The following is a 55130-nucleotide window of genomic DNA, read 5'->3' as shown; positions in this document are numbered from 1 at the left end:
ACTGCCATGTTGGCGGATCATCGTGGAGGCGTCGATGGGCACGATGTCGCGGTCCGGAAACGCCTCGCCGAGCGTGGCCAGGGCGAGCGTATCGGCGGCATCGCCGTAGATCGGAACCAGGACCGCGCCGTTGATGATCAGGAAGTTGGCGTAGGTGGCAGGCAGGCGGTGGCCGTCCTCGGGATCGAAGCAGGGGCTTGGCCAGGGTAGCGCGATCAGGCGGTAGGGCGAGCCGTCGGCACGGCGCAAGGCGCGCAGCTCGGTCTCCATGGCCGCGAGCTCGGGGTAGTGGGGGTCGTCGGGATCGTCGCAGCGCATGTAGGCGATGGTGGCGGGGTCGCAGAAGCGTGCCAGGGTGTCCACGTGGCTGTCGGTGTCGTCGCCTTCCAGGTGGCCATGGCGCAGCCAGAGTACCCGCTCGATACCGAGATCCGCGGCCAGGTGTGCCTCGATGTCCCGTCGCGCGAGGCCGGCATTGCGATTGTCGTTGAGCAGGCAGGCCTCGGTGGTCAACAGGGAGCCTTCCCCGTCGGTATCGATGGCGCCGCCTTCCAGGATCAGCTCGCGCGACTGCAGCGGACAGGCGTAGGCGCCGGCGGCATGCAAGCGCCGGGTCAGATCGTTGTCGCGCGCGGCTTCGAACTTGCCGCCCCAGCCGGTGAACACGTAGTCCAGCAGCAGTGGGCTGCCATCTCGCTCGACCGTCAAGGGGCCGTGATCGCGGGTCCAGGTATCGTCAGCCTCGGCCACTATCAGGTGTAGGCGGTCGTCGGGAACGCCGAGCCAAGCGAAACGCTCGGCCAGCCGATCACGGACCATGGCGTTCGGCACGGCGATCAGCACGGCCTGGTAGCGGGCAATGGCCGTCACCAGGCGCTCGAGCGTCGCTTCGATGCGCTCGAAAAGGGGGCGCCAGTCGCTGTCGGGACCGGGCCAGGTCAGTTGCACGGCGTCCTGGGGCGCCCATTCGGGCAGCAGGCGATTGGCCATGGAGCGGGCCTCATGAGGGGGACGGAAAGCGCGAATGTAGGCCGGCGAAACCGATGATGCAAGGATCGCGCAAATGCAGGGGCAGGGCGATGCACCCAGAACCAAAAAGCCGTACCATGAGCGCCCGCCGACAAGGAACGCTGATATGCTGGATCGTCTGCCACTATTGATCGGGTTGCGCTATGTTCGCGCCAAGCGGCGCAACCACTTCATCTCCTTCATTTCCCTGACCTCCATGCTGGGCCTGACGCTCGGCGTGGCGGTGCTGATTCTCGTGCTTTCCGTGATGAACGGCTTCGACCGGGAATTGCGGACCCGAATACTGGGCATGGTACCCCATACCCAGATCGAGAAGCCCTCGGGCATGACCGAGTGGCAATCGCTCGCCGAGCGCTTGACGCAGCGCGAACATGTCATCGGTGCTGCGCCCTATGTCGAGCAGCAAGGCATGTTCGCGGTAGGCGGACGCAATCATGGCGCCATGGTCAACGGCATCGACCCCGACTGGGAGCGTGATGTCTCGATCATCGACGAGCACATGTCACAGGGCAGTCTCGACGACCTGGTGCCGGGAGAATGGAACGTCGTGCTGGGCGAGATCCTGGCGCGCCAGCTCGGGGTCGGCGTGGGCGACAGCGTGACGCTGCTGGTGCCCGAGGCCTCGATCACCCCGGCTGGCGTCTTCCCCAGGCTCAAGCGCTTCACGGTCAGCGGCATCTTCAGTGTCGGTGCCGACCTGGATGCCAACCTCGCCTATGCCAACATCGAGGACATGCAGACCCTGGCGCGGATGGGCGACGACGTGGGTGGCCTGCGTCTGGAGCTCGACGATCTGTTCAAGGCCGGCAGCGTGACCCGGTCGATCATCGATGAACTGGGGCCGGGCTATCGGGGCCTCGACTGGACCTACACGCGGGGCAACCTCTTCCAGGCGATCCAGATGGAGAAGCGCATGATTGCGCTGCTGCTCACCGTGATCATCGCGGTGGCCGCCTTCAACATCGTCTCCACCCTGGTGATGGTGGTCACCGACAAGCATGCCGATATCGCCATCCTGCGCACCATCGGCGCCACGCCACGCTCGATCATGGGCATCTTCATGGTCCAGGGACTGGCGATCGGCGTGATCGGTATCCTGATCGGCGTGGGGCTCGGCGTTCTGCTGGCCTTGACGGTGTCCGACATCATCGCCTTCGTCGAGTCGACCTTCGGCATTCACTTCCTCGACGCCGGGGTCTATTTCATCAGCGAGCTGCCCTCGCAATTGCTCTGGTCCGACGTGGGCAGGATCGTTGCGGCGGCCTTCGGCCTGACGTTCCTGTCGACGCTTTATCCGGCCTGGCGCGCCGCCAGGGTCCAACCTGCGGAGGTGCTGCGCTATGAGTGACACGGCCATGACTCGAGACACGGCAGCCGCCGAGGTGATGCTGGAATGCCGCGAACTGACGCGGGTCTATCGCGAGGGTCCGCGCGACCTCACCGTGCTGGATGCTTTGGAAATGCAGGTACGAGCCGGCGAGCGGGTCGCCGTGGTGGGCAGTTCAGGGTCGGGCAAGACGACCCTGCTCAACCTGCTGGGCGGCCTGGATCGCCCCAGCCAAGGCGAGGTACGTGTTGCCGGCGAGGTGCTGCACACCATGGGCGATGCGGCTCTGGGGCGTTTTCGCAATCGCCATATCGGCTTCGTCTATCAGTTTCACCATCTGCTCGCCGAATTCACCGCGCTGGAGAATGCGGCCTTGCCGCTGATCGTGCGCGGTCAGCGCAAGCGCGAGGCCGAGTCTCGCGCCATGGAAATCCTGGCGCGGGTCGGCATGCGCGAGCGGGCCGCCCACAAGCCTGGGGAACTGTCGGGTGGCGAACGTCAGCGCGTGGCCATCGCCAGGGCCTTGGTCACCGATCCGAGCCTGGTGTTGATGGATGAGCCCACCGGCAATCTCGATCAGTCGACAGCGGCGAGCATCCTGGCATTGATGGATGAGCTGTCCGAGACGGCGGCGTGCGCCTTCGTCATCGTGACCCACGATCCGGGTCTGGCCGCGCACCAGGATCGTGTCCTGCGTCTGGATGGCGGTCGCCTGACCGACGAAGCGTCTCGCGACTGACCTCTCCCTTCAGGACCGGCCCGCCCGTTGGCCGGTCCATCTGCCGGAGGTGCCGCCGCCGTGCGGCGCGGCGCTTCCAGCTGCGCACGACCTGCCATCGCCATAGCAGCCGAATGATCAGACTGCCGGCAATGCCGCAAACCACCGCTGCCGCCAGCGAGCCGAGTGCCAGTGCCGGGAGGATGTCGAGCATCTGCTCGGCGACCCACCGGGTCGAGAGCTGCTCGGGTGCTGCACGCACCGGGCCGTCCAGCAACCAGGCGCCGAGTCGATAATTGCCGTAGAAGATCAGTGGCATGGTCAGGGGGTTGGTGATCCATACCAGCCCCACGGACAGGGGCAGGTTGGCGCGCAGGAACCAGGCGCCCAGGGCGGCCAGGGCCATTTGCCCAGGGATTGGCAGCAGGGCACAGAAGAGCCCCACGAAGAAGGCGTTGGCAACGCTGCGCCGGGACAGCATCCACAGTGACGGATTGCCGATCAATTGGCCCATGAAGCGCAGCGAGCGTTGGCGCCTGAGCGTATCGGGATGTGGCAGGTAGCGCTGCAGGAGTCGGCGCGGCATGACAGGAGGCTCGCGGCTTCGAAACTGGAGCTATTATCCATACAAGCCGTGCAGCTCGCCACGCCGTTCGGGTGAGCGGTCGGTTTTTACGGATGTCCTGGGCCGTTCAGGGATGATGGGATGAGACAGGGATGGGCCATGCCGTTGGCGCTCGCTGCCCTGGCGGGCGCATCGCTCGGGGCCTTCGCCACGACGGCGGCATTGCAGGGGCTGGGGGCCATCGGCCTTTGGTGCCTGGCATGGCGTCGCTGGCGTGAAGGTCTGTTGATGGCGGTGGTGATGCTCGTGGCCGTACGGGTCTTGATGGTGACAGGCGGTGAACTGGCGCCGGGACTGAGTCGCCAGGATGTGCGCCTCGACGCGCGCGTGATGGAGGTGTCGCGCCAAGTCGGGATGACGCGTCTCGAACTGACGGTCGAAGATTGCCGGCCGCTGGCCGCCGGGTTGCCTGCCTGCGATCGTCTGTCCCGGGTGCGACTGAGCGTCTACCAGGGGCCTGACATGCGGGCGGGAGAGCGCTGGCGGCTGACGGCCCGTCTGCGCCCGCCGTCGGGGTTCGCCAATCCCGGTACCTTCGATTATCGCGGCTGGCTCTGGCGCGAGGGCATCCAGGCCACAGGCTATCTGCGCCAGTCACCAGCGCCGCATCGGTTGGCCGAGGCCGGTATCTCGGTACACCGGCTGGCTCTGGCGCATCTCGATGAACATGAGCTGGCGCCCCGTCCGATGCGCTGGCTGGCGGCGCTGACCCTCGGTGCGGACCAGCGGCTCGAGACGCAGGACTGGGAATTGCTCAATGCCAGTGGCACCACCCACCTGGTGGTGATCTCGGGATTGCACATCGGCCTGGTGGCCGCCTTTGCGCTGGGCGTGTTGCGCCTGTTGGCGCGCTGCCTGGTACCGGGCGGCTGGCGCATGGCAATCTGGCCCTGGTGGTGCGCGGGCCTGGCCGCTACCGGCTATGCGTTGCTGGCAGGACTGGAAGCACCGGCACTGCGTGCCCTGATCATGACCCTGGTCGGGCTCTGGGTGGCCAGCGGTCGCCATGCGCCGGGTACCTGGCAGGCATGGTGGCTGGCACTGGCGCTGGTCCTGCTGCTCGATCCCTTGTCTGCCTGGCGCCCCGGGTTGTGGCTTTCCTTTATTGCCGTGGCGCTGTTGATCCTGATCTGGCAGGGACGCGCGAGACCGAAGGGCGTGCGTGGCTGGTGCCTGGCCCTGGTGCGTACCCAGTGTCTGTTGGCGCCGGTCATGGCGGCGGCCGTGCTGCTGGCTTTCGGACGACTCGCGCCGGCCGCACCCTTGATCAACCTGGTCGCGGTTCCCCTGGTCAGCAGCTTGATGGTGCCCCTGGGGCTGCTGGGCTGGTTGCTGGCCTGGATACCGCCGCTCTCGGCGGCCTGCTGGAGTCTGTTTGCGAACCTGACGCATCTTCTGGCGGTGGTCCTGGAGCGCGCCGTGGCGGTGCTGCCGCTCTGGGAGCCAGTGTCGGCACACCGCTTGCCACTGGCCATCGGCCTGGGGCTCGTCGGGGTGCTCTGGGCCTTGCCGGGCCTGGATCGGCGTTGGCGAATGCTCGGCACGCTGTTGCTGGCGCTTGGCGGCATCTGGCTATCGGTCGCGGCACCGGCCCGGGGCACCCTGTGGGTCAGGGTGTATGATGTCGGCCAGGGACAACTGGTGGAACTGCGCACTGCCCGCTATCGTGCGCTGGTGGATACCGGGCCGCGCTTCGGGTCTGGCTTCATGCCGCTCGAGACGCTATGGGCACCCGGCCAGGCGTTCGATGACGTGATCGTCAGTCATGGTGATCAGGATCATGCCGGCGGTCTGGCCGCCCTGAGCGCCGAGCATGATGTCGAACGCTATCTGGCGCCGCCGGGCGAGGCATTGCCGGTTGCGGCTTCCTCGTGTCGAGCGGGGCGCGTCTGGCGACGCGATGGCGTCGAGTTTCGCTTCCTGTGGCCGCCGCCGCGGGTCGAGGGGTTATCCGCCAACGACCGTTCCTGCGTCCTGCTGGTCACCGCCGGGGCGCATCGCCTGCTGATACCCGGTGATGTGGGCCGCCGGGTGGAGAGAAGCTTCCTGTCGATGCTGTCGGGATCGGTCGAAGTGCTGGTGGCGGGGCATCATGGCAGCCGTACCAGTTCCGGGCCGTCGCTGGTGGACAGACTCTCGCCCGGTGCGGTCATCTTCAGCGCGGCACGCGACAGTCGCTTCGGGCACCCCGCCGCCGAGGTGGTGCGCCGTTTTCGACGAGCGGGGACCTGTCTGTGGAGCACCGCCCAGGATGGTGCATTGACCCTGACGCTGGGTGGGCGCGACGATCCGCGTATCGCTGCGGCGCGGCCGCTCTCCTGGCGGCCTGGCGGTGTCGGGCAGGACTGCCTTGCGTTAGAATCGCCTGCAATCATGCCGGGCTTGCCCGTGCCTTCATCCACCGAAGCGGAGACTCCGTGATCGAACATTCCGGCTGGGTCCTCTACAAGCGTCTGCTGGGTTACGTGCGGCCTCACTGGCAGGCCTTCGCCCTGGCGATCGTGGGTTATTTGCTCTATGCGGCCTCGAGCACGGCGCTGGCCGAGATGATGAAGCGGCTGATCGACGGCATCCAGGATCCGGATGCTGCCTTTCGGTTGTGGCTACCTCTGTTCGTGGTGGGCATGTTTGCCTTCCGAGGGCTGGGGACCTTTCTCGGCACCTTCTTCATGAGCCATGTAGCACGCAACCTGGTGCATGCCCTGCGTTGCGACGTCTTCAACCACATGCTGCACCTCCCCGGACGTTTCTTCGACGCGCATTCCTCAGGGCATCTGATCTCGCGGGTCACCTATCATGTGGAGCAGGTGACCGGTGCCGCCACCAAGGCGATCACCATCCTGCTGCGCGAAGGACTTTTCGTGATCGGGTTGGTCGTCTATCTGCTGTGGACCAACTGGATGCTGACGCTGCTGTTTCTGGCCGTGACGCCATTGATCGGCGGTGTGGTCAGTTACGCCAGCAAGCGGTTCCGGCGCATTTCGCGACGTATCCAGCGCTCCATGGGCGATGTGACCCATGTGGCGTCCGAGGCACTCTCCGGCTACCGGGTGGTGCGTACCCACGGCGCCGAGGCCTACGAGAAGGCACGCTTTGCCGAGGCCAGCGAGGTCAATCGTCGCCAGAGCATGAAGGAGGCGTTGACCAAGGCCACCAGCACGCCGGTCATTCAATTGCTGGTGGCGCTTGCCCTGGCGGTACTGGTGTGGCTCGCCATGTCGCCGGCGCTGATGGCCGACATGACGCCCGGCGAGTTCGTGGCCTTCATCACGGCGGCATCCCTGATGGCCAAGCCGGTACGCCAGCTCACCGAGATCAATGCCACCGTGCAGAAAGGCATCGCCGCGGCGGCCGAGCTGTTTGGCCTGCTCGAAGAGGAGCCCGAGGAGGATGAAGGGGATCGGGAGCCGGGCCGCCTCGAGGGGCGGGTGCGTTTCGAGGGCGTGCGCTTCGCCTATGGCGAGGACCAGCCCGAAGTGCTCAAGGGCATCGACCTGGAAGTTTCCCCGGGCGAGATGATTGCCATCGTCGGTCGGTCGGGCAGCGGCAAGTCGACTCTGGTGGGGTTGCTGCCACGCTTCTACCATCCCACGGCAGGGCGTATTCTGATCGATGACGTGCCCCTCGAGTCGTATCGACTGGCGCCGCTGCGCCGCTGCATTGCCCTGGTGTCGCAGCAGGTCACGCTGTTCAACGCCAGTATCGCCGCCAATATCGCCTACGGTGTAGAGCAGGCCGACCCGGCCGCCATCGAGGCGGCTGCCCGGGCCGCTCATGCGCACGAGTTCATCGAGAAGCTGCCGGAGGGTTATGACACCGTGGTCGGGGAGAACGGTGTCATGCTCTCGGGGGGGCAGCGTCAGCGCCTGGCCATTGCCCGGGCGATCTTCAAGGATGCGCCGCTACTGGTGCTGGACGAGGCGACCTCGGCGCTGGATACCGAGTCGGAGCGTTATATCCAGGCGGCCCTGGAAGAGGTGTGTCGCGACCGTACCACCTTCGTCATTGCCCATCGGTTGTCGACCATCGAGCGCGCCGACCGCATCCTGGTGATGGAAGCCGGCGAGATCGTCGAGCAGGGCAGCCATGACGAGCTGCTGGCCCGGAATGGTGCCTATGCGGCTCTGCATCGGTTGCAGTTCCGGGAGAACGAACCGGTATGACCTCGCTCGCCGAGCGTTGGCTGGAAGCGGCCTATAGCGGTGAGCGTTGGCTGATGGCGCTGCGTCCCCTGGAGGTGCTCTATCGCGGTGTGATGCGTCGCCGAACGCAAGCCTACGTCGATGGGCGCCGGGCGGTCTGGCGCGCGCCGGTACCGGTGGTCGTGGTGGGCAATATCACGCTCGGCGGAACCGGCAAGTCACCGTTGGTCGCTTGGCTGGCGCGTCATCTCGGAGAGGCGGGCTGGACGCCGGGAATCCTGTCGCGAGGCTATGGTGGTCGTTCCGAGCGATATCCGCTGTATCTCGAGGCGGACACCCCGGTCACGGAGAGCGGCGACGAGCCGCGCATGCTGGCCGACCAGACCGACTGCCCGGTGGTGGTCGACCCGGATCGACCCCGAGGCGGTCGTCGACTGCTGGAAGCGGGCTGCGACATCCTGATCAGCGACGACGGCTTGCAGCACCTGGCGCTGGGCCGTGACCTGGAAATCGTCGTGGTCGATGGGCATCGTGGCCTGGGGAATGGACACTGCCTGCCGGCCGGGCCCTTGCGCGAGCCTGTCGAGCGCCTCGACACGGTGGATGCGGTGATGATCAATGGTCGGCTGTGCCGGGATATACCGGCTTGTGGCCATGCCATGCGCTTGACGCCCGTGGCCTGGCGCTCGCTGGGCGACGGTCGGCAGCGGGCGTTGTCGCCGCTGCCCTTCGATGGACCGGTGCACGCCCTGGCCGGCATCGGGCGGCCGGCACGCTTCTTCGAGACGCTACGGGAGCTCGGTGTCGAGTTCGAGGCTCATGCCTTCGATGATCATCATCATTTCACCGCCGCCGACCTGACCTTCGACGATGACCGACCGGTGGTGATGACTGCCAAGGATGCGGTCAAGTGCCGCGACCTGACCGGCACGGCCTGGAGCCTGGATGTGGAAGCGGCGCCCGAACCGGCCTTCGTCGACTGGCTGGACGCGCGCCTGGCGATGTTATGAACCCTCGTGCCATCCTCGGGAATGGCCGACGAAATCGCTCATGGGAGGCGATGACATGGACAAGGAACTGCTGGCAATGCTGGTGTGCCCGCTGTGCAAGGGCAAACTGAAATACGACCGCGAGGCCGGCGAGCTGTTGTGCCGTTACGATGGCCTGGCCTATCCCGTGCGTGACGGTATCCCGGTGATGCTCCCCGATGAGGCCCGGCAGATGGATGTCGACGAGAAACTGCCGGCGTCCCCCGGACACAGTGGCGAGGCCTGAGGGATGGGGATGCAGGATTTCATTGTCGTGATTCCGTCGCGCTTTGCCTCCACGCGTCTGCCGGGCAAGCCGTTACGAGAGATTGCCGGAGAGCCGATGGTCGCGCACGTCTGGCGTCGGGCCTTGGGCAGTGCCGCCGCTCGGGTGGTGGTAGCCACCGATGACGAGCGCATCCGTACCGCCTTCGATGGCCTGGATGCCGAAGTGGTGATGACCCGGGACGATCATCCCTCGGGCACCGATCGGCTGGCCGAGGTGGCCGAGCGGCTGGCGCTGCCCGACGATGCCGTTCTGGTCAATGTCCAGGGCGACGAACCCTTGATTCCGCCGGCCCTGATCGATCAGGTGGCCATGCGGCTGTTCGATGATCCCGGTGCTTCCATCTCGACCCTCGCCGAGCCGATCACCGAGGTCGAGACACTGTTTGATCCCAATGCCGTGAAGGTAGTGCGTGAAGCCTCGGGCAGGGCGCTCTACTTCTCGCGGGCGCCCATCCCCTGGGACAGAGACGCCTTTGCCGAGCGTCCCGAGCTGCTTCAGACCGATGCCTGGTTGAGACATATCGGCCTCTATGCCTATCGAGCAGGCTTTCTCGCCGAATATCGCGACTGGGCGCCGTCGCCACTGGAACAGCTCGAGCAACTCGAGCAGTTGCGTGCCCTGCACCATGGTCACGCCATTCAGGTCGGGCTGGCCCGGGAGCCCAATCCTCCTGGCGTGGACACCGAAGACGACCTCGAACGCGTTCGCCAATGGTTGCGTGCCGAAGGAGAAGAGACATGATTCGCGTACTTTTCGTCTGTCTCGGCAATATCTGTCGCTCGCCCACTGCCGAAGGCATGTTTCGCCGCATGCTCGATGAGGCCGGCTTGGCCGATCGCGTCGAGATCGATTCCTGCGGGGTCGGTCCCTGGCATGTGGGCGAGCCCCCCGACCCACGAGCCCGCAAGGCGGCGTCGCGTCGTGGGCTGGATATCAGCGGATTGCGTGGTCGACAGCTCGAGGCAGCCGATTTCGAGCGCTTCGATTATCTGTTGGCCATGGACGAGGACAACCTTGCTGCATTGCAGGCTCAGTGCCCGCCCGACTGCCGGGCGCATATCGGCTTGTTCCTGGCATTCGCCGGCCTGCCCGACACGCCGGTGCCCGATCCCTACTTCGGGGGAGAGCAGGGCTTCGAGGAGATGATGGATTTGCTGGAAGCTGCGTCCCGGGGCTTGCTGGAAAGTGTGCGCGAGCGACTGGAGGCATCGTCTTGAGCCTGGAGGTGCGGGTCGATCACGACCTTTCCGGCTTCAATACCCTGGGGTTGCCGTGTCGTGCCGAACGCTTCGTGGCACCGTCATCTGCCGCGCAACTGACAGAGGCGTTGGCACTGGCCGAGTTCGAGCGGCGCGCGCCATTGCTGCTCGGTGGGGGCAGCAACGTGATCCTGCCGGCGTCGCTATCGGGCCTGGTCATCCAGCCGGCGATGTCAGATTGGTGGCTGGAAGAGCGGGGGACGGAGGTGCTGGCCCATGTCGATGCCGGCGTGGTATGGCATGACCTGGTGATGGCACTGGCGCGCCGGGGGCTTTGGGGTGTCGAAAACCTGGCATTGATCCCCGGGCATTGCGGTGCGGCTCCCATCCAGAACATTGGCGCTTATGGCGTGGAGCTTCACGAGGTGCTGGAGGCGGTACGCGTGATATCGCTGGAAGATGGGCGCGAGACGACAATGACGCCCGATGAGTGCGCCTTCGGCTATCGCGACAGTATCTTCAAGCGCGAACTGGCGGGGCGGGTGGCGATCACGGGACTGGTCCTGCGGCTTTCCCGTCATGCCGAGCCGCGTCTGGCATATGGCGATCTGTCGCGTCGCGTTTCCGCGCATCCCACGCCACAGGAAGTGGCCGAGGCCGTCAGCGCCGTGCGCCGCGAAAAGCTGCCGGACCCGGCTCGGCTCGGTAACGCCGGGAGCTTCTTCAAGAACCCCGTCGTGTCACTCGGACACGCCGAGGCGTTGCGCGCCGAATATCCCGATATGCCGCAATTTTCCCAGGCGGCTGGCGTCAAGCTGGCGGCGGGGTGGCTGATCGACCGCTGCGGCCTGAAAGGATGGCGCCGAGGGCACTTCGGCGTCCATGATCGTCAGGCCCTGGTGCTGGTGCATCATGGCGGTGGTAGTGCCGGGGAATTGCTGGAGATGGCCACCGAGGTAGCCGAGAGGGTCCGTGACACCTTCGAGGTCGTGCTCGAGCGGGAGCCGCGCTTGTTCGGCGAGGCGGACGACGCGGGGTGACGGCACGCTAGCGTGTTCGTCCTTCGCCTCCCTCATGGCGAGTCATCGACTGTCTTCTTCTTTTCCTTCTCCTTCCTTTCGCGTTCCTTCCCTGTTCTGGAAGGTCAGGAAGTCCTCCTCCTCGATATGTTCATCCAGGAAATCCAGGAAGGCGCGCACGGCCGGCAACAGCCCCCGGCGTGAGGGAAATACCGCGTGGAGAATGCCGCTTCGGGGTTCCCAGCCGGGCAGGACGTCGACCAGGTTTTGCTGCACAAGGTCGGAATAGCCGACCAGCATGGCCAGCTTGACGACGCCGTGTCCCGCCAAGGCGGCCTGGTGGAGCGTCTCGGCGCTGTCCGTGACCAGGCGAGGCCGATGAGGAATCTGGGCCGTTGCTCCTTCCGGTCCAGTCAAGTCCCAGACATGTTGCTTGTCGTATTGTGCGAAATCCAGGCTGGGTAACTCACCGAGGTCGGCGGGCGTTTCCGGCAGCGGATAATGCTCGAAAAGACCGGGAGCCGCCATCAAACGTTGGGGGCTGCGGGCCAGGACCTTCATGGTCAGGTCACTGTCCTCCAGTGGGGGAAACCGTACCCTGATCGCCAGATCGAATCCTTCCTTTATGACATCGACGCGTCGACTGGTGGCCTCCACCTGCACGTTGACGTGCGGGCAATGGCTCATGAAACGAACCAGCAGCGGGGTGATCAGGTAGTGCAGCACGCTGGGCGAACAACTGAGCCGCACGGTGCCTCGTGGCTGCGCCTGATTGCGTTCGATCAGTTCCTCGGCGGCTTCGGCTTCCACCAGCATCGCGACGCAATGCTGGTAATAGGCCTGGCCGAGATCGGTGACGGAAAAGCGTCGTGTCGAGCGGTTGATCAGCCGGGTCGCCAGGCGCTCCTCGAGCTGGATGATGCGTCGGCTGAGTTTCGATTTGGGGATGCCGAGCGCGCGACCGGCGGGGGCGAAGCCGCCGTGATCCACGACCTGGACAAAGTAATAGAGATCGTTGAGGTCTTGCATACTATCGTCCTATAATTGGGACGGTCAGTCCCGGAAACGCTATCTACCTGGGTCTTCGTTCATAAATTAGCCTTCTGGGCATCGAGGCCTTGTGCCTCCATTACCACGCAGGAGTCTGACAGCGATGAAGAAGATCCAGGCTATATATGGTGCCCCGCGCGGTCACTGGGTCGGAGACGGGTTCCCCGTACGTTCCTTGTTCACCTACGACCGCATGGGGGCAAAGCATCTCAGTCCCTTTCTGTTGCTTGATCATGCGGGGCCTTACCGCTTCCAGCCAGCGACCAGGCCGCGCGGAGTGGGGGCGCATCCCCATCGCGGCTTCGAGACGGTCACGCTCGTCTACGCCGGAGAGCTCGAACACCGGGATTCCTCGGGCGCCGGCGGTCGTATCGGCCAGGGTGATGTCCAATGGATGACGGCCGGTGCCGGCATCGTTCATGAGGAATTCCATTCGCAGGCCTTTACCGAAAGCGGCGGCCCGCTCGAGATGGTTCAGCTATGGGTCAACTTGCCTGCTCGGGACAAGAACACGCCACCAGCTTATCAAACCCTTCTCGAGGCGGATATTCCACGAGTGCCGCTGGGGGAAGGGAGCGGCGAAGTGCGTGTCGTGGCCGGTGATTACGCAGGGAACCTGGGGCCAGCGAGGACCTTCACTCCCATCAATCTGTGGGACATACGCCTTGCATCCGGTGGAGAGGCAATCCTGCATGTGCCCGATGGCCATACTACCCTGCTGGTAGTGCTGGACGGGACGGTACTCGTCAATGGCGACACGGTCGTGCGCGACGAAGCCGTGGTGGTCTTTGACCGTCGTGGCGATGAGTTGCACCTCGAGGCCAATAATGAGGCCAAACTGTTGTTGCTGAGTGGTGAGCCCATCGACGAGCCCGTCGTGGGGCAGGGGCCCTTCGTCATGACCTCCGCGGAGGAAATTCACCAGGCGTTCATCGAATTTCAGGATGGTCAGTATGGCGTCCTGATTGACTAGCGGCGTAACCGCTGGTGCGTCACCCGGTCATCCCGTCGGGATGGCCGGGTCTTCCAACCGCAAGAGGAGAATGAGCATGTCCTTTACCTATCAGCGACTGAACAAGGACGACGTGGCACTATTGATGGTGGATCATCAGGCTGGCCTGCTGTCCTTGGCGCGCGATTTCAGCCCGGATGATTTCAAGAACAATGTGCTGGCGCTTGCCGACATCGCCAAGTTCTTCGACATCCCGACCATTCTGACCACCAGCTTCGAGGACGGCCCCAATGGGCCCATGGTGCCGGAACTCAAGGAGGCCTTCCCGAACGCGCCCTACATCGCCCGGCCGGGGCAGATCAATGCCTGGGACAATCAGGACTTCGTCGATGCCATCAAGGCCACCGGCAAGAAGCAGTTGCTCATTGCCGGCGTCGTGACCGAAGTCTGCGTGGCCTTCCCGGTACTCTCCGCGCTGGAGGAAGGCTATGAAGTCTTCGTGGTCACGGATGCGTCGGGCACCTTCAATCAGACGACTCGGGACGCAGCCTGGGACCGCATGTCCCAGGCCGGTGCCCAGTTGATGACCTGGTTTGCCGTCGGTGGCGAGCTGCATCGCGACTGGCGTAACGATATCGAAGGGTTTGGGGGGCTCCTGGCGAGCCACCTGCCGGCCTACTCCAACCTCATGCAGAGCTATGCTCAACAGGCATCATCCTGAAGCGTCAGGCTCGGCCCTTCGGGTCGAGCCTTTTTTCGCGTGCCGAAGAGGAGGGGAGCATGAGCACATTGGTGGAAGATCGTGAGATGGCATCCTCGATGGACTGTCCTGTCATCGATGGCAAGCGCCAGACGCAGCACGTGTCTCCTCGGACCGCCGATGTCGGCGGTATCGAGGTGAACCGAGTGTTGCCTTCGCGCCAGCGTCGCCTGATCGGGGCCTGGTGTTTTCTCGATCACGCCGGCCCGGCCGTTTTCAAGGGAGAGGCCGAGGGCTTGCGCGTCGGTCCCCATCCACACATTGGTCTTCAGACCTTCACCTGGATGCTCGAGGGCAAGGTGCTGCATCGCGATAGCCTGGGCAACGAGCAGATCATTCGGCCCGGGCAGGTCAACCTGATGACGGCAGGGCGGGGCATCAGTCATACCGAGGACTCGGTGCCCGGCGAGACGCACCTGCATGCCGCGCAGTTGTGGATCGCCTTGCCCGATGCGCACCGGCAGACGGACCCGCGTTTCGATCATTATCCCGATCTGCCCCGCTGGGCGTCACAAGGTGTCGAGCACACCCTGCTGACAGGCGAGTTTGCGGAGCACCTGGCGCCGACGCTGGCCTTTTCGGCGCTTGTCGGCCTCGACCTGACCAGTCGGCAAGGCGCTACCTTGACGCTGCCGTTGAGGGAAGATTTCGAGTACGGCGTACTGTCACTGGAAGGGGAGCTGGATATCGAGGGGGATGCCTTCGCGGCGAACGAACTGGCGTATCTGGGGCGTGGACGCGCTTCAGTCACGCTGTCGCTGCCTGCCGGAGGACATGCCATTCTGGTCGGGGGAGAGCCGTTGGGCGAGGAGATCCTGATCTGGTGGAACTTCGTCGGCCATAGCAGAGAGGAGATCGTTCAGGCCCAGCGCGACTGGGAAGAGGGCAGCGAACGTTTCGGGGTCATCGAAGGCCATGATGGTCCGAGGCTGATGCCGCCGCCGTTGCCCTGGGCGTCGTGATCCCGTTACGCCATTTCTCCTCATCATCGAGTGACGACCATGTCCATGATGTCATCTTCGACCTCCGCTCCCTCGCAGAACAGTGTCACCATTCGCATCCAGCATCGGGTGAATCCCGATGCCATCAAGCGTTATGAAGACTGGCTACGCCATATCATCGAGGTGGCCGGTCGCTATTGCGGTCATCAGGGCGTGCATGTGATGCGGCCCCCGCCCGGCCATCACGACTATGAAATCGCCTTGCGCTTTGCTTCGGAAGGCGATGCCGAGCGCTGGAGACACTCCGAAGAACGCCGTCGGCTCGTCGACGACATCCAGCCTGCCTTGCAGCAGAATGAAACCCTCGAGATTCATAGTGGTATCGACTACTGGTTCACCGCGCCCGAGTCGAAGAGCCAGCAGCCCGTGCGATGGAAGCAGTGGCTGGTCACCACGGCGGTGATCTGGCCGCTCACCATGATCGTGCCCATTCTTTGGCAACCAATCCTGACGTTGCTTCCCCAGCTCGATATCTGGGGAGTCCGCAATGGCCTGTTCGCCGCCACGATCGTCGGCCTTGTCGTCTATGTCGTCATGCCTCGGGTCGTGCGCCTCGTGGCGAAATGGATGTTTCGATGAGCCGTGCTCGGCCGCCGTCATCCGACTCGGGTGGGGAGGCGCGCCGGTATGGCAAGGGGCGTGCCATGGCGAAGGTTTTCATCATGCGTTCGCGCCTTGAATGAAAAGCGCCCGTGACCATGCGGTCACGGGCGCTTTTCGTCATGCAGGCCAGGCGTCAGCCCTGGCCACCTTCCTGGCGCTTGGCTTCCTGCTCGCGCCGACGAATTTCCCGAGGATCGTTATGTGCCCGACGGCGGCGACGCCGGGACGACGATGTGCTGGAAGACTCGTCCTTACCCTGAGGCTCGGCGGCCTTATCGGCCTTGGCTGATGCCTGAACCTGTTCCGGTTGTGGCGCCGGCTCGGCCTTCGGTGGCTGGGCCTGCGACGCCTCGTCCTTGGGCTCGGTGGCCTTATCGGCCTTGGCTGATGCCTGAACCTGTTCCGGTTGTGACGCCGGCTCGGCCTTCGGTGGCTGGGCCTGCGACGCCTCGTCCTTGGACTCGGCGGCCTTATCGGCCTTGGCTTCGACCGGTGCCTGGGGCTGCTCCGGCTGCGGAGTCGGCTCGGCCTTCGGTGCCTGGGCCTGCGACGCCTCGTCCTTGGACTCGGCGGCCTTATCGGCCTTGGCTTCGACCGGTGCCTGGGTCTGCTCCGGCTGCGGAGTCGGCTCGGCCTTCGGTGCCTGGGCCTGCGACGCCTCGTCCTGGGACTCGGCGGCCTTATCGGCCTTGGCTTCGACCGGTGCCTGGGGCTGCTCCGGCTGCGGAGTCGGCTCGGCCTTCGGTGCCTGGGCCTGCGACGCCTCGTCCTTGGACTCGGCGGCCTTATCGGCCTTGGCTTCGACCGGTGCCTGGGGCTGCTCCGGCTGCGGAGTCGGCTCGGCCTTCGGTGCCTGGGTCTGCGACGCCTTGTCCCTGGACTCGGTGGTCTCAGCGGCCTTGGCCTCGGCTGACGCCTGAACCTTTTCCGGCTGCGGAGTCGGCTTGGTCTTCGGTGCCTTGGTTTGCGGTGCCTCGTCCTTGGACTTGGTGGTCTCAGCGGCCTTGGCCTCGGCTGGCGCCTGAACCTTTTCCGGCTGTGGAGTCGGCTCGGCCTTCGGTGTCTTGGCTTGCGGCGCTTCATCCTTGGCCTGGGACTTCGCCTGGACTTCAGTCGATGCCGACTTTGGTGCCTGCTGGGACGCCTCAGACTTGGCCGTGGAGTCCTGCTGGGCCGAGGCTTCGGTCGTCTCGTCGCTGACCTCGGTTGCTGCCTCCTGCTTTACCGCTTCTTCCTGCAGGCGCTTCTGCTCGGCTTCCGCCTTGGGGTTCAAGGCATGCTGGCGGCTGCGCTGGCGCGGGTTGTTGCGGGTACGCTTGGGCTTGTCAGGAGTTGTCGACTTGGCGTCGTCGTTCTTGCGCTCCGTCTTGGCGGTGTCGGTGCTTCCCTTCTGGCGCTCGTTGTCGCTGGGCTTGCGATTGTCCTGAGACTTGGCGCGATTGTCCTGGCCCTTCTGGCTATCCTGGCCCTTGTTCTGGGCATCCTGACTCTTGCGCGTGTCCCGAGAGGAAGAAGCGCCGCGGGTCTCCTGAGCATTGTTGCGGCCATCGTCCTGTCGACGACTACGTCCGCCACGGTTGCCGCGCCCCTGATTGTCGGATGAGGTCGACTTGTCGTCTCCTTGAGACTGGCCCTTGGCGTTGCTGGAGCTGCGGTTGTCATGGCGGGAGCCCTCGGCTCGGTCCGAGCGTTGGCGCCGGTTGCGTTGGCGGCCGCTTCCGCTACTGGACGCGGAACTTCCGCCTTGATCACCTTTGGTCTGGTGCTTGTCGGCGTTGGACTTCTGGGGCTCGCTTCCCGACCGGCTCGCCTGGGCGCCGGCCTGACCGCTGCTGGCCTCTTCCTCGCCGTTGAGCAGTCGAGCGAAGCCCTTGACCAGTCGGCCCAGCACGCCTTCGCGTTGAGCCGGTACCGGTGCGGACGGCGTCTTGGCTGCGGGTTGCTGGCTCGGCGTGTCCTGCTGCAGGGAAGCTGGGGCAGGCTCGTGGTGCACGACGGTCTTCACGGCGGCTTCGTCACGCTTGACGGGCTTGCCGAATGCCGCCTCGGGTTCGCGACCGACCTCGGTGTCGGTGGAGATCTCGAAGCTGGACTGGATGCCGCCTTCCTCGTCGACGTGGTCGTCGCGCAGGCGCTGCACGTCGTAATGCGGCGTGTCCATGTCGGGGTGGGGCAGCAGCACCACACGCACATCCTGGCGTTTTTCGATGTCGGCCAGCACGCTGCGCTTCTCGTTGAGCAGGTAGGTGGCCACCGGCACGGGCAGGATGGCGCGAATCTGGGCGCTGCGCTCCTTCATGGCCTCTTCCTCGATCAGGCGCATGATCGACAGCGAGATGGAGCGAACGTCGCGGATGGTGCCCTGGCCGTCGCAGCGCGGGCAGACCACGCCGCTGGTTTCGCCGAGTGACGGGCGCAGGCGCTGACGGGACATTTCCATCAGGCCGAAGCGCGAGATGCGGCCGATCTGTACCCGGGCGCGATCGATCTTGAGGGCGTCACGCACGCGGTTCTCGACCTCGCGCTGATTGCGCGCCGGACTCATGTCGATGAAGTCGATGACCACCAGGCCGCCGATATCGCGCAGGCGCAACTGACGAGCGATCTCGTCGGCGGCCTCGAGGTTGGTCTGGAGCGCGGTTTCTTCGATGTCACTGCCGCGGGTGGCGCGCGCCGAATTGATGTCGATCGAGACCAGGGCCTCGGTATGGTCGATGACGATGGAGCCACCGGAGGGTAGCTTGACCTCGCGCTCGTAGGCGGTCTCGATCTGCGATTCGATCTGGAAGCGGGAGAACAGCGGCACCTCGTCGGCGTAGCGCTTGATCTTCTGCTGGTAGGACGGCATCACCTGGCGAATGAAGGTGAGGGCTTCCTGGTGAACGTCCTCGCTGTCGATCAGCACTTCGCCGATGTCCTGGCGAAGATAATCGCGCATGGCGCGAATGATGACGTTGGACTCGCGGTAGATGAGGAAGGGCGCGGGGCGCTTGCCGGCCTCGCCGGTGATCGACTCCCATACCTGCACCAGATAGTCCAGGTCCCACTGCAGTTCCTCGGGAGAGCGACCGATGCCGGCGGTGCGCACGATCAGGCCCATCTTGTCGGGCACGGTCAACTGGCCCATGGCTTCCTTGAGCTGGGCGCGTTCCTCACCCTCGATGCGACGCGAGATGCCGCCGGCACGAGGATTGTTGGGCATCAGGACCAGGAAGCGGCCGGCCAGGCTGATGAAGGTGGTCAGGGCCGCGCCCTTGTTGCCGCGTTCCTCCTTGTCGACCTGGACGATGACTTCCTGGCCCTCCTTGAGGACTTCCTTGATGCTGGGACGTCCCGAGGGCTCCTTGATGAAGTAGTCGCGGGAGACTTCCTTGAGGGGGAGAAAACCGTGGCGTTCGGCGCCGAAGTCGACAAAGGCGGCTTCCAGCGAAGGTTCGACGCGGGTGATCTTGCCGCGATAGATGTTGGCTTTTTTCTGTTCCCGGGCACCGGATTCGATGTCCAGGTCGTAGAGGCGTTGTCCATCGACCAGAGCGACGCGCAGCTCTTCGGGCTGGGTCGCATTGATGAGCATCCGTTTCATGGCGTCTCGCAAAATGGACGCGCCGGGAGTGCCCGGATAGCTCCATGAACCTGATGTCGGGCGGCGTCGAGCTCGGTATTTCGGCCAGGTGCCGGGCGATCCCGTGTCGGCGCCACTTGTGATGACGCGCTGGGCCGCCCACCATGTCTCGAAACCCGTGCCTCTCGCGACGACCATCAAGCCCGTGGGCTTCCGTGCATCGACGAAGGCGAACCGCTGGGTGCTGCGTGCTTGTGCTCAGCGCATGTCGCGGATGCGGAACTGCGCCCGGCCGTGTCGGTGGCGATTGCTTGGCCTGGCCGGCACGGCATGATCATGTTGAGTACGGGGCGGAGGCAGGACATGTCTCGGCGGGACTTCGCCCATCCGGCCCTGCGGTCACCGCCAACACCTGGCATTCATCGATTCGCCAACGCCGGCCTCCGGCACGATGTTGTACGTATCCCGTGATCTCCTATCGCGTCATTTCGGGCGCGATCGGGCGGGCGTGGCGTTGTATCGCTTTCACTTCGGCGGCGGGACCTCGGATTGGCGAGAGTCGTCGCGGCCTGATCTTGTCGTTCCGGCCTGCGTGTGCGTCGTGCAGGCGCGCTTCACGGGCATTTCAGCCCATTGGAACGAGTCGGCAATATAACAGTAAAGGGGGTGCCCAGCAATTGGCGCAGTATTGGCCTCACTACGGTAGAATGCCACCTTTCCGCAGATAGCCAGTGGAGTGAGCCGGCATGGCCGATGGCCGCGACGTACAATGGGTGGAAGTGACCGAGGGCCAGGCGGGTCAGCGAGTCGACAATTTTCTGATGACGCGCCTCAAGGGCGCGCCGCGCTCGCTGATCTACCGCATCGTGCGCAAAGGCGAGGTGCGGGTGAACAAGAAGCGCGTCAAGGCTGACTCGCGCCTGGCGACAGGCGATGTGGTGCGTATTCCACCGCTCAAGCTGGCGCCCCGCGAGGCGGTCCGCGAGGTCAGCGACAACCTGCGCAACCTGCTGGCCGGCAGCGTGCTGCTCGAGGGGCGCGACTGGCTGGTGATCAACAAGCCCTCGGGGCTGGCCGTGCACGGTGGCAGCGGGGTCAAGATCGGCCTGATCGAGGCGTTGCGACAGGTGCGCGAGGATCTGGACTTTCTCGAGCTGGTGCATCGCCTGGATCGCGACACCTCGGGTTGCCTGCTGCTGGCCAAGTCACGGCCGGCGCTGCTGACGCTCAATGCCGCGCTCAAGCGTCACGAGATGACCAAGCGCTATCTGGCGTTGGTGGCCGGGCGCTGGCCGGCACGCCGCGATTTCGTCAGCGCCCGGCTGGATCGCTTCGATGCCGGTAACGGCGAGCGGCGCGTGCGGGTCGATGCCAATGGCAAGGTGGCACGCACGCGCTTTGCCGTGCGCGAGACCTTTGCTGGTGCGACCCTGATGGAAGCGGAGCCGGTCACCGGCCGTACCCACCAGATTCGCGTGCATGCGGCCCATGCCGGGCATCCGCTGCTGGGCGACGACAAGTACGGTTCCCGTGAGGGGCAGCGCCTCGCGGCTCGATGGGAGCTCTCCAGGCTCTTTTTGCATGCTTCCTCGCTGACCTTTCCCGAGCCGACCAGCGGCAAGCCGGTGCAGATTCGCGCACCACTCGGCGCCTCGCTCGATGCCGTTCTCGAACGTGCCCGCCAGGCACGATGACGTGGAGATACCATGCGTTACCGACTGATGATCTTCGACTGGGATGGCACCTTGATGGACTCCGTGGCTCGGATCGTCGCCAGCATGCAGGCCGCCGGCCGGGACATCGGCTGGGGAGAGCTGCCGGACGATCGCGTGCGGGATATCATTGGGCTGGGCTTGCCCGAGGCCATCGCCAAGTTGTGCCCGGGCATCGATGCCGAGCGAGCCGAGGCGCTCAAGCAGCGCTATGCGCATTACTTCGTCGAGGGCGACGCGACGCCGATGCCGTTCTACCCCGGCGTGACCGAGGGGATGGCGCGTCTGAGGGCCGACGATCGCTCGCGCCTGGCCGTGGCCACCGGCAAGAGCCGGCGGGGACTGGACCGCGTCTTTCGCGAGAGCGGCAGCGGCGCCTGGTTCCATGCCAGCCGCACGGCCGATGAAACCCGTTCCAAGCCGCATCCGCAGATGCTCGAGGAACTGCTCGGCGAGCTCGGCGTGGCGGCCGAGGAGGCCGTGATGATCGGCGACACCGAATATGACATGGAAATGGCCCGGGCCCTGGGCATGGACCGCATCGCGGTGACTTACGGGGTTCATGAGCCGGATCGCCTCGCCGCCAGTCGACCGACCTTCACGGCCGGGAGCTTTCCCGAACTGATCGACTGGCTGCACGGTTAAGCACGTTTGCGCAAGCGTCTGGGAGACGAGGTCACGATGAGCGAAAACAGCGACGACTGGACCGAAGGGCCGGAGCTTTCGGCGGAGGAGGCGCAACGACGTCGGCAGGCTCGGAGGCAGGGCGAGCCCGAGCGGGCCGAGGGTGAGGATGCCGAGACGCTGCGCGAGCGCCGCCGTCTTGCCGAGCAGGCCATGCTCGATCGCTGGATCGACGGCGTGCTCGTCGAGCAGCGACGCACGCGGCGCTGGAAATTGTTCTTCCGTTTCGTCTTCGCCTTCCTGATTCTGGCCTCCCTGACGCTGACCTTCTACGGTCTCTTCGCCGCCCAGGGAACGATGGAGGCCGAAGGGCCGCATCTTGGCGTGGTTAAGGTGGAGGGCGTGATCGATCGCGAGTCGCCGGCGAGTGCCTCGCGTGTCATCGAGGGTATCGAGCGCGCCTGGGAAGCGCCGGGGGCCAAGGCGGTGGTGCTGCATATCGACAGCCCGGGCGGCAGTCCGGTGCAGTCGCAGCGGATTTACGACGCCGTGATGCGGCTGCGCGAGAGTGGCGACAAGCCGATCATCGCGGTCGTCGAGGACATCGGTGCCAGTGGCGCCTACTATATCGCCGCGGCGGCGGACGAGATCGTCGCCGCGCCGGCCAGCCTGGTGGGCTCCATCGGGGTGATCCACGCCGGCTTCGGCTTCGAGCAGGCCATCCAGCGGCTGGGCATCGAACGCCGGGTCTTCACGGCTGGCGAGAACAAGGACTTTCTCGATCCCTTCGCGGATGTCGAGCCCGCCCAGCGACGCTTTTGGCAAGACGTGCTGGCCACCACGCACCAGCAGTTCATCGATGACGTCAAGGCCGGGCGCGGCGATCGTCTGGCCGATGACGAGCGCCTGTTCAGCGGGCTGATCTGGTCCGGCGAACAGGCGCTGGAGCTCGGGCTGGTAGACCGGCTGGACAGCCTCGACGGTGTGGCCCGGCGTCATCTGGAAGACGTGCGTCTCCAGAATTACACGCCGCGTCTCGACCCCTTCGAGCGGCTGTCTCGGCTTTTCGGGCGTGTCGTGGCGTCGGTGCTGGGGCTGTCGAGCGCCGAGACGCCGGTGCGTTATCAGCTCGCTCCCTGAAGGGAGCGAGAGTTGTAAGCGTTAAGCTGTAAGTTTTAAGAACCCCTTTCCGTTGGCCTGCTTGGTAGTAGCATCCGGCTTACGGCTTACGGCTCGTCAGGGGATCGAGCCCGGCGTCGCGGAGCATCTCGCAGAGGCGGATGAGCGGCAGGCCAATCAGGGTGTTGGGGTCGTCACCTTCGAGGCGTTCGAACAACGTGATGCCAAGGCCTTCCATGCGGAAGCTGCCGGCGCTGTCCAGTGGGCGTTCCCGCTCGACGTAGCGGGCGATCTCGTCGCTCGTCAGACGGCGGAAGACAACGTCGTAGTGTTCGTGGCATACCCGGTGACTGCTGTGGCGGGTATCGATCAGGGCCAGGCCGGTCAGGAAGCGTACGCGGTTTCCGGAGAAAGCGGCCAGTTGCTGGCGTGCTGCGGCTTCGTCGGCGGGCTTGCCGAGCGGGCGGCCATCGAATACCGCGACCTGGTCGGAGCCGATGATCAGGTGGTCCGGCCAGTCCGCCGCTAGCCGCTCCGCCTTGGATAGCGACAGGCGGTGCACCAGGGATTGTGGCGACTCGCCATCGCGCGGTGTCTCGTCGATGTCCGGGCTCGCCCAGGCATAGGGAATCTCCAGGCGATCGAGCAGTTGGCGACGAAAGCGTGATCCGGAGGCGAGGACCAGTCGTGACATGGGATCTCCTGGCGAAATGAGACGGGATGGCGAAGCTCTCGCAACACATTGTAACCCGAGACGATGGCGGCTTTGACAGGGGCTGGGGGAGTGCCTATCATTGCGCGCCTATGTTGACCTCACGACTTCCGAGCCGGGTCGAGCCCTACAAGCTCGCCGCTCACGGCGAACACCTCGAGGGCCTTGCTGCACTGGCCGATATGCCTCGGCTTGCCGAGGAAATCGGCGAGCAACTCGGGGATGCTCAGGTATGGCTGACGTTCACCATCGATGCCCAGGGGCGTCGGACGATCGAAGGCCATCTCGAGGCCGAATTGCAGTTGCCGTGCCGACGTTGCCTGTCGCCCATGGCAAGCGAGGTCGAGAGCGACTTCCTGCTGGGGCTGGTGACCAGCGATGCCCTGGCGGCGGATCTGCCGAGCACCCACGAGCCGGTGCTGGTGGAAAACGAACAGCTGAACCTCCTGTCGGTGGTAGAGGATGAACTGATCCTCAGTCTGCCCCAGGTGGTTTACCACGACGAGGCCGATTGCAAGGTCTCGCGCGACCAGCTGAGCAGCGGGGCGGGTACCGTCGGTTCGGACACGCCCTCCAAGAGCCCCTTCGATGTGCTCAAGCATCTCAAGGGCAAACACTGATATTTTATCGATTCACTCTGGAGTGATATCTCATGGCAGTTCAACAGAACCGCAAGACCCGTTCCAAGCGCGGCATGCGTCGCAGCCACGACGCCCTGACCGGCAAGGCGCTGTCCCAGGACAAGGAAACCGGCACCACCCATCTGCGCCACCATGTGGCTCCGGATGGCTACTATCGTGGTCGCAAGGTCGTCGACGTCTGAAGACGGCGATCTTTACGCCATGACGCTTGACCACTGAGATGCGGATTGCCGTTGACGCCATGGGAGGGGACCTGGGGCCCCACGCCGCCGTGGCGGGTGCCGCCAGTGCTGTCATGGCCGACCCCGATCTCGAGATCCGGTTGTTCGGTCCGGCCCGACATCTGGAAGACGAGATCTCTCGGCTGCCGCGGCCTCTCGCCGCGGCGTCGTCGCGTTTATGCGTCGTGGATGCCCCCGGGGTCGTCAGGCAGGACCAGCGCCCCGCTCAGGTGCTGCGCGGCAATGACGACACCAGCATGTCGGGCATGTTGGGGTGCCTGGCGCGGGGCGAGGCCGAGGCCGGCGTCAGTGCCGGCAATACTGGCGCCCTGATGGCACTGGCGCGTCGTGCGCTCGGCATGGTGGGCGGCATGCCTCGACCGGCCATCAGCACCGCGATACCGACACGCCGCGAAGGTCGTTGCTACCTGCTCGACCTGGGGGCCAATGTCGATGCCGAGGCCGAGCGACTCAGGGACTTCGCCCTGATGGGCGACGTCATGGCGCGACGCCTCGACGACCTGGCGCATCCTCGAGTCGGCCTGCTCAACGTCGGTGTCGAGGGCACCAAGGGGACGGCCAGTGTCCAGCGGGCCGATGAGCTGCTCAAGCGCGAGCCGGGATTGCACTACCAGGGATTCGTCGAAGGCGATGCCATCTTTTCCGGCGAGGTCGATGTGGTGGTGTGCGATGGGTTCGTCGGCAATGCTGTGCTCAAGGCCAGCGAGGGCTTGGCGCGCATGCTGGTGCGTCGGGTTCAGGCAACCTTCGAGGCTCACTGGTCCAGTCGGCTGGTAGGGTGGCTGGCACGCCCCGCTCTGGCGCGACTTCGAGGGGAGCTCGATCCGGTGCGCTACAACGGGGCCAGTCTGCTGGGGCTCGATGGCATCGTCATCAAGAGTCACGGTGGAGCCGATGCGGCCGGCTTCCACTATGCTGTGGTGCGCGCGGCACGGGAAGTGGCCCATGACCTGCCGGCCTGCCTGGCTGCAGAACTCGGCCAGTGCCGGTCTGCTGGCGCCTCGGCCGTCGATGACGGTCGAGATGCCAGCGGATCCTGGACGCTTGCCACCGCTGTCACGGATGCGGCGGATGGCGAGACAAGTCAACAAGAGCAAAGGTGATCGACATGACTCAACCCCTTGCCCTCATCTTTCCCGGGCAGGGCTCCCAGCAGATCGGCATGCTGCGCGAGCTGGCGGAACGCTACAGCGTGGTGGGCACCACTTTCGAGGAAGCCTCCGATGCGCTGGGCTATGATCTCTGGCAGGTGGTCCAGGAAGGGCCCGCCGAGGCGCTCAACGCGACAGCCTGCACCCAGCCGGCATTGCTGACCGCCAGTGTGTCGATATGGCGGGTCTGGCAGGAGCTGGAGGGGCCGCGGCCCACCGCCATGGCCGGCCACAGCCTGGGGGAATACAGTGCCATGGTGTGTGCTGGTGCGCTGCCTTTCGCCGAAGGCGTGCGTCTGGTCAAGTTGCGTGGCGAGGCGATGCAGGACGCCGTTCCTATGGGCGAGGGCGCCATGGCGGCCGTGCTCGGTCTCGATGACGATACGGTCGAGGCGGCCTGTGCCCAGGCAGCCGAGGGCGACGTCGTGGCGGCGGTCAACTACAATGCGCCGGGACAAGTGGTCATCGCCGGCAGCAAGGCGGCCGTCGATCGCGCCATCGCGGCCTGTCAGGAGGCGGGTGCCAAGCGTGCCATGCCGCTGCCGGTATCGGTACCTTCGCATTGCGACCTGATGCGTCCGGCGGCTGACCGGCTGGCCGAGGCAATGGCATCGATCGAGTTGCGTGCACCGCGTTACACCGTGATCCAGAATGTCGATGCCGAGGCACATGCCGATGTCGAGACGCTGCGCACTCGCCTGATCGAGCAGCTCTATCAGCCGGTGCGCTGGACCTCCTGCGTCGAGGCCCTGTCGGGGCTGGGGGCCGAAGTGTTCATCGAGTGCGGTCCCGGCAAGGTGCTGACCGGCCTCAACAAGCGAATTGCCCGGGGTAGCCGAGGCTTGTCCGTCAATGATCCGGACAGCCTCACCACTGCCCTGGAACTGGCCCGCGAAGCGGTGGGCCAGTCGCCGTCGGCCAACGGCTGACTCCCTCTCCCGGACGAGAATGGAAGAGAGCATGACAACCGAGCGTAGAGTCGCCCTGATCACCGGGGCCAGTCGCGGCATCGGCCGCGCCATCGCCCACGAGCTGGGACGCCAGGGACGCATCGTGATCGGTACCGCCACCAGCGATGCCGGCGCCGAGCGTATCGACGCCGATCTCAAGGAACAGGGCATCGAGGGTGCCGGGCGGCGCCTGGATGTCACCGACCAGCAGAGCGTGGATGCCCTGGTCAAGTCCATCGGCGAGGAATTCGGTGCGCCGACCATCCTGGTCAACAATGCCGGCATCACCCGCGACAATCTGCTGATGCGCATGAAGGAAGAGGACTGGGACGCGGTCCTGGATGCCAACCTGAAGTCGGTCTATCGCGTCAGCAAGGCCTGCCTGCGCGGCATGACCCGGGCACGCTTCGGCCGCATCGTCTCCATCAGTTCGGTCGTCGCCACCATGGGTAACCTTGGGCAGGCCAACTATGCGGCGGCCAAGGCCGGCATGGAGGGCTTCACTCGGGCACTGGCGCGCGAAGTGGCAGCCCGCGACATCACGGTCAACGCCGTGGCACCGGGCTTCATCGCCACCGACATGACCGAATCGCTGCCCGAGGCGCAGCAGGAAGCGCTGCTTGGCCAGATTCCGCTTTCGCGGCTCGGCCGGCCGGAAGAAATCGCCGCTGCAGTGGGCTTTCTGACCGGCGAGACGGCAAGCTATATCACTGGCGAAACCCTGCACGTCAATGGCGGCATGAACATGCGTTGATGCCGCGGCATGCGGCGGTTGCGTCGACCCAGAGCGGTCTATAAACTACCCCGCAGCTTATGCTTGCGGATTTGAACCGGCTGGTCATCAGAACGGCTAACGTGAACGACTGGAGTACGTCATAATGAGCACCATCGAAGAGCGCGTGAAGAAGGTTGTGGCCGAGCGCCTGAACGTCAAGGAAGAGGATATCCAGAGCTCATCTTCCTTCACCGAGGATCTCGGTGCCGATTCCCTGGATACCGTCGAGCTGGTGATGGCGCTCGAAGAGGAATTCGATACCGAGATTCCCGACGAGGAAGCCGAGAAGATCACCACCGTTCAGGAAGCCATCGACTACGTTAACGCCCACCAGTAAGGGCGCGGTCGACCCCGCTTGCTGAAAGGTCCGGGAATTGCCCGGAGAGAGCCGTCCTGCCATGCAGGGCGGCTCTTATGCTATGTGGGAGCATGGAAGCGGTACCGGACTCGCGCGTTGCCTTTCCCCGGTTCCCGGGGCATTGCATGGCGTACAGCGAGCGATGAGTCGGGTATAATGCCAACAATGAATGCCCCTGGATGGGCTGCACTATCTTGAGATGTCTGGAGGAAAGCTGATGGCTCGCAGAAGGGTTGTGGTGACCGGGCTGGGCCTGGTTACCCCTGTGGGAAACACCGTCGACGAGAGCTGGCGGAACATCGTGGCCGGCAAGAGCGGTATTGCCCCGATCGAGCACTTCGATGCCAGCGGCTTCAATACGCGTTTCGGTGGCTCAGTGAAGAATTTCGATATCAGCCCCTACCTCAATCCCAAGGATGCCAGGAAGATGGACCTGTTCATCCAGTATGGGGTGGCGGCTGGTGGCCAGGCAATCGAAGATGCCGGCATCGAGTGCACCGAAGACAACGCTCACCGCATCGGCGTGGCCATCGGGTCCGGCATTGGCGGCTTGCCGATGATCGAGCATAACCACAAGGCCTTGCAGAAGGGCGGTGCGCGACGCATTTCTCCGTTCTTCGTGCCGGGCTCGATCATCAACATGATCTCCGGCAACCTGGCGATTCAGCATGGCTTTCGCGGCCCCAACATCGCCATCACCACCGCCTGTACCACCGGCACCCATAACATCGGCTACAGCGCCCGGACCATTGCCTACGGCGATGCCGATGTCATGATCTGCGGCGGTGCCGAGATGGCGACCACGCCTCTGGGGCTGGGCGGCTTCTCCGCGGCGCGGGCGCTTTCCACCCGCAATGACGATCCCGAAGCGGCCAGTCGGCCCTGGGATCGGGATCGTGACGGCTTCGTGCTGTCGGACGGCGCTGGCGTCATGGTGCTGGAAGAGTACGAGCATGCCGTCGCCCGGGGCGCGACCATCTATGCCGAGCTGAGCGGATTCGGCATGAGCGACGACGCCCACCACATGACCGCGCCCCCTGAAGACGGCAGCGGCGCGGCGATGTCGATGAGCAATGCCATCCAGGACGCCGGTATCGCGCCGTCGGCCGTCGATTACATCAATGCCCACGGCACCTCGACCCAGGCCGGCGACCTCGCCGAGAGCCGTGCGGTGGAACGGGTGCTGGGCGAGGCGTCTCGCGAGGTCGCCGTCAGCTCCACCAAGTCGATGATCGGCCATCTGCTCGGTGCGGCCGGTGCCGTCGAGGCGGTATTCAGCGTGCTGGCGATTCGCGACCAGGTGGCGCCGCCGACCATCAACCTGGACAATCTCCAGGAAGGCTGCAACCTGGACTACGTGCCCAATACCGCCCGCGAGATGAAGATCGATGTGAGCCTGTCGAACTCCTTCGGCTTCGGCGGCACCAACGGCACCCTGGTCTTCTCGAAGGTGTGAGCTTGTCATCCGAGGACATCGCGGACGGAGAGGGCGTGCCCTTCGATGACCGTGGTCTGGCCTACGGTGATGGCCTGTTCGAGACCGTTCTGGTCCGGGATGGCGTGGCGACGCTGTGGGAGGCCCACATGGCGCGCCTCGTGCGCGGTGGTGAACGCCTGGGCATCCCGGTGCCGTCGCGCTCGGCCCTGGATGCCCTGCCGGCCCGAGCCGGCGCAGGCCTCTGGGTGCTCAAGCTGACCCTGACTCGTGGCAGCGGCGGGCGCGGCTATCGGCTTCCCGACATGCCCGCGCCACGCCTGCGCTGGCGTGTCACCCCCTTCACTCCGTCCCCTGAACGCTGGTGGCAGGGGATTCGCGTGCGTCATTGCCGATTGGCGTTGGGAATTCAGCCGCGCCTTGCCGGTCTCAAGCATCTCAACCGACTGGAAAATGTCATGGCCCGTGCCGAGTGGCAGGACCCGGAGATTGCCGAGGGGCTGCTGTGCGACAGCGAGGGGCGTCTGGTCGAAGCGACCAGCATGAACCTCTTCTGGCAACGGGCAGGGCGCCTGGAAACGCCCGGTCTGGCTCGCTGCGGCGTGGCCGGCACGCTGCGGGACGCCTTGTGTCGGCGTCTCGGTATCGAGGAAGTGGATGCCGGCCCCGAAACGCTCGAGAGTGCCGAGGCGGTCTGGCTTGGCAATGCCGTGCAAGGACTCTGGCCGGTGCGGCGCCTCGATGACGACCAAGGGCAAAAGCTGGCGGACTGGCGTATCGGCAGGCTGCACCGAGCGCTGCAGGCCGAGGCCCATGCGCTCCTGGGGTATCCGTGCCATGACGACGATGCGGGCGAACGAGACGAGGAAGACGAGGCATGAAACGTGCGCTGAAGTTCCTGCCGCCATTGGTGATCCTGGTCGCGCTGGTCGTCGGTGGGGGATACCGTTACTGGGAGACGCGCCTCGACACACCGCTGTCGATCGAGGCACCGCTCATCTACGAAGTGCCGGAAGGGGCCGGCTATCATCGGGTCATCGCCGAGCTCGACGAGCGCGGCATCCTCGAGGATGCCTGGGCCTTCCGCCTGCTGACGCGTCTCGACCCCGATGCCGTGCCTTCGCTCCGACCGGGGGAATACCGGCTCGAGCCGGGCATGGACGGGCAGGCGCTGCTTGAGCGCCTGCGTCGTCACGAGTTGGTCAGCTATGATCTGACCATCCCGGAAGGCTGGACCTTCGAGCAGATGCGCGCCGCTCTGAATGCGGCGGAAAAGCTCGAACACGAGACGCAGGCGTTGAGCGATGCCGAGGTCATGGCGCGGCTGGGCCGCGAAGGCGAGCATCCCGAAGGGCGCTTTTTCCCCGATACCTATCGTTACCGCAAGGGCGTCAGTGACCTGGATATCCTTCGCCAGGCCATGGTCCGGATGGATGAAGTGCTCGAGGCGACCTGGGCCGAGCGAGCCGAGGACCTGCCCCTGGAGACGCCCTACGAGGCGCTGATCCTGGCCTCGCTGGTGGAGCGCGAGACCGGCGCGCCGGAAGAGCGGGGGCGCATCGCCGGCGTCTTCGTCCGCCGCCTGGAACGGGGCATGCGCCTGCAGACCGACCCTACCGTGATCTATGGCATGGGTGAGCACTACGATGGCAACATCACCCGAGCCGACCTGCGCGAGGCCACGCCCTACAACACCTACGTGATCGAGGGCCTGCCGCCCACGCCGATCGCCCTGCCGGGGCGCGCCTCGCTGGAGGCGGCGGTGAACCCTGCTGAGGGCGAGGCGCTGTATTTCGTGTCCCGGGGCGACGGCACGCATCATTTCTCGCGCACATTGCGCGAGCACAATAACGCCGTCAATCGCTACATTCGCAACCGCTGAGTGCCAGGAGGCGCCACCATGCAACGCCGAGGACGCTTCATCACCCTGGAAGGCGGCGAAGGAGTGGGCAAGTCCACCAACCTCGCACTGGTGGCCGATCATCTCGAGGCGCATGGCCTCGAGGTGGTCCGCACCCGAGAGCCTGGCGGCACCCCGCGGGCGGAGGCCATCCGTGGCTTGTTGCTCGACCCCGCCGGCGACGAGCCTCTCGACGATGATGCCGAGCTGTTGCTGGTGTTCGCGGCCCGCGCCCAGCATCTGGCGCGCGTGGTGCGGCCGGCGCTCGAACGGGGCGCCTGGGTGGTCTGCGATCGCTTCACCGATGCGACCTTCGCCTACCAGGGCGGCGGGCGAGGCATCGACACGGCGCGGATCGCCGAGCTGGAAACTTTCGTCCAGCGCGGCTTGACGCCCGACCTGACCCTTCTGCTGGACATGCCCATGGCAGCGGCCCAGCATCGCCTGGAGGGGCGCCTCGATCGCGATGGAGGTGAGCGGGACCGCTTCGAGCGTGAACGTGCCGAGTTCTTCGAGGCTGTGCGCCAAGCCTATCTGGAACGGGCCGACGAGGCGCCGGAGCGCGTTTACGTGGTGAATGCCGACCAGCCGCTGGACGCCGTGCAGGACGAATTGAAGGCGCTGCTCGACGGTTGCCTGGAGGCGTGGGCATGACGGAAAGCATGCGTCCCTATCCCTGGCTGGCGGAGCGCTGGAAGGAAATCACCCGTCTCGCCGACACCGGACGCCTGCCGCACGCGCTGCTGTTTGCCGGACCGAAGGGCATCGGCAAGCAGTCGCTGGCCGAGGCGTTGATCGCCCGGACCCTGTGTGCCGCACCTGGTGAATTCGCCTGTGGCCAGTGCCACGCCTGCCAGATGCTGGCCGCCGGTTATCATCCGGACCTGATGCGAGTGTCGCCGGAGGAGGGCAAGCGCCAGATTCGCATCGGCCCGGTGCGCGACATCAATGCCTTCGTTGCCCAGACTGCCCAGCAGGGCGGCTATCGGGTGATCGTCATCGCGCCGGCGGAAGCCATGAACGTGGCGGCGTCCAATGCCCTGCTAAAGAGTCTGGAGGAGCCCGGCGGCAGGACCTTGTTCGTGCTGCTGTCCGACATTCCCTCGCACCTGCTGCCGACCATCCGTTCGCGCTGCCAGCAATGGAGTCTGACGGCGGCGGACGAGATGCAAAGCCTGGCCTGGCTGGCCGAGCGGCTCGGCGGTGAGGATGATGCGCGCTTCTGGTGGCGCGCCTCGGGTGGGCTGCCGTTGCGTGCCCTGGAACTGGCCGATCCGCAATCCCGGGCCTTGCGGCAGCAGCTCCATGAAACCTTCGATGCCCTGGTGCGCGGCGCCGAGCCGGTAGCCGAGGCCGCGCGACTGGATCGGCAGTCGATCGATGCCATCCTATGGTACGGTATCGCCTGGCTCGAAGATCTGATTCGCCTCGGGCTGTCCGGTGTCAGCGACGAGTTGCGCAACCCCGACCTGCTGCCGTTGTACCGCCAGGCGGTCAAGAACGCCCGGGTCCGCGACTGGTTCCGGCTGCTGGACTATGCTCGTGAACAACGACGCCTGCTGGCCGAGGGGAGCAACCCCAACCCCCAGTTGGTGCTGGAAGCCTGGCTGGTTCGCTGGGCGGCCTTGTTGAGATCCTGAGCCACGGCACGACACCGGACGGTGTTCCTTTCATTATTCAAACCGGTGAAGCTAGCGCATGTTTGTCGATTCCCACTGTCATCTCGATCGTCTCGACCCGCGTACCCATGACGGTGATGTCGGAGCGGCCCTGGCGGCGGCCCGCGCTCGTGGCGTGCGTCAGTTCCTGGCGATTGCGACCACGCTCGAGGGCATGCCCGGCCTTGCCGCTCTTGCCCGTGAGCACGATGATGTAGCGATTTCTGCCGGTGTGCATCCGCTACACGAGGTGCCCGAAGAGCCGAGCGTCGAAGCGATCATGGAGGCCGCCGACGGTCATGGCGCCGTGGCCATCGGTGAAACCGGGCTCGATTATCACTACGATGGCGTGCCACGCGAGGTGCAGTACGAGCGCTTTCGTCGCCACCTGATCGCGGCTACCCAGTTGGGTCTGCCGGTCATCATCCATACCCGTGAGGCCCGGGAAGATACTCTGGCGCTGATACGCGAGCACGTCGATCCCGACGTGGGCGGTGTGCTGCACTGCTTCACCGAAGACCTGGACATGGCCCGCGAGGCCGTCGGCCAGGGATTTCATATCTCGTTGTCGGGCATCGTCACCTTCCGCAATGCCAGTTCGGTCCGCGAGCTGGCGCGACGCCTGCCCCTTGATCGCCTGCTGATCGAGACCGACAGCCCTTACCTGGCGCCGGTGCCGCATCGCGGCAAGCCCAACGAGCCGGCCTGGGTGGTGGAAGTGGCCGAATGCATCGCTGCCGAGCGAGGGATCAGCGTCGAGGAAGTGGCCATGCAGACTACCGCCAACTTCTATCGGCTGTTCAAGGCGGCCGCGCCCGAAGCCTCGAGCGAAGTGCGTCAGTCACTGGCCAAGGCCGGCCTGGTCTAGCCTTCGTTCATCGGCCTTGCGGGCAAGCCTGCTCGTTGGCGTCTTGCCTGCCCATTGCTGCTGGAAGGAGCGCGCATGCCTCTGGACTCACTGCTGGACGACATCGATGCCTCGGGCGGGATTCCGCCGGTGGATCGCTGGGCGCCCGAGCATGCCGGCGAGATGGATCTGTTGATCGCCGCCGATGGTCGCTGGATTCACGAGGGGGGCGTCATCGCCCGGCCACGCCTGGTGCGTCTGCTCTCCACGATCCTGCGGCGAGAAGGCGATGGCTCGCACTGGCTGGTGACGCCCGTCGAGAAGCAGCGTGTCCAGGTCGAGGACCTGGCCTTCATCGCCGTCGATGCCGAGCGCGACGACCAGGGCTACTGGCATGTCGTCACCAACCTGGGCGACCAAGTGCGGCTCGATGCCACCCATCGCCTGAGCGTCACCGCCACGCCCCGCGGTGAATGGGTCCCCGAAGTGCCGGTGCGCTTCGGTCTGGCCGCGCGGCTCGGGCGTAATCTCTTCTATCGACTGATCGAGCAGGCCGAGGAGCGCACCGACGAGCAGGGTGTGCCCTGGCTGGGGTTGACCAGCGGTGGCGCCTGGCACCCGTTGGGTCGGCTGGACGGCGCGGCGCCATGAGGTTGACGTCGGAACAGCGTGCCGTCATCGCCCATGAAGCGGGTCATGCCCGGGTCGCGGCGGTGGCCGGTGCCGGCAAGACCACCACCATGGTTGCGCGGGTGCTGAAACTGCTCGAGCGCGGTATTGCCCCGTCGCGTCTGCTGGTACTGATGTTCAATCGTTCCGCCCGCGAGGACTTTCAGACACGGCTGGCGGCCATGGCGCCGGCAGGGCAGCGGTTGCCCGACGTGCGCACCTTTCATTCTCTCGGCCATCGCCTCAGTCAGAGCCTGACCCGCTGGGGTGTGCTGTCACCGCGTCAGTTGCTGACCGCTGACTGGCAACTGGAACGCCTGCTGCGCCAGGCCTCGCTGAATGCCCTGGAAGGAGCGCCAGACGCGCGCGAGACCGCCCTTGACGCCGACAAGCTGGAAGCCCTGGCACACTTCTGCGGATTGGTGAAGGCGGAAATGGCCGACCCCGCCGAGCTGTATGCGCGGCTCGATTTCGGCGACGGTACCGAGCATTTCGTGGGCGCCTTCGAGCAGGCCGAAACCCTGCTCGCCGATCACGGCCTGATGACCTACGCCGATCTGATCTATCGTCCGCTGCTGGCACTGGAAGCCGACGCGACCCTGCGCGCGCGCGTTCAGGGGTTTCTCGATCACGTCATCATCGATGAATATCAGGACATCAACGTCGCCCAGCAGCGCTTGCTGGCCGTCCTGGCGGGCCGCGAGGCGGCGGTGATGGCGGTAGGGGATGCCAACCAATGCATCTACGAATGGCGTGGCGCCCATCCCGACACCATGCTCGAGAACTTCACCGCGACCTTCGGTGCCGCCCATGACTATCCGCTTTCGACGACCTTCCGGCATGGCCATGCCCTAGCGCTGGTGGCCAATCATGCCATCGATGCCAATCGGCGGCGCCCCGACCAGACCTGCCTGGCCGCGCCCGACAATCCGGCGACCCAACTGTCGGTGAACCAGGGCAGCCAGGCGTTGCTGAACGAGCTGGCCGCCTGGCAGCGCCAGGGCCGAGACCTCTCGGAGGCTTGCCTGCTGGTACGCAGCTGGGCCTTGTCGGTCCCGCTGCAATTGGCGCTGCTGCGCGCCGGAGTGCCTTTCCGGCTGGCTCGGGAGGACCGTTTCGTGTTCCGCCTGCCGCTGGTTGAGGCGCTGGCAGGGTATCTGATGCTGGCCCGGGATGCTTCCCTGCTGCAGGACCCTGGCCACTTGCTGACGCTGTTGTCCCAGCCGACGTCTTTCGTGCCTCGCGAGCGCCTGGCGGCGCTGGCGGCGCGTTTGGCCGAGACCCAGCGCTGGCCCGAGCGTCACGACCCCTTGCTGGAGGGCATCAAGCCCCACCAGCGGCGCACCCTCAAGCGCCGCTGGGCGCTGCTGTGCGAGCTGCCCAAGCTCTCGGCGTGGTCGCCCGCTCGCCTGCTGGGGCATGTGATCGAGGCGGTGGAGGCGGAAAAGGTGCTCAAGCGTGCCGCCGCGCGCCGTGACAAGGGCGAGGAGGATGTGCGCCTGCTGGATGTGCTCATCGAGCAGGCCAGCGAGGTGAGCGATCTGGGGGCCTTCACTGAGCTGTTGAGACGCCCGGTGGAGAACCGTGACGATGGCGTTTTGATCAACACCGTGCACGGTGCCAAGGGGTTGGAGTGGCCGCTGGTGGTGCTGGCCGGTGCCAACGAGGAAGATTTTCCGCACTATACCCGGGACAATCCGTTGAATCCCCAGCGGCTCGAGGAAGAGCGACGGCTGTTCTACGTAGCCATTACCCGGGCTCGGGAACGGCTGGTGATGCTGCACGACGGCGGTGATCATCGGCCCAGCCGCTTCCTTGGTGAAACCGCCTGGGAGGATAGCCTGCGCGTAGCGCAGCGCCTGGCGGCTCCGGATGACACGACGCCCCTGGCGGTGACGCGGCCCGACCTGGTACGCCGCTACCTGGCGGCCCTGTCGCCGGATTCGCCGATCGACCTGCCGGTCGAAGCCGCCGAGCGCTCGGGTGTCGCCGAGCGTGGGGCTGACTATCGGGTCGGCCAGCGGCTGAATCACGCAGTGTTCGGCGAAGGAGAGATCAGCGTGGTGGAGGGCGACCCGGCCAACCCGGTAATCGAGGTACGTTTCCTCCAGGCTGGACGGCGGCGACTGATCGCCAGTCGAGCCCCTATCGAACTGCTGGAAGGAGAGCACGCATGAGCGATGTTCTGATCGGTGCCGAGGCACTGCGCCACTGGCTGAGCGAGCCGCAGACCCCTGTGGTGCTGGATTGTCGGGCACGGCTCGGGGAGCCTGAGGCTGGCGCTCGTCTGTGGCGCGAGGGACATGTCCCCACTAGCCGTCATCTCGACCTTGATCGAGACCTGGCCTCGTCGCCCGGTGTGCGAGGCCGTCACCCGCTTCCCGCTCCCGCTGCTTTTGCCGCGACGCTGCGACGGCTGGGTGTCGAACCGGGTCGCCCCGTGGTGGTGTATGACGACATGGGCGGGCAGCTTGCCGCGGCGCGTGCCTGGTGGATGCTGGCTCGGTGGGCGGGGCATCCGGACGTGCGGGTGCTCGATGGCGGGCTGCCGGCCTGGCAGAAGGCAGGCGGTTCGCTGGAGGAGGGCGAAAAAGCGCCGGCCGCCGCGAGCGATTGGGCGCCCGCCTTTGATGACGATACCTGGGTCGAGGCCGACGAGGTCTTCTCCAGCCGGGCGCTGAAGCTCGATGCGCGCTCCCGGGAGCGGTTTCGCGGCGAGCACGAGCCGGTGGATGCGCTGGCGGGGCATATTCCCGGCGCGTTCTGCCGGCCCAGCGCAGACAACCTGGACGAGAGCGGGTGCTTCAAGTCGCCGACCGCGCTGCGCGAGGCATTGCCGGAAGCGAGTGATGTCATCAGCTACTGTGGCTCCGGGGTCACCGCCTGCCACAATATTCTGGCCCACGCCGTGGCCGGCTTGCCGCTGCCCAAGCTCTATGTCGGCTCCTGGAGCGAGTGGATTCGCGATCCGGCGAGACCCATCGCCACGGGTGACTAGGCAGCCCATCTGAGCACCTAGAAGTTGTAGTTGATGAATCCACCCACGTAGGACTGGGTCGCATCACCGATCTCGTCGACGATGGGGCTATCCTTGGCGTCGCCGGTCAGACGTGACACGCCGACCATGCCTGTGATGGACCATGTCCGCGTGAGATAATAACTGGCGCTGGCATTGGCACCGATGCGGAAATAGCCTTCGTTCGGTGAGTACGCCTCCAGCCCAGAGCGCCGACTCTCCTGCGCGGAAATGCCGAACATGTCCTCGGTCCAAGCATCGCTCCCATAGGCAATGTTCGGGCCTAGCGAAACGGAGAGCCGTTGGGTCAAGCGCGAGCGCCAATGGGCCTTGGCGCTGGCATGGTAGCCATCCACGTCCCCGCTCAGCGGCGTTTCCACGGCCGCGCTGTACTGCCAATGTCCCTCGGTGTATTCGGCTCGCAATCCCGCCGTGACGCCTCCGTCGACCTCATCCAGGCGGTGCAGATCGTCGTCGTTGTCGCGTCCGAAGGTGTAACCGAGAAACGGCGATACCCGCCAGCCATTCCGATGAATGACATTCCAGCCCACGCCATCGCGTGGGTTGATATACATGCTATCGCCATAGGTCAGGTTGACCGATGGCCATATGGACGTCTCGTAGTCGTCGCTTCCCAGATAATCGGGAGCGTAAATCGCCCCCGCGCCCAGACTTCCTTGCCAGCCGCTGTCCTGTGCCTGGCTGGGTATTGCCACCGCCAGCATCGGTAGCATCACGGCCAGCGCCGCGTATCGATATCCTGCCTGCATGCCGCCCGACTCCCTGGATTCATTGCATGACCACCGGTTGGCCGCCCGCCATTTTGCAGGCACACCCCCGACCCTTTACATACAGTATCGTAGGTATCCTTGCCGCGCCAGCCGGTTTACTGGTCGTCCACTGTGACCACCTGGCTGTCGTTGAAAACGTGCATGGCCCCCAATTCGAAGGCCTCGAAACCGTCGTGAAGCGTAGAGCGTGACATCCGCTGCAACCGTCATCCCCTAAGACAGAATGTCCCAATATCGGAACAAGCTGATTTATGACACTGTAGAGCTAGGCGGAGTCGAGCAAGGAGAGTTGCTTCACGGCATCCTGGCCTTCGGGGCTATGATCGTCGGCCTCCAGAACCTTGTGGAAGCCTCGCGAGGCCTGGATGGTCGCCTCGTCGTCGAGCCACATCATCGCCTGGGCATGGTCGTCGGCAAGCTGGTGCTTCAAGCCGCCGAACTGGGTGCCGATCTGCCCCCAGGCACGACTGAATATCCAGTCGCCGAACATGTCCTGGTGGACATGTATCAGTACATAGTCATGGTCGGTTTCCCAGCGGACGATCACGGTGGCTCCGGTGTTGGTAGCGTGGTGGCGGCGCTGGCGGCACCGCTCGTGTAACATGCTCGATATTGTAAGGCCTTGTGCCCGGGGCTCAAAGCCGACGGGCCGGCGCGGGAGGATACCATCATGCGGATCATCGTCGATGCCAACGTTCCCGAAGCCCAGCGCTGTTTCGGTGCGCTGGGCCAGGTGGTCAGCGTGCCCGGACGCGAGATCAATGCCGCGACGGTACGCGATGCCGATGCCCTGGTGGTGCGTTCGGTCACTCGGGTCGATGAGGATCTGGTGAGGGATTCTCGGCTACGCTTCGTCGGTACCTGCACCATCGGCACCGATCATGTCGATACGCGGGCATTGTCCAGGCACGGAATCGGGTTCGCCAGCGCCCCGGGGTGCAATGCCGAGGCCGTGGTCGATTACGTACTGGCGAGTCTGGCGACCCTGGCCGAGCGAGAGGGTTTTCGGCTCACCGAGCGTCGCATCGGTGTCATCGGTGTCGGCAATGTCGGGGGACGACTGCTGGCGCGGCTGCAGGCACTGGGCATCGACTGCCTGGCCTGTGATCCGCCGCGTGCCGAGAGGGAAGGTCGCACGGACTTTGCCGACCTGGACACCCTAGTGGATCGCTGCGACGTGCTCTGCCTGCATACGCCGCTGGTGCAGGAGGGGGCGCATGCCACGCGTCACTTGCTCGATGCCTGCCGGATCGCCGAATTGACGCCCGGCACGCTGGTGCTCAACGCCGGCCGGGGCGACTGCGTGGATGGCCAGGCTCTGCGCGGCCGGTTGTCGGGGCGGGGAGACATCGCGGCGATACTGGATGTCTGGGAGAACGAACCCGGCATCGACGCGGCCCTGCGCGACCAAGCCGAGCTCGCCACGCCGCACGTGGCCGGTTACAGCCTGGATGGCAAGCTGCGTGGCACACATCAGATATATCGTGCCTTGGCGCGCCATGTCGGGCTTCCTGTCCGGATGGGCGAGGCGGAGCTGATGCCGGCGCCGCCCGTGCCACGTCTGGTGCTGGATGCCGGGCTCGAGATCGAGGAAGCGCTACGCGTGTGCATGCGTGCCGTCTACGATCCGCGTCGTGACCACGATGCGCTCCGGCAGCGAGCCCGGCATCTGGGGCTGGAGGAAGGTTTCGATGCTTGTCGGGCGAACTACCCGCTGCGTCGTGAGTTCTCGACTCTCGAGGTGGTCCTCGAAGCGGCTGCTTCCCACCTCGCCGAGCCGCTGTCGGCGGCGGGGTTCAGGGTCACAACGTGAAGCGCCAAGCATGAAACCGGAAGGAAAAGAGGGAAGGCATCCCTGGCGCCCCAGGTCCATGCCTTCCTCCTCAAAGGCGCTCGGCGCCGTTTCTATTCCTGCCAGCGGCGCGTCTTTACTGCCGATAGGCGGCTTCCTTCAGGGCGCGGATGCGCTCGTCCAGCGGTGGGTGGCTGGCGAAGAGTTTTTCCATCAGGCGGCGTGACTGGCCGGTGGTGATGGCAAAGGCGGTCAGGGTGTCCGGCATCTGGTCCGGCATCTGGGTCTCGGCCTTGAGGCGTGCCAGGGCGTTGATCATGGCACCGCTGCCGGCCAGGCTGGCACCTGCGGCATCGGCGCGATATTCGCGGAAGCGCGAGAACCAGGCGACGATGGCCGAGGCGATCAGGCCGAAGACGATCTCGGCGACGATGACCACCGCGAAGTAGCCGAAGAAGCCCAGCCCGCCGTTGTCGTCCTTGCGCAGGAAGCTGTCGACCAGTTGCGCGACGACGCGCGCGAAGAACATCACGAAGGTATTGAGCACGCCCTGGATCAACGCCAGGGTGACCATGTCGCCGTTGGCCACGTGACCGATCTCGTGAGCCAGCACGGCACGAATCTCTTCGGGCTTCATGCGGTTGAGCAGGCCGGCGGAAACGGCCACGAGGGCGTCGTCCTTCTTCCAGCCGGTCGCGAAGGCGTTGGACTGCTGGGCCGGGAAGATACCGACCTCCGGGGTCTTGATACCGGCGTCGCGCGCGAGTTCGGCCACGGTATCGAGCAGCCACTTCTCGGTGGCGTTGGAGGGCGTCTCGATGACCACGGTGCCGGTGGAGCGCTTGGCCATCCACTTGGAGATGAACAGCGAGACCATCGACCCTGCCATGCCGAAGATGAAGCAGAAGATCAGCAGCCCGGTCATGTTCATGCCGTTCTCGGAGAGATAGGCGTCCACGCCGAGTAGTCGCAGGGTGATGCTGGCGACCAGGATGACGGCCAGGTTGGTGCCCAGAAAGAGCAGGATTCTCATCATTGCCGGATATCTCCCGTCGAGATTGTCGCGCCCGGCCGGGAATCGGCGGACGCGGCGATGGTAAAGCCTTGCATTAGATACGGGCTTTCGCCAAGGGTTTCAAGCCTGGCGTCAAGCGTAGGTCCAACTATTGGCGATAACGTGACAGGAAGCGCGCGAAGCGCTCCAGGGCATCGTCGAGCTGGTCGACCCAGGGCAGGGTGACGATGCGCACATGATCGGGTTCGGGCCAGTTGAAGGCGCTGCCCTGGACGAGCAGGATCTTCTCCTGGAGCAGCAGGTCGAGCACCATCTGTTGGTCGTCCTGGATGTTGAAGACCTTGGGGTCCAGGCGCGGGAAGGCGTAGAGCGCGCCCTTGGGTTTGGTGCAGCTGACCCCGGGAATGGCATTGAGCTTGTCAAAGGTGATGTCGCGCTGGGCGAGCAGCCGGCCGCCAGGCAGGATCAGGTCGTTGATCGACTGATAGCCGCCCAGGGCGGTCTGGATGGCATGCTGGGCCGGGACGTTGGCACACAGGCGCATCGAGGCAAGCATGGTCAGCCCCTGGATGAAGTCGCCGGCACGCTTCTTGGCCAGCGTGCCCGAGAGCGTCATCCAGCCGCTGCGAAAACCGGCGCAGCGGTAGCTCTTGGAGAGCCCGTTCATGGTCACCACCAGCTGGTCCTCGGAGGCCAGGGCACCGGTGGCGACATGCTCGACCCCATCGTAGAGGATCTTGTCGTAGATCTCGTCGGAGAACACCACCAGGTCGTGTTCCCGGGCGATGTCGAGCAGCTCGCTGACGACCTCCGGGGGATAGACGGCTCCGGTAGGGTTGTTGGGATTGATGATGACGATGGCTCGGGTATGGCTCGTCACCTTGGCGCGGATATCGTCCATGTCCGGCGCCCAGTCGGACTGCTCGTCGCACAGGTAGTGTACGGCGCGGCCGCCGGAGAGGTTGGCTGCCGCCGTCCACAGCGGATAGTCGGGAGCCGGGATCAGCAGCTCGTCGCCATCGTTGAGCAGCGCCTGCAGCGCCATCACGATCAACTCGGAGACGCCGTTGCCAATGTAGATATCCTCGATGCCGACGCCGGGGATCTCCTTGCGCTGACACTCCTGCATGATCGCCTTGCGTGCCGAGTAGAGCCCCTTGGAGTCGCAATACCCTTGGGCGGTGGGCAGGTTGCGCATCACGTCCTGAAGGATCTCTTCGGGCGCTTCGAAGCCGAATGGCGCCGGGTTGCCGATGTTCAGCTTGAGGACTCGCTGGCCTTCGTCCTCCAGACGCTTGGCATGTTCGAGCACCGGGCCGCGGATGTCGTAGCAGACGCTGTCGAGCTTGTGCGATTTATTGAGCGGGGCAGTATCCATGTCGTGCTTCCAGGGGTGTCCAGGTATGGCCGGAATGTCGGGCTCTTGATGGCGAGGCTTGCCGCTTATTCGGCGCTCGCGTCCGGGTCGGCGTCTTCTACTTCTTCGGGTGCCGGAATGTCGGCGGGTGTCTCCAGGGTCAGGCGCCCCAGCTTGCCGTCGCGAAGCTCGTGCAGCAGCACTTCGGCCCCACGATGAAGATCCACTTCGCCGCCGGCACGCAGTCCGCCGCGCTTGCCGGCGATGGCCGCCAGGATGGCGTGACCGTCGAAGCCGGCCTGTGCCAGCAGGTCGGGGCCGGGGGCACCATCGGCCTCGATGCGTTCGGCCTCGGGATTCGGCCGGTAGACCGGCAGCTCCTTGAGCTTGAAGCGACTCGAGAGGGCATTGGGGTAGCGTCTGGCGAGCTCTGCCGCCGTGACGATCGCGACATCCACGTAGTCGATGGCAGTGTCGCGGATCGCGCCGCTGGCGGCCAGTCGGTAGGCGCTGGCCTGATCTTCGATCTTCGGCCACAGCACGCCCGGGGTGTCGATGAGGGCGACCTGGCCGGCGATGCGGACCTTCTGCTGGCGCTTGGTGACGGCCGGTTCGTTGCCGGTCTTGGCGATGGTACGCCCGGCCAGGCCATTGATTAGTGTCGACTTGCCGACGTTGGGAATGCCCATGACCATGACGCGCACGTCGCGGTCGGCCCGGACCTGACCGGCCAGTTCATGGCACAGCTTGGGAACGCGCTTGAGCTCCCGGGCCTGGGTGGTGGTTACGGCCAGCGCGCGAACCTCGGGCTGGGCATCGAAGTGGTTCGTCCATTCGCGGGTGCGCTCGGGGTCGGCGAGATCGGCCCGGGAGAGGACCTTGAGCACCGGCTTGTGGCGGGTCAGGCTCGCCAGCATGGGATTGGCGCTGGAGTAGGGCAGGCGGGCGTCGAGCACTTCGATCACGACGTCGATTTCCGGCAGCGCCTCGAGAATCTGGCGGCGCGCCTTGTTCATGTGTCCCGGGTACCAGCCGAGCATCGGCCCCTCCTGCTTGCCTTGTAGCGGTGAAAACGCGAAAACGGCCGACCATCATAGCAGATGACCGGCCGTCGCAGGGGCCGCCTTCATTCGCCGGAGTGGAAGCTCAGGGCCACTGAGTTGATGCAGAAACGCTGCCCGGTGGTCTCCGGTGGGCCATCGGGAAAGACGTGGCCGAGATGGGCGTTGCAGCGTGCACAGGTTACCTCGATGCGTTGCATGCCGTGGCTGTTGTCGGGCTGCTCCTCCACACACTCCGAGGAGAGTGGCCGGTCGAAGCTTGGCCAGCCGCAGCCGGCCTCGAACTTGTGCTCATTCTCGAACAGGGGAGCGTGACAACACACACAGTGGTAGATGCCATGTTCCTCGGTGACCTGGTAGTCACCCGTGAAAGGACGTTCGGTGCCCTTTTCGCGAGTGACGTGGTATTGCTCCGGGGTGAGCTGCTCGCGCCACTCGGCGTCGCTCTTCTCGATTTTCTTGCGCATGGGCGGTCTCCTCGTCGTGCCTGCCTGTCTATTGTGACATTCAAGTCGGTCTTTTTTTCCAGTCAGCATCGCCAACGTTGGGTTGATAATCAACGGGATGGGTGTCGGGGTTGACTCTTTTCGAGGCGCTGAGTAATATACGCGCCACCTCGACGAGGCGAGCGAAACGTCCCATTCGTCTAGTGGTCTAGGACACCGCCCTTTCACGGCGGTAACAGGGGTTCGAACCCCCTATGGGACGCCACTCGACTCATCAAGGTACCGGAGTGCGGGAATAGCTCAGTGGTAGAGCATCGCCTTGCCAAGGCGAGGGTCGCGAGTTCGAATCTCGTTTCCCGCTCCAGGTTTTCGACATGGAAACCGATGCGTCCCATTCGTCTAGTGGTCCAGGACACCGCCCTTTCACGGCGGTAACAGGGGTTCGAACCCCCTATGGGACGCCACCTTCCGGTGCTCGACAGTGCGAAGCGCGGGAATAGCTCAGTGGTAGAGCATCGCCTTGCCAAGGCGAGGGTCGCGAGTTCGAATCTCGTTTCCCGCTCCAGGTTTTCGACATGAAAGCCGATGCGTCCCATTCGTCTAGTGGTCCAGGACACCGCCCTTTCACGGCGGTAACAGGGGTTCGAACCCCCTATGGGACGCCACCTCGCAATGCCGACACACCACAATATGCGGGAATAGCTCAGTGGTAGAGCATCGCCTTGCCAAGGCGAGGGTCGCGAGTTCGAATCTCGTTTCCCGCTCCATTATTTCGTTGCCCCAGTTTCAGTGAATCAAGCAAGCGGTGCCAAGGCTCGGGCCACGATCCGGTGCGCCGGTCCGATCGCATCACGTTTCCGCTCCAGTGTGACGGTGAATCAAGCGGTGCCAGGGCTCGAGACGCGATCTGGTAGGCTGGTTCGATCGAATCGTTCCTGCTGCGGCGTTCACGTTTTCTTCTTCGGTATCCCATCGTCAAGCCTGACGCGTCATCGTCGTCATCCGCATTCCGCCGCGGTGCGACCTGTTGCATACAACCGGTATTGTTTGCGGGCTACTTGAATCGATGATGACATGCCCCCATGTCATCGGGCTTCGGTGACATCCACCCAGCTTCGAAGGATCGCTCATGGCCGAACCGGCGCTGTCCATCCGTGGTCTGACCAAGGTCTACGGCAATGGATTCCAGGCCCTCAAGGGCATCGACCTCGACGTTGCCCAGGGGGATTTCTATGCCCTGCTGGGCCCCAATGGCGCGGGCAAGTCGACCACCCTGGGGGTGGTCTGCTCGCTGGTACAGAAGACCGACGGCAAGGTGTCGATCTTCGGTATCGACATCGATACCGATTTCGCACGTGCCAAGTACCATCTCGGTGTGGTGCCCCAGGAATTCAACTTCAATCAGTTCGAGAAGGTCATCGACATCATCCTGGCCCAGGCCGGGTATTATGGCATGTCGCGACGCGAGGCATTGCCACGGGCCGAGCAGCTATTGCGTGACCTGGGCCTGTGGGACAAGCGCAACGGCAGTGCTCGCATGCTGTCCGGCGGCATGAAGCGACGCCTGATGATCGCTCGTGCCTTGATGCACCGCCCCAGGCTGCTGATCCTCGATGAGCCGACGGCCGGCGTGGATATCGAGTTGCGGCGCAGCATGTGGGAATACATGCGGTATATCAATGAGGTGGAGGGGACGACCATCATCCTGACCACCCACTATCTGGAAGAAGCCGAGAGCCTGTGCCGCCATGTCGGTATTATCAACCATGGGCGTATCGTCCGTGACACCAGCGTGCGTGATCTGCTCGCCGAGCTGAATACCGAAACCTTCCTGTTTGACCTGGCCCATCCGGTCGAGCAGGCGCCGCATGTCGAAGGCTTCGAGGTCCGTCAGGTGGACGAGGCCCAGCTCTCGGTGATGGTGCATCGCGGCCAGCGACTCAACGACGTCTTCGAGGCGCTGGGGGAGCAGGGCATCGAGGTGATGTCGATGCGCAACCGGGCCAACCGGCTGGAGGAGATGTTCGTCTCCATGGTGGAAGAAGGCCAGGGCGCCACTGACCAGGACACGGAGGTACGCGGATGAATGCCACACAGACCGCCATTGCGCTATGGACCCTGGTGATCAAGGAGATCAAGCGATTCACGCGGATCTGGCCGCAGACGCTGCTGCCGCCGTCGATCACCATGGCGATGTACTTCATCATCTTCGGCAACCTGATCGGCTCGCGCATCGGTGAGATGGACGGTTACTCCTACATGGATTTCATCGTCCCCGGCTTGATCATGATGTCGGTGATCACCAACAGCTATTCCAACGTGGCCTCCAGCTTCTTCTCCAACAAGTTCCAGCGCAGCGTGGAGGAGATGATGGTCTCGCCGATGCCCAACTGGGTGATCCTTGCGGGCTTCATTCTGGGCGGCATGGCGCGGGGACTCGGTGTCGGCATCATCGTCACCGTTGTGTCGTTGTTCTTCACGCGCATCGAGGTGGCGCATCCGCTGCTGACCGTCGGCGTGGTGGTGCTCACCGCGGCGCTGTTCGCCACGGGCGGCTTCATCAACGCCCTGCTGGGCAAGAAGTTCGATGACATCTCCATCGTGCCGACCTTCGTGCTGACGCCGCTGACCTACCTCGGCGGGGTGTTCTACTCGATCTCGCTGCTGCCGGCCTTCTGGCAGGGCGCCTCGATGCTCAACCCCATCCTCTACATGGTCAACGTCTTCCGTTACGGCTTTCTCGGCGTTTCCGACATTCCGGTGGGCTGGGCGCTGGCCGCCATCCTCGGCTTCATCGTGGCGCTGTTCGCCGTGGCGTTGTGGATGCTGGAGAATGGCAAGGGGATCCGCAGCTGATGAACGACCGTCCCGACTCCCTGGCCGATGCGCCCCTGGGGCGCGAGTCCGCTTATCCCGAGCAGTATGATGCCGGATTGCTCTATCCCATCGAGCGCGCCATCAATCGTGCCCCGCTGGGCATCGAGGAGGACGCCTTGCCGTTCGTCGGCGAGGATGAATGGCATGCCTTCGAGCTGTCGTGGCTCAATGCCAGAGGCAAGCCGATCGTCGCCGTGGCACGTTTCCGGCTGCCGGCATCCTCGCCGCGACTGATCGAGTCCAAGTCATGGAAGCTCTATCTCAATGGTTTCAACCAGAGCCGCTTCGCCTCGACCGAGCGCGTGGTTCGGGTCCTGGAACACGATCTTTCCGAGGCGGCCGGCGCCCCGGTCGGGGTCGAGGTCTTCGGTGTCGATGACCCGGTGCTGACACCACGCGCCCTGCCTGGAGAGAGTATCGACGAGCAGGATATCGAGATTGCCGACTATACCCCCAGCGCCGAGCATCTGACGGTGGGGGAGGTGATCGTCGAGGAGACCCTGCACTCGCACCTGCTCAAGTCGAATTGCCCGGTGACCGGTCAGCCCGACTGGGGCAGCGTGATGATTCGCTATCGGGGCCCGAAGCTGGATCGCGAGGGGCTACTGCGTTATCTGGTCGGCTATCGCCAGCACCAGGACTTCCATGAGCACTGCGTCGAGCACATCTTCACCGATCTGATGGCGAGGGCCAGGCCCGAGCGGTTGCTGGTGCTGGCACGCTATGTGCGCCGCGGTGGTCTCGATATCAGTCCCTGGCGGGCTACACCGGGCGAATGGCCGCCATCGCCGTTGCGCCTGGCCCGGCAGTGATCGAGCGCACACAAGGGCCGAGTCGAACTGGTAAAGTGTCGAGAGCTCTTCTCGTTGCTGACTGCTTTTTCGATTACGTAAGGAATGCGCGATGGATGCAATGACGCTGCTGCACGAACGTGGCTCCATGGGCAAGCTGACGGGGCCGGCGCCCTCGGCCGAGCAGCTCGACGCCTTGTATCGGGCCGCGCTGCGCGCCCCGGATCACAAGGAACTGCGGCCCTGGCGCTTCGTGGAATTCTCCGGTGCCGGGCTCGAGCGTCTCGGCGAACTGTTTGCCGAGGCCGAGTTCCGCGAGAATCCGCATATCGATGACGCGGCCCTGAATGCTGCGCGCAAGAAACCGCTGCGCGCGCCGATGATCATCGCCGTGATTGCTCGCGTCACGCCGGACGAGCCCAAGGTGCCGCGCGTGGAGCAGGTGCTCTCCGCCGGTTGTGCCGCTCACGGCCTGTTGCTGGCGGCCCACGCCCAGGGGCTCGGTGCCATGTGGCGCACCGGGCGATACGCCTTCGATCCCACCGTGCGCAAGGGGCTCGGGCTCGACGAGCAGGACGAACTGGTCGGTTTCATCTACCTCGGCCAACTGGGTGGCCGACATCGCCCTCTGCCCGAACACGATCCCTCGGACTTCGTGGAGCGCTGGTCGTGAGCGAGCGCAGCATCGGTATCGCCCATCCACGTCTGCCGCTGCCTGAGCGGGGCGGGGAGGATGCCCCGGCCGTCTTCCTCGACTGGCTCTTCCAGGCAATACCGCTGGCGGGCCGGCTGGGTATACAGGGCATGGAGCGCGATGGTGACGCCCTGATCTGGCAGCTGGCACTGGCGCCCAGCCTGAACGACAAGGGCACCGGCTTCGGTGGCGCCCTGGCTGCCCAGACCACTCTGTTGGGCTGGTGCTGGGCCACGCTCTGGCTGCGTCGCCACGGTTACGACCGTGACGTGGTCGTGGCCGAATCGCAGCAACGCTTTCTTGCTCCTGTGACCGGTGACTATCGACTGATCTGCACACCCCAGGCGGAGGAGGCCAGCGTACGCCTTGCCGAGCGCATGGAACGCCGGGGCAAGGGACGCATCGCCCTCGTCCAGCGGCTCTGGTGTGGCGATACTCTCTGCCTCGAGGCCCAGGGCGACTACGCCGTGCTACCCGAGCGGCGCGCCTGACGCCGGCGTCGCCCGACAATCCGAAAACCGGCTTGCATTCGCGGACTTAAGTCGCTAGTATACGCGCCGTCCTTGAGAGAAAGAGGGCGCAATTCTCGGGCGTCGCGCCGCAGTGCCGAATTCGAGAATGACAATGCGGAGGGGTGTCCGAGTGGTCGAAGGAGCACGCCTGGAAAGTGTGTAAGTCGAAAGGCTTCGAGGGTTCGAATCCCTCCCCCTCCGCCAGAACAGCAGATCAAGCCGCCCGTCGAGGCGGCTTTTTCGTGTCTGGGTCCCCGCCATTATCGGTTTTCCGTGTTTCTCTCGGTTTCACCTACTGTTATCCAATGGCAGTATTTTTGGGTGGTTCTGGTGTCGGATCTACCTCATGCCGAAGTAGCCGAGTCGCTCCCCTCAGGAAGTGCAGCCGGTGTCATGATAGCGCATAGAGCGTTCAGTAGGGCTCGCCGTTCTTGTGGCAGAAGCCGCCCTTCGCTGGCAGGAAGAGGTCGATGTCCGGGTAGTGAACTTCATCTTCAGGCGGGCGGCTACCAACCTCAAGGTAAGTCGCCCAAGCACGGCTCTTGTTCACCATGTGGTGGCCATCTGCCTTGCCGGCGGGAAAGGCAGCGACCATGCCAGGTGTCAGTACCTGTTCACCGGCGTCGGTGATGAGGGTCAGCTCACCTTCCAGCACGTAGACGAATTCATCCTCGTGGCTGTGCCAGTGACGTTGGGAAGAGGGCGCGCCCGGTGGCAACCGAACCAGGTTGACTCCGAATGCGGTGAGCCCTAATGGGTCACCAAGGGCTCGCTTCTCGCGGTTGCTGCAGGCCGATCCCCAAGGCTCCGGATAAGAGGACCCCATGCGCGGCTCCAGGCGCTCAGGGTCGAGGGCGGGCTGTTTAGGACCATCGCTCATGCATTTCTCCATACCGATTTCGTTGTGTAGTTGCTGTCATGGTTACAGGGAAGCGTAGGGAAGCGTCGTGAAATCTTCTACTGGCATCAGCCCGCTCTGTTGAAGTTACCCTGATTCTGGGTATTCCACTGCTGGGAAGGAGGAGTCCGCTTCGCCAAGGCTTCCAGCCGATCGGTAATGTCGAGTGGGCAAGCTACTGCCATGGCAGCGGTCGACTCGCGGCCGGAAGGGGACGAGAATGAGGTAGGCGGTATCCCCTGACGGAAGGAGAGCTGATGTCTCATCAACATGATCATGGCGCCCATGGGGAGCACGACAGCCAGCGACGCCTGGGCTGGGCCATTCTGCTCACGGGGAGCTTCATGGTGGCCGAGCTGGTCGGTGGCGTGCTGTCGGGGTCGCTGGCGCTGCTTGCCGATGCGGGGCACATGCTCACCGATGCCGGAGCGTTGGCGCTGGCCCTGTTCGCCGCCTGGATCAGTCGGCGTCCGGCCGATACGCGGCGCAGTTATGGGTATCATCGCGTTCAGGTGCTGGCGGCCTTCGTCAATGGCCTGACGCTGATCGCCATCGTCGTCTGGATTGCCATCGAGGCGATCCGCCGGCTGTTCGCGCCGATCGCCGTGGCTGGAAGTACCATGCTGGTGATCGCCGGGCTCGGGTTGGTCGTCAACCTGGTGGTTTTCGCCATTCTGCACATGGGGGATCGCGAGAACCTCAATATTCGCGGTGCGGCCCTGCATGTGCTGGGCGACCTGCTGGGGTCGGTGGCCGCGATCATTGCCGCCGTGGTGATACTGCTGACCGGCTGGACGCCGATTGATCCCTTGTTGTCGTTGCTGGTGGCGGCGCTCATCTTGCGCAGCGCCTGGAAGTTGACGCGGGAGTCCGGGCATATCCTGCTGGAAGGCACGCCGGAAGGTTTGGATGTGGAGCGGGTCAAGCGTGAACTTGCCGAGCAACTGCCGGAGGTCCGCGATGTGCATCATGTGCATGCCTGGTCACTGACGCCGGGGCGCCATCTGATGTCGCTGCATGCGATTCTGGATGAGGAGGCGGACCAGGAGCGGGTGCTGGTCGAGATCAAGGCGATGCTGAGCGACGCCTTTGCCGTCGAGCACGCGACGATTCAGGTCGAGTCGTGGAAGGGCTGTGTCGATGAGGTCGGCCACTCATGATGGGCGGAGGTGCTGCCCATCATGAGCGAGGGAACGCTTATCCGGCAACGCCCTGGCTGCGCAGATAATCATCATAACTACCGCTGAAATCGACGATGCCGTCGTCTTTCATCTCGATGATGCGCGTGGCCAGCGAGCCGACGAACTCTCGGTCGTGGCTGACAAAGATCAGTGTGCCGGCATAGTGTTCCAGTGCCAGGTTGAGTGCTTCGATGGATTCCATGTCCAGGTGGTTCGTGGGCTCATCCATGACCAGCACATTGGGTTGTTGCAGGATGAGCTTGCCGAACAGCATGCGCCCCTGCTCGCCACCCGAGATGACCTTCACCGACTTGCCGATCTCATCGTTGGAGAACAGCATCCGTCCCAGGGCGCCACGTACAGTCTGCTCGCCGCCGGTCGTCCACTGCTGCATCCATTCGAACAGCGTCTCGCCGCCGTCGAAATCCGCCGCGTGGTCTTGCGCGAAGTAACCGACCTCGGCGGCATCGGTCCATTTCACTTCGCCGGCGTCGGGTGGCATCGTGCCCATCAGGCATTTGAGCAGGGTGGTCTTGCCGATGCCATTGGGCCCGATGATAGCCACGCGCTCCCCTGCTTCGATGCGCAGGCCAAGGCGCTCGAACAACACATTGTCGCCCCACGCCTTGGTGAGATCCTCCACTGCCAGGGCGTGGCGGTGAATCTTCCGGTTCTGCTCGAAGCGAATGAAGGGGCTGACGCGCGAGGAGGGCTTGACCTCCTCGAGCTGAATCTTGTCGATCTTGCGCTGGCGCGACGTCGCCTGCTTGGCCTTGGAGGCATTGGCCGAGAAGCGGCTGACGAATTGCTGCAACTCGGCAATTTCCGCCTTCTTCCTGGCATTCTCGGCATGCAGGCGTTCGCGCGCCTGGGTGGCGGCGGTCATGTACTCATCATAATTACCGGGGAACAGCCGCAGCTCGCCGTAGTCCAGGTCCGCCATGTGGGTACAGACACTATTCAGGAAGTGGCGGTCGTGGGAGATGATGATCATGGTCGATGAGCGTGCCTTGAGGATGTCCTCGAGCCAGCGAATCGTGTTGATATCGAGGTGGTTGGTCGGCTCATCGAGCAGCAGTACGTCGGGGTCGCTGAACAGCGCCTGGGCCAGCAGCACGCGGAGTTTCCAGCCCGGCGCGACAACGCTCATCGGCTGGTCGTGCTGTTCGAGGGGAATGCCCAGGCCCAGCAGCAGCTCGCCGGCACGGGCCTCGGCGGTATAGCCGTCGAGCTCGGCGAAGCGCACTTCGAGATCGGCGACCGCCATGCCATCTTCTTCACTCATCTCGGCCTGCGAGTAGATGCGCTCACGCTCCGCGGTGACGGCCCAGAGCTCCTCGTTGCCCATGATCACGGTGTCGATGACACGCTCATTCTCGAAGGCGAACTGATCCTGGCGCAACTTGCCCAGACGCGTGCTGGCATCCTTCATGACCTGGCCGCTGGTAGGCTCCAGATCGTCGCCGAGAATCTTCATCAAGGTCGACTTGCCGCAGCCATTGGCGCCGATCAGGCCGTAGCGATGGCCCTGGCCGAATTTGACGGAAACGTTTTCGAACAGCGGCTTGGGGCCAAACTGCATGGTGATGTTGGCGGTAGAGAGCACGGCGGAAAATCTCGCGGGAGGATCATGAATGAGAGACCTCGGCCGACACCGGAAGCGGTTTGGACCAAAGTAGAGGGCGCATTGTACGCGCCGGAACACGGGACTATCTACACGCCTCATTGCCTATCCCAGTGCCTGTCGAGCCGAAAGGTTCGGCTCGGGCCGTCTCCGCGGCAGGCTCATGCCTTTACCTTGAGCAGTTCGCCCCAGCGAGTGGTATAGCGCGATGAAAGGTTGCCGCAGCGCAACTTCCAGGGGGCGTTGGCGGTGGGGAGACCGAAGCCGATGGTGTTGCGCCCCATGCGTCGATTCAGGGTATCCAGCGTAGTCATGAGGCGCTCGTTGCGTGGGTGTTCAGTGTCGTCGGTGGTATCCAGCAGCGAGAGCTGGTGGTGCTCGGTGTCCAGCAGGTCGAGCAGCATCACGCCGGCTTTCATGTAGCGGTAACCGGGACGGTGAATGCGAGCCAGCGCCCGTCGGGCGGTCGCGATGATGGGGCGGCTGTCGTTGGTGGGATGGGGTAGTGCGACGACGAGTTCGGGCGTGTGCTGAGGCTGGTCGTGACGGTGTCGATTGGTTTTGAGGAAGACATACAGGGCGCAGGCCAGGCTACGTTGGTGCCGCAGTTTCTCGGCGGCGTGCTGGGCATGCTGGGTGATGGCTTCGCGCAGATGCTGCCACTCGCCGGTGGCGCGACCGAAGGAGCGGGAGACCATGATGCGCCGGCGCGCCTCGTCGTCCTGCATGGCGATGCAACTGATGCCACGCAACTCGAGGATGGTGCGTTCGAGCACCACGGAATGATGACGGCGCAGGGTCTTGGCATCGGCATTTCGCAGATCCCAGGCGTTGCGCAGTCCCAGCAGCGCCAGGCGTTCGGCCAGGCGACGGCCCAGTCCCCAGATATCGCCGATTGGCGTGTGACGCAGGAGGTATCGTGTCCCGTCGCTATCGGCGGTAAGGATACAGACGCCCTGATACGCGGCGGACGACTTGGCCACATGATTGGCGAGCTTGGCGAGGGTGTGGGTGGGGCCTACACCGACGCACACGGGCAGGCCGGTGTAGCGCCGCACGTCATCGTACAGTGAGCGCGCCTGGCGCGTCAGTGCCGCATCGTCGAGGCCCTCGAGCCGCACGAACATCTCGTCGATGGAGTAGGGTTCCACCTCATCGACGCCCTCCTCGAGCACCATCCTGACGCGCGCCGACATGTCGCCGTAGAGTTCGTAGTTGGAAGACAGCAGGTGGATCTCGCCACGCTGCAAGCAGGGTTGCAGCCTGAAGGCCGGGGTGCCCATCTCCACGCCCATGGCCTTGAGTTCGGTGGAGCGGGCGATGACACAGCCATCGTTGTTGGACAACACGCCGACGGGCCGTCCTTCCAGGCTCGGCTGGAAGACGCGCTCGCAGCTCACGTAGAAGTTGTTGCAGTCGACCAGTCCGATCATAGCGGGAACTCGTGGATGACCGAACGCACCACGCCCCATATCTGGAGGCTTCGCTCATTGATCGGGATGGGAGCGTGGTCGGGATGTCCGGAACAGAGAAAAGCGCGTCCGTGGCGCTGCTCGAGGCGTTTGACGAGGATCTCGCCGTCGATCGGGGCAACGACGATATGCCCGAAGCAAGCCGACACCGCGCGGTCCACGACCAGGATATCGCCGTGATGGATGGAATGGGCTTGCATGCTGTGCCCCTCCACGCGCATGAAGAAGGTCGCGGCAGGATGTTTCACCAGGCATTCGTTGAGATCCAGGGTGCGCTCGGCGTAGTTCTCCGCCGGCGAGGGAAAGCCGGTCAGGCCCGCCCGTGCGGCGGTCGACGGAAAGGCACCGGGGCGCAAGGGCGGTGTATGCAGGGTGGTGTCAGGCATGGTGTGGCACCTGATATGTATTTATATACAGTATCGGGTGGAAGAAAGAGGAAGGCAAGTCCGTTGGAGCATCACCGATATGTGGAGAAAGGCTGATGTCGTGGCGCCGAATGCCATCATCGATGATCAGGGATGTCTTACAGAAGTTGCATGAATTGGCGTTCAGAAGAGTTGCCTGAGGTGCGTCATGTTCAAGGTGTGACGCAGCGTCGGTCGTGCGTGCTGCCCCTCCTTCTCGGCTCGCTCTCAAGCTCTGCGTCGCGCTTGGCCCCCGTCCGGACAGGACGGGGGCCTTTTTGCTTTCAGACGCCCTTCAACGGGGGCTGGTTGCGTTTCCTTCAACCTCTGCTTAACTTCGTTATTGCTGATACAACAAAACAGGAGACACCGATGAAGCCCTCGATGCTGGCCATGGGATTGGCATATGGCGTGCTCACCACGGTGGCGCATGCCGCTCCGCACCAGGAAGTGCACGATGCCGTCGAGCAACAGCAACAACCGTTACTGCAGACCTTGGAAACGCTCGTCAACATCGATTCTGGAACGGGCTTTGTCACCGGCCTGAACAAGGTGGAGACGTTGCTCACCGAGCGTCTGGAAGCCCTCGGTGCTGAGGTGGAGACTTACCCCGCCGAGGCCTACGGCGGCAACACTCTGGTGGGGCGCCTTCAGGGGAATGGCGATAGCCACATCATGTTGATGATCCACTACGACACCGTCTTCGGCGAGGGCACCGCCGAGGAACGCCCCTTCCGCATAGAGGAGAACCGCGCCTATGGGCCGGGAGTGGGAGATGCCAAGGGCGGCGTCGCTGTCATCCTGCACAGTCTGGAGGCGCTGGAGACACTAGGGTTCGACGACTATGGCCAGTTGACCGTGGTCTTCAATCCCGATGAGGAAAAAGGGTCGCTCGGTTCTCGTGATCTGATCCGGAAACTGTCTGCCGAGCAGGATGCGGTGTTGGTGTTTGAACCGACGTTCAGTGAGGGGGAAACCGATGCCGTGACAGTTGTCACCAAGGGTATCAACTACGCTTTTCTCGAGGTGAACGGTCGATCCTCCCATGCCGGTGGCGCACCGGAGGAGGGGCGTAACGCTGTCATGGAGCTCTCCCACCAGT

The 55130-nt window shown here is 64.6% G+C and carries 54 protein-coding genes and 7 tRNA genes (2 of these 61 only partly in view); 46 read left to right on the top strand and 15 right to left on the bottom strand.

Annotation, left to right across the window (positions count from 1 at the left end; translation table 11 throughout):
• A protein-coding gene (locus A9O65_RS07325) for an agmatine deiminase family protein (RefSeq protein ID WP_064701766.1) crosses the window boundary here: on the bottom strand, positions 1 to 990 show its 5' portion. It extends 69 nt beyond the left edge of the window; the window shows 990 of its 1059 coding nt (coding positions 1-990); its start codon is at positions 988 to 990; its stop codon lies beyond the left edge, outside the window.
• A 145-nt stretch (positions 991 to 1135) separates the two neighbouring features.
• Between A9O65_RS07325 and A9O65_RS07320 the strand changes: the two genes are divergently transcribed.
• Positions 1136 to 2377, top strand: coding sequence for a lipoprotein-releasing ABC transporter permease subunit (locus tag A9O65_RS07320; RefSeq protein ID WP_064698798.1), 1242 nt, complete (start codon positions 1136 to 1138; stop codon positions 2375 to 2377).
• Positions 2370 to 3095: an ABC transporter ATP-binding protein gene (locus tag A9O65_RS07315; protein ID WP_064698797.1), complete on the top strand. Its 726-nt coding sequence runs from the start codon at positions 2370 to 2372 to the stop codon at positions 3093 to 3095. The genes A9O65_RS07320 and A9O65_RS07315 overlap by 8 nt, the downstream gene beginning before the upstream one ends.
• On the opposite strand, the gene A9O65_RS07310 is transcribed toward A9O65_RS07315, so the two are convergent.
• Positions 3001 to 3660, bottom strand: coding sequence for a DUF2062 domain-containing protein (locus tag A9O65_RS07310; RefSeq protein ID WP_064701765.1), 660 nt, complete (start codon positions 3658 to 3660; stop codon positions 3001 to 3003). The two genes, A9O65_RS07315 and A9O65_RS07310, sit on opposite strands and share 95 nt — an antisense overlap.
• A 120-nt stretch (positions 3661 to 3780) precedes the next feature.
• On the opposite strand from A9O65_RS07310, the gene A9O65_RS07305 reads away from it, so the two are divergent.
• From A9O65_RS07305 to murB, 7 genes are read left to right on the top strand one after another with little or no spacing between them, the layout of a single operon-like run.
• On the top strand, positions 3781 to 6120 hold the full coding sequence (locus A9O65_RS07305) for a DNA internalization-related competence protein ComEC/Rec2 (protein WP_064701764.1): 2340 nt from the start codon (positions 3781 to 3783) through the stop codon (positions 6118 to 6120).
• A complete protein-coding gene (gene msbA, locus A9O65_RS07300) occupies positions 6120 to 7862 on the top strand; it encodes a lipid A export permease/ATP-binding protein MsbA (RefSeq protein ID WP_064701795.1) in 1743 nt (580 codons plus the stop codon). The genes A9O65_RS07305 and msbA overlap by 1 nt, the downstream gene beginning before the upstream one ends.
• Positions 7859 to 8851 (top strand): tetraacyldisaccharide 4'-kinase, encoded by a 993-nt coding sequence (lpxK, locus tag A9O65_RS07295; protein ID WP_064698794.1) that lies wholly within the window; start codon positions 7859 to 7861, stop codon positions 8849 to 8851. The genes msbA and lpxK overlap by 4 nt, the downstream gene beginning before the upstream one ends.
• A 55-nt stretch (positions 8852 to 8906) precedes the next feature.
• Positions 8907 to 9116 carry a Trm112 family protein gene (locus A9O65_RS07290; protein ID WP_064698884.1) on the top strand — a complete coding sequence of 70 codons (210 nt, stop codon included), beginning with the start codon at positions 8907 to 8909 and terminating at the stop codon, positions 9114 to 9116.
• A 9-nt stretch (positions 9117 to 9125) separates the two neighbouring features.
• On the top strand, positions 9126 to 9899 hold the full coding sequence (gene kdsB / locus A9O65_RS07285) for a 3-deoxy-manno-octulosonate cytidylyltransferase (protein ID WP_064698793.1): 774 nt from the start codon (positions 9126 to 9128) through the stop codon (positions 9897 to 9899).
• Positions 9899 to 10375 carry a low molecular weight protein-tyrosine-phosphatase gene (locus A9O65_RS07280; protein WP_064698883.1) on the top strand — a complete coding sequence of 159 codons (477 nt, stop codon included), beginning with the start codon at positions 9899 to 9901 and terminating at the stop codon, positions 10373 to 10375. Before kdsB ends, A9O65_RS07280 begins: the two co-directional genes overlap by 1 nt.
• Positions 10372 to 11397, top strand: a complete 1026-nt coding sequence (gene murB / locus A9O65_RS07275) for a UDP-N-acetylmuramate dehydrogenase (RefSeq protein ID WP_064698792.1) — start codon at positions 10372 to 10374, stop codon at positions 11395 to 11397. Before A9O65_RS07280 ends, murB begins: the two co-directional genes overlap by 4 nt.
• 42 nt (positions 11398 to 11439) lie before the next feature.
• On the opposite strand, the gene A9O65_RS07270 is transcribed toward murB, so the two are convergent.
• Complete coding sequence (locus A9O65_RS07270; protein ID WP_064698791.1) at positions 11440 to 12405, bottom strand: LysR substrate-binding domain-containing protein; 966 nt, start codon at positions 12403 to 12405, stop codon at positions 11440 to 11442.
• Between the two features lie 124 nt (positions 12406 to 12529).
• On the opposite strand from A9O65_RS07270, the gene A9O65_RS07265 reads away from it, so the two are divergent.
• From A9O65_RS07265 to A9O65_RS07250, 4 genes are all read left to right on the top strand, one after another.
• On the top strand, positions 12530 to 13399 hold the full coding sequence (locus A9O65_RS07265; RefSeq protein ID WP_064698790.1) for a pirin family protein: 870 nt from the start codon (positions 12530 to 12532) through the stop codon (positions 13397 to 13399).
• A 76-nt stretch (positions 13400 to 13475) separates the two neighbouring features.
• Positions 13476 to 14099, top strand: coding sequence for an isochorismate family cysteine hydrolase YcaC (ycaC, locus tag A9O65_RS07260; protein WP_064698789.1), 624 nt, complete (start codon positions 13476 to 13478; stop codon positions 14097 to 14099).
• Between the two features lie 59 nt (positions 14100 to 14158).
• Positions 14159 to 15100, top strand: a complete 942-nt coding sequence (locus tag A9O65_RS07255; RefSeq protein ID WP_064701763.1) for a pirin family protein — start codon at positions 14159 to 14161, stop codon at positions 15098 to 15100.
• Between the two features lie 45 nt (positions 15101 to 15145).
• Positions 15146 to 15718, top strand: a complete 573-nt coding sequence (locus A9O65_RS07250; protein ID WP_064701794.1) for an antibiotic biosynthesis monooxygenase — start codon at positions 15146 to 15148, stop codon at positions 15716 to 15718.
• Between the two features lie 157 nt (positions 15719 to 15875).
• On the opposite strand, the gene rne is transcribed toward A9O65_RS07250, so the two are convergent.
• Positions 15876 to 19325, bottom strand: a complete 3450-nt coding sequence (gene rne / locus A9O65_RS07245) for a ribonuclease E (protein WP_064701762.1) — start codon at positions 19323 to 19325, stop codon at positions 15876 to 15878.
• A 725-nt stretch (positions 19326 to 20050) separates the two neighbouring features.
• On the opposite strand from rne, the gene A9O65_RS07240 reads away from it, so the two are divergent.
• Genes A9O65_RS07240 through sppA form a run of 3 tightly spaced genes read left to right on the top strand, consistent with a single transcriptional unit; the run spans position 20051 to position 22780 of the window.
• On the top strand, positions 20051 to 20998 hold the full coding sequence (locus tag A9O65_RS07240; RefSeq protein ID WP_064698786.1) for an RluA family pseudouridine synthase: 948 nt from the start codon (positions 20051 to 20053) through the stop codon (positions 20996 to 20998).
• 12 nt (positions 20999 to 21010) lie between these two features.
• Positions 21011 to 21661: an HAD family hydrolase gene (locus tag A9O65_RS07235; RefSeq protein ID WP_064698785.1), complete on the top strand. Its 651-nt coding sequence runs from the start codon at positions 21011 to 21013 to the stop codon at positions 21659 to 21661.
• A 36-nt stretch (positions 21662 to 21697) separates the two neighbouring features.
• A complete protein-coding gene (gene sppA / locus A9O65_RS07230) occupies positions 21698 to 22780 on the top strand; it encodes a signal peptide peptidase SppA (RefSeq protein ID WP_064701761.1) in 1083 nt (360 codons plus the stop codon).
• A 79-nt stretch (positions 22781 to 22859) separates the two neighbouring features.
• Here sppA and A9O65_RS07225 read toward each other — a convergent pair whose 3' ends face one another.
• A complete protein-coding gene (locus A9O65_RS07225; protein ID WP_064701760.1) occupies positions 22860 to 23453 on the bottom strand; it encodes a Maf family protein in 594 nt (197 codons plus the stop codon).
• Positions 23454 to 23563: 110 nt separating this feature from the next.
• On the opposite strand from A9O65_RS07225, the gene A9O65_RS07220 reads away from it, so the two are divergent.
• The 15 genes from A9O65_RS07220 (at position 23564) to A9O65_RS07150 (ending at position 37095) form a co-directional block, all read left to right on the top strand.
• On the top strand, positions 23564 to 24091 hold the full coding sequence (locus A9O65_RS07220) for a YceD family protein (RefSeq protein WP_064698782.1): 528 nt from the start codon (positions 23564 to 23566) through the stop codon (positions 24089 to 24091).
• Positions 24092 to 24123: 32 nt separating this feature from the next.
• Positions 24124 to 24294: a 50S ribosomal protein L32 gene (gene rpmF, locus A9O65_RS07215; RefSeq protein WP_064698781.1), complete on the top strand. Its 171-nt coding sequence runs from the start codon at positions 24124 to 24126 to the stop codon at positions 24292 to 24294.
• 38 nt (positions 24295 to 24332) lie between these two features.
• Entirely contained in the window at positions 24333 to 25457 is a 1125-nt protein-coding gene (gene plsX / locus A9O65_RS07210; protein ID WP_064701759.1) for a phosphate acyltransferase PlsX, read from the top strand.
• Between the two features lie 5 nt (positions 25458 to 25462).
• Positions 25463 to 26434, top strand: coding sequence for an ACP S-malonyltransferase (gene fabD / locus A9O65_RS07205; RefSeq protein ID WP_064698881.1), 972 nt, complete (start codon positions 25463 to 25465; stop codon positions 26432 to 26434).
• Between the two features lie 31 nt (positions 26435 to 26465).
• Positions 26466 to 27209 carry a 3-oxoacyl-ACP reductase FabG gene (gene fabG, locus A9O65_RS07200; protein ID WP_064701758.1) on the top strand — a complete coding sequence of 248 codons (744 nt, stop codon included), beginning with the start codon at positions 26466 to 26468 and terminating at the stop codon, positions 27207 to 27209.
• Positions 27210 to 27333: 124 nt separating this feature from the next.
• Positions 27334 to 27567 carry an acyl carrier protein gene (gene acpP, locus A9O65_RS07195; protein WP_013331755.1) on the top strand — a complete coding sequence of 78 codons (234 nt, stop codon included), beginning with the start codon at positions 27334 to 27336 and terminating at the stop codon, positions 27565 to 27567.
• Positions 27568 to 27805: 238 nt separating this feature from the next.
• Positions 27806 to 29044: a beta-ketoacyl-ACP synthase II gene (fabF, locus tag A9O65_RS07190; protein WP_064701757.1), complete on the top strand. Its 1239-nt coding sequence runs from the start codon at positions 27806 to 27808 to the stop codon at positions 29042 to 29044.
• A gap of 2 nt (positions 29045 to 29046) precedes the next feature.
• A complete protein-coding gene (pabC, locus tag A9O65_RS07185; RefSeq protein WP_244534485.1) occupies positions 29047 to 29904 on the top strand; it encodes an aminodeoxychorismate lyase in 858 nt (285 codons plus the stop codon).
• On the top strand, positions 29901 to 30905 hold the full coding sequence (mltG, locus tag A9O65_RS07180; RefSeq protein ID WP_064698777.1) for an endolytic transglycosylase MltG: 1005 nt from the start codon (positions 29901 to 29903) through the stop codon (positions 30903 to 30905). Before pabC ends, mltG begins: the two co-directional genes overlap by 4 nt.
• Before the next feature lie 18 nt (positions 30906 to 30923).
• The gene (gene tmk / locus A9O65_RS07175) at positions 30924 to 31577 is read left to right on the top strand and encodes a dTMP kinase (RefSeq protein WP_064701756.1); all 654 of its coding nucleotides are present in this window, start codon (positions 30924 to 30926) and stop codon (positions 31575 to 31577) included.
• Complete coding sequence (locus A9O65_RS07170; protein ID WP_170825717.1) at positions 31574 to 32563, top strand: DNA polymerase III subunit delta'; 990 nt, start codon at positions 31574 to 31576, stop codon at positions 32561 to 32563. The genes tmk and A9O65_RS07170 overlap by 4 nt, the downstream gene beginning before the upstream one ends.
• Before the next feature lie 58 nt (positions 32564 to 32621).
• On the top strand, positions 32622 to 33449 hold the full coding sequence (locus A9O65_RS07165) for a TatD family hydrolase (protein ID WP_064698775.1): 828 nt from the start codon (positions 32622 to 32624) through the stop codon (positions 33447 to 33449).
• Between the two features lie 75 nt (positions 33450 to 33524).
• Entirely contained in the window at positions 33525 to 34079 is a 555-nt protein-coding gene (locus tag A9O65_RS07160) for a DUF1285 domain-containing protein (RefSeq protein ID WP_064701755.1), read from the top strand.
• Positions 34076 to 36274 (top strand): ATP-dependent helicase, encoded by a 2199-nt coding sequence (locus tag A9O65_RS07155; RefSeq protein WP_064701754.1) that lies wholly within the window; start codon positions 34076 to 34078, stop codon positions 36272 to 36274. The genes A9O65_RS07160 and A9O65_RS07155 overlap by 4 nt, the downstream gene beginning before the upstream one ends.
• Complete coding sequence (locus tag A9O65_RS07150; RefSeq protein ID WP_064701753.1) at positions 36271 to 37095, top strand: sulfurtransferase; 825 nt, start codon at positions 36271 to 36273, stop codon at positions 37093 to 37095. Before A9O65_RS07155 ends, A9O65_RS07150 begins: the two co-directional genes overlap by 4 nt.
• Positions 37096 to 37112: 17 nt before the next feature.
• Here the strand turns inward: A9O65_RS07150 and A9O65_RS07145 are convergent, their stop codons facing one another.
• Together A9O65_RS07145 and A9O65_RS07140 are read right to left on the bottom strand one after the other, a co-directional pair.
• Entirely contained in the window at positions 37113 to 37883 is a 771-nt protein-coding gene (locus tag A9O65_RS07145; RefSeq protein WP_064701752.1) for a MipA/OmpV family protein, read from the bottom strand.
• Between the two features lie 286 nt (positions 37884 to 38169).
• Positions 38170 to 38451: a hypothetical protein gene (locus A9O65_RS07140; protein WP_064698770.1), complete on the bottom strand. Its 282-nt coding sequence runs from the start codon at positions 38449 to 38451 to the stop codon at positions 38170 to 38172.
• Positions 38452 to 38574: 123 nt separating this feature from the next.
• On the opposite strand from A9O65_RS07140, the gene pdxB reads away from it, so the two are divergent.
• Positions 38575 to 39717, top strand: coding sequence for a 4-phosphoerythronate dehydrogenase PdxB (gene pdxB, locus A9O65_RS07135; protein ID WP_064701751.1), 1143 nt, complete (start codon positions 38575 to 38577; stop codon positions 39715 to 39717).
• Between the two features lie 115 nt (positions 39718 to 39832).
• Here the strand turns inward: pdxB and htpX are convergent, their stop codons facing one another.
• The 4 genes from htpX to msrB form a co-directional block, all read right to left on the bottom strand.
• Entirely contained in the window at positions 39833 to 40732 is a 900-nt protein-coding gene (gene htpX, locus A9O65_RS07130) for a protease HtpX (protein ID WP_064698768.1), read from the bottom strand.
• 127 nt (positions 40733 to 40859) lie between these two features.
• Complete coding sequence (locus tag A9O65_RS07125; protein WP_064698767.1) at positions 40860 to 42089, bottom strand: pyridoxal phosphate-dependent aminotransferase; 1230 nt, start codon at positions 42087 to 42089, stop codon at positions 40860 to 40862.
• Between the two features lie 65 nt (positions 42090 to 42154).
• Complete coding sequence (ylqF, locus tag A9O65_RS07120; protein WP_064698766.1) at positions 42155 to 43108, bottom strand: ribosome biogenesis GTPase YlqF; 954 nt, start codon at positions 43106 to 43108, stop codon at positions 42155 to 42157.
• Positions 43109 to 43194: 86 nt separating this feature from the next.
• Entirely contained in the window at positions 43195 to 43596 is a 402-nt protein-coding gene (gene msrB, locus A9O65_RS07115; protein ID WP_064698765.1) for a peptide-methionine (R)-S-oxide reductase MsrB, read from the bottom strand.
• A gap of 168 nt (positions 43597 to 43764) precedes the next feature.
• Here msrB and A9O65_RS07110 point away from each other — a divergent pair.
• From A9O65_RS07110 to A9O65_RS07055, 12 genes are all read left to right on the top strand, one after another.
• Positions 43765 to 43840: transfer RNA gene (locus A9O65_RS07110), tRNA-Glu, on the top strand.
• Between the two features lie 24 nt (positions 43841 to 43864).
• A tRNA-Gly gene (locus tag A9O65_RS07105) sits at positions 43865 to 43939 on the top strand.
• 24 nt (positions 43940 to 43963) lie between these two features.
• Positions 43964 to 44039, top strand: a tRNA-Glu gene (locus A9O65_RS07100).
• 26 nt (positions 44040 to 44065) lie between these two features.
• Positions 44066 to 44140 (top strand) — tRNA-Gly (locus A9O65_RS07095).
• Between the two features lie 24 nt (positions 44141 to 44164).
• Positions 44165 to 44240 (top strand) — tRNA-Glu (locus tag A9O65_RS07090).
• Positions 44241 to 44267: 27 nt separating this feature from the next.
• Positions 44268 to 44342: transfer RNA gene (locus A9O65_RS07085), tRNA-Gly, on the top strand.
• Between the two features lie 362 nt (positions 44343 to 44704).
• On the top strand, positions 44705 to 45661 hold the full coding sequence (locus A9O65_RS07080) for an ABC transporter ATP-binding protein (protein ID WP_064698764.1): 957 nt from the start codon (positions 44705 to 44707) through the stop codon (positions 45659 to 45661).
• Positions 45658 to 46431, top strand: coding sequence for an ABC transporter permease (locus A9O65_RS07075; RefSeq protein WP_064698763.1), 774 nt, complete (start codon positions 45658 to 45660; stop codon positions 46429 to 46431). Before A9O65_RS07080 ends, A9O65_RS07075 begins: the two co-directional genes overlap by 4 nt.
• A complete protein-coding gene (gene queF / locus A9O65_RS07070) occupies positions 46431 to 47264 on the top strand; it encodes an NADPH-dependent 7-cyano-7-deazaguanine reductase QueF (protein WP_064698762.1) in 834 nt (277 codons plus the stop codon). Before A9O65_RS07075 ends, queF begins: the two co-directional genes overlap by 1 nt.
• A gap of 91 nt (positions 47265 to 47355) precedes the next feature.
• The gene (locus tag A9O65_RS07065) at positions 47356 to 47916 is read left to right on the top strand and encodes a nitroreductase family protein (RefSeq protein ID WP_064698761.1); all 561 of its coding nucleotides are present in this window, start codon (positions 47356 to 47358) and stop codon (positions 47914 to 47916) included.
• Entirely contained in the window at positions 47913 to 48428 is a 516-nt protein-coding gene (locus A9O65_RS07060) for a YiiD C-terminal domain-containing protein (RefSeq protein WP_064701750.1), read from the top strand. Before A9O65_RS07065 ends, A9O65_RS07060 begins: the two co-directional genes overlap by 4 nt.
• Positions 48429 to 48565: 137 nt before the next feature.
• Positions 48566 to 48653 (top strand) — tRNA-Ser (locus tag A9O65_RS07055).
• A 208-nt stretch (positions 48654 to 48861) separates the two neighbouring features.
• Here A9O65_RS07055 and A9O65_RS07050 read toward each other — a convergent pair.
• Positions 48862 to 49329: a cupin domain-containing protein gene (locus tag A9O65_RS07050; RefSeq protein WP_064701793.1), complete on the bottom strand. Its 468-nt coding sequence runs from the start codon at positions 49327 to 49329 to the stop codon at positions 48862 to 48864.
• Between the two features lie 275 nt (positions 49330 to 49604).
• Between A9O65_RS07050 and A9O65_RS07045 the strand changes: the two genes are divergently transcribed.
• The gene (locus A9O65_RS07045) at positions 49605 to 50507 is read left to right on the top strand and encodes a cation diffusion facilitator family transporter (protein WP_064701749.1); all 903 of its coding nucleotides are present in this window, start codon (positions 49605 to 49607) and stop codon (positions 50505 to 50507) included.
• A 37-nt stretch (positions 50508 to 50544) separates the two neighbouring features.
• On the opposite strand, the gene A9O65_RS07040 is transcribed toward A9O65_RS07045, so the two are convergent.
• The 3 genes from A9O65_RS07040 to A9O65_RS07030 all read right to left on the bottom strand — a co-directional run bounded on the left by A9O65_RS07040 (position 50545) and on the right by A9O65_RS07030 (position 54010).
• Positions 50545 to 52134: an ABC-F family ATPase gene (locus tag A9O65_RS07040; protein ID WP_064701748.1), complete on the bottom strand. Its 1590-nt coding sequence runs from the start codon at positions 52132 to 52134 to the stop codon at positions 50545 to 50547.
• 179 nt (positions 52135 to 52313) lie between these two features.
• Positions 52314 to 53585 (bottom strand): Y-family DNA polymerase, encoded by a 1272-nt coding sequence (locus tag A9O65_RS07035; protein WP_064701747.1) that lies wholly within the window; start codon positions 53583 to 53585, stop codon positions 52314 to 52316.
• On the bottom strand, positions 53582 to 54010 hold the full coding sequence (locus tag A9O65_RS07030) for a LexA family protein (RefSeq protein WP_064698754.1): 429 nt from the start codon (positions 54008 to 54010) through the stop codon (positions 53582 to 53584). The genes A9O65_RS07035 and A9O65_RS07030 overlap by 4 nt, the downstream gene beginning before the upstream one ends.
• A 390-nt stretch (positions 54011 to 54400) precedes the next feature.
• On the opposite strand from A9O65_RS07030, the gene A9O65_RS07025 reads away from it, so the two are divergent.
• A protein-coding gene (locus tag A9O65_RS07025; protein WP_064701746.1) for a glutamate carboxypeptidase crosses the window boundary here: on the top strand, positions 54401 to 55130 show its 5' portion. The gene runs 518 nt beyond the window's last position; 730 of the gene's 1248 nt are visible here — the first part of the coding sequence; it begins with the start codon at positions 54401 to 54403; its stop codon lies off the right edge, out of view.

Source organism: Halomonas caseinilytica (assembly GCF_001662305.1).
Taxonomy (GTDB): Bacteria; Pseudomonadota; Gammaproteobacteria; order Pseudomonadales; family Halomonadaceae; genus Halomonas; species Halomonas caseinilytica.
Note: the sequence above shows the minus strand (reverse complement) of the source record. Positions and strands in the feature narration are given on the sequence as shown.

What these genes read in the sequence shown, in the direction of transcription:
- A9O65_RS07240 (WP_064698786.1), top strand. Translation starts at nt 20,051, where the DNA reads ATGGCCGATGGCCGCGACGTACAATGGGTGGAAGTGACCGAGGGCCAG.
- A9O65_RS07145 (WP_064701752.1), bottom strand. Translation starts at nt 37,883, where the DNA reads ATGCAGGCAGGATATCGATACGCGGCGCTGGCCGTGATGCTACCGATG.
- A9O65_RS07080 (WP_064698764.1), top strand. Translation starts at nt 44,705, where the DNA reads ATGGCCGAACCGGCGCTGTCCATCCGTGGTCTGACCAAGGTCTACGGC.
- A9O65_RS07310 (WP_064701765.1), bottom strand. Translation starts at nt 3,660, where the DNA reads ATGCCGCGCCGACTCCTGCAGCGCTACCTGCCACATCCCGATACGCTC.
- A9O65_RS07255 (WP_064701763.1), top strand. Translation starts at nt 14,159, where the DNA reads ATGAGCACATTGGTGGAAGATCGTGAGATGGCATCCTCGATGGACTGT.
- mltG (WP_064698777.1), top strand. Translation starts at nt 29,901, where the DNA reads ATGAAACGTGCGCTGAAGTTCCTGCCGCCATTGGTGATCCTGGTCGCG.
- A9O65_RS07315 (WP_064698797.1), top strand. Translation starts at nt 2,370, where the DNA reads ATGAGTGACACGGCCATGACTCGAGACACGGCAGCCGCCGAGGTGATG.
- A9O65_RS07305 (WP_064701764.1), top strand. Translation starts at nt 3,781, where the DNA reads ATGAGACAGGGATGGGCCATGCCGTTGGCGCTCGCTGCCCTGGCGGGC.
- A9O65_RS07165 (WP_064698775.1), top strand. Translation starts at nt 32,622, where the DNA reads ATGTTTGTCGATTCCCACTGTCATCTCGATCGTCTCGACCCGCGTACC.
- A9O65_RS07035 (WP_064701747.1), bottom strand. Translation starts at nt 53,585, where the DNA reads ATGATCGGACTGGTCGACTGCAACAACTTCTACGTGAGCTGCGAGCGC.
- rpmF (WP_064698781.1), top strand. Translation starts at nt 24,124, where the DNA reads ATGGCAGTTCAACAGAACCGCAAGACCCGTTCCAAGCGCGGCATGCGT.
- plsX (WP_064701759.1), top strand. Translation starts at nt 24,333, where the DNA reads ATGCGGATTGCCGTTGACGCCATGGGAGGGGACCTGGGGCCCCACGCC.
- msrB (WP_064698765.1), bottom strand. Translation starts at nt 43,596, where the DNA reads ATGCGCAAGAAAATCGAGAAGAGCGACGCCGAGTGGCGCGAGCAGCTC.
- A9O65_RS07075 (WP_064698763.1), top strand. Translation starts at nt 45,658, where the DNA reads ATGAATGCCACACAGACCGCCATTGCGCTATGGACCCTGGTGATCAAG.
- pdxB (WP_064701751.1), top strand. Translation starts at nt 38,575, where the DNA reads ATGCGGATCATCGTCGATGCCAACGTTCCCGAAGCCCAGCGCTGTTTC.
- A9O65_RS07160 (WP_064701755.1), top strand. Translation starts at nt 33,525, where the DNA reads ATGCCTCTGGACTCACTGCTGGACGACATCGATGCCTCGGGCGGGATT.
- A9O65_RS07220 (WP_064698782.1), top strand. Translation starts at nt 23,564, where the DNA reads ATGTTGACCTCACGACTTCCGAGCCGGGTCGAGCCCTACAAGCTCGCC.
- A9O65_RS07150 (WP_064701753.1), top strand. Translation starts at nt 36,271, where the DNA reads ATGAGCGATGTTCTGATCGGTGCCGAGGCACTGCGCCACTGGCTGAGC.
- A9O65_RS07065 (WP_064698761.1), top strand. Translation starts at nt 47,356, where the DNA reads ATGGATGCAATGACGCTGCTGCACGAACGTGGCTCCATGGGCAAGCTG.
- A9O65_RS07270 (WP_064698791.1), bottom strand. Translation starts at nt 12,405, where the DNA reads ATGCAAGACCTCAACGATCTCTATTACTTTGTCCAGGTCGTGGATCAC.
- fabG (WP_064701758.1), top strand. Translation starts at nt 26,466, where the DNA reads ATGACAACCGAGCGTAGAGTCGCCCTGATCACCGGGGCCAGTCGCGGC.
- fabD (WP_064698881.1), top strand. Translation starts at nt 25,463, where the DNA reads ATGACTCAACCCCTTGCCCTCATCTTTCCCGGGCAGGGCTCCCAGCAG.
- A9O65_RS07290 (WP_064698884.1), top strand. Translation starts at nt 8,907, where the DNA reads ATGGACAAGGAACTGCTGGCAATGCTGGTGTGCCCGCTGTGCAAGGGC.
- lpxK (WP_064698794.1), top strand. Translation starts at nt 7,859, where the DNA reads ATGACCTCGCTCGCCGAGCGTTGGCTGGAAGCGGCCTATAGCGGTGAG.
- rne (WP_064701762.1), bottom strand. Translation starts at nt 19,325, where the DNA reads ATGAAACGGATGCTCATCAATGCGACCCAGCCCGAAGAGCTGCGCGTC.
- A9O65_RS07320 (WP_064698798.1), top strand. Translation starts at nt 1,136, where the DNA reads ATGCTGGATCGTCTGCCACTATTGATCGGGTTGCGCTATGTTCGCGCC.
- A9O65_RS07045 (WP_064701749.1), top strand. Translation starts at nt 49,605, where the DNA reads ATGTCTCATCAACATGATCATGGCGCCCATGGGGAGCACGACAGCCAG.
- ylqF (WP_064698766.1), bottom strand. Translation starts at nt 43,108, where the DNA reads ATGCTCGGCTGGTACCCGGGACACATGAACAAGGCGCGCCGCCAGATT.
- fabF (WP_064701757.1), top strand. Translation starts at nt 27,806, where the DNA reads ATGGCTCGCAGAAGGGTTGTGGTGACCGGGCTGGGCCTGGTTACCCCT.
- A9O65_RS07225 (WP_064701760.1), bottom strand. Translation starts at nt 23,453, where the DNA reads ATGTCACGACTGGTCCTCGCCTCCGGATCACGCTTTCGTCGCCAACTG.
- A9O65_RS07030 (WP_064698754.1), bottom strand. Translation starts at nt 54,010, where the DNA reads ATGCCTGACACCACCCTGCATACACCGCCCTTGCGCCCCGGTGCCTTT.
- htpX (WP_064698768.1), bottom strand. Translation starts at nt 40,732, where the DNA reads ATGATGAGAATCCTGCTCTTTCTGGGCACCAACCTGGCCGTCATCCTG.
- A9O65_RS07235 (WP_064698785.1), top strand. Translation starts at nt 21,011, where the DNA reads ATGCGTTACCGACTGATGATCTTCGACTGGGATGGCACCTTGATGGAC.
- ycaC (WP_064698789.1), top strand. Translation starts at nt 13,476, where the DNA reads ATGTCCTTTACCTATCAGCGACTGAACAAGGACGACGTGGCACTATTG.
- A9O65_RS07050 (WP_064701793.1), bottom strand. Translation starts at nt 49,329, where the DNA reads ATGAGCGATGGTCCTAAACAGCCCGCCCTCGACCCTGAGCGCCTGGAG.
- A9O65_RS07250 (WP_064701794.1), top strand. Translation starts at nt 15,146, where the DNA reads ATGATGTCATCTTCGACCTCCGCTCCCTCGCAGAACAGTGTCACCATT.
- acpP (WP_013331755.1), top strand. Translation starts at nt 27,334, where the DNA reads ATGAGCACCATCGAAGAGCGCGTGAAGAAGGTTGTGGCCGAGCGCCTG.
- A9O65_RS07155 (WP_064701754.1), top strand. Translation starts at nt 34,076, where the DNA reads ATGAGGTTGACGTCGGAACAGCGTGCCGTCATCGCCCATGAAGCGGGT.
- A9O65_RS07170 (WP_170825717.1), top strand. Translation starts at nt 31,574, where the DNA reads ATGACGGAAAGCATGCGTCCCTATCCCTGGCTGGCGGAGCGCTGGAAG.
- kdsB (WP_064698793.1), top strand. Translation starts at nt 9,126, where the DNA reads ATGCAGGATTTCATTGTCGTGATTCCGTCGCGCTTTGCCTCCACGCGT.
- sppA (WP_064701761.1), top strand. Translation starts at nt 21,698, where the DNA reads ATGAGCGAAAACAGCGACGACTGGACCGAAGGGCCGGAGCTTTCGGCG.
- A9O65_RS07265 (WP_064698790.1), top strand. Translation starts at nt 12,530, where the DNA reads ATGAAGAAGATCCAGGCTATATATGGTGCCCCGCGCGGTCACTGGGTC.
- tmk (WP_064701756.1), top strand. Translation starts at nt 30,924, where the DNA reads ATGCAACGCCGAGGACGCTTCATCACCCTGGAAGGCGGCGAAGGAGTG.
- queF (WP_064698762.1), top strand. Translation starts at nt 46,431, where the DNA reads ATGAACGACCGTCCCGACTCCCTGGCCGATGCGCCCCTGGGGCGCGAG.
- A9O65_RS07125 (WP_064698767.1), bottom strand. Translation starts at nt 42,089, where the DNA reads ATGGATACTGCCCCGCTCAATAAATCGCACAAGCTCGACAGCGTCTGC.